The sequence below is a fragment of the Bacillus sp. AFS037270 genome (assembly GCF_002585305.1).
Window position 1 is genome coordinate 1 of record NZ_NUNF01000053.1, and the last position, 57,671, is coordinate 57,671.

Genomic DNA, 57,671 nt, shown 5'->3' on the forward strand with positions numbered 1-57,671 from the left:
GCCGCAACTGGATAAGCTTTAGACCATCGAGGGGCTAGGCGCTGGAGCTGGACGTGTCTGAACCTGTAAAAAGTTGCCCACAAGTAATAAAGCTATAATTTTCTAGACCATAAAAAAAGGACTCCAAAATGGAGCCCAAATGTTAGAGGATAATCGCGATTAATCCGCCAGAACCTTCGTTAATAATTCTCTCTAATGTTTCTTTTAATTTATACCTGGCATTTTCTGGCATTAAAGATAGTTTACCTTGAATCCCCTCTCGAACAATAGAACTCAAAGACCGGCCAAAAATGTCAGAATTCCAAATCGATAATGGATCATCCTCGAAGTCCTGCATTAGATAGCGGACTAACTCTTCACTTTGTTTTTCCGTACCGATAATCGGAGCAAATTCTGATTCTACATCGACTTTAATCATATGAATCGATGGAGCTACCGCTCTAAGTCTTACACCGAATCTAGCACCCTGACGGATGATTTCTGGTTCTTCAAGACTCATATCAGAAAGTGATGGTGAGGCAATCCCATAGCCTGTTTGTTTAACCATTTTTATTGCATCGGCAATATGGTCATATTCTGCTTTCGCATGGGCAAAATCCTGCATTAATTCTAGCAGATGATCCTTACCTCTGATTTCCACACCGACAATTTCTTTTAAAATATCATCATATAACTCATCAGGAGCGATTAAGTCGATTTCAGCAACACCAGAGCCCATCTCTATACCAGCTAATCCGGCTTTATCAATGAATTCAAAGTCACTGAACTGTTGAACGACACGATCAACATCTCGTAATCTCTTGATATCTTTAACTGTTTCTTTCACTGCATCCTGATAGCTTTCACGAAGCCAATGATTTTCTCTAAGTACCATGACCCAGCTTGGCAGGTTTACATTGACTTCAAGTACCGGAAACTCGTAAAGTGCCTCGCGAAGAACATTGAGAACATCACTGTCACGCATGCTTTCTACGCTCATTGCAAGTACAGGAATATCATATTTTTCTGATAGGCTTGATCTTAATGTTTCAGTAGCAGGGTGATATGGCTGAGCACTATTGACCACCATAATAAACGGTTTGCCAACTTCTTTCAACTCATTTATAACCCGTTCTTCTGCCTCAATATAGTTACTTCTAGGAATTTCACCAATTGTTCCATCAGTCGTTACTACAACCCCAATAGTTGAATGTTCCTGTATCACCTTTCTTGTGCCAATTTCAGCCGCTTCATGGAATGGAATAGGCTCCTCATACCATGGCGTATTAATCATCCTAGGTCCATTTTCATCTTCATAGCCCTTAGCGCCTGGTACTGTGTATCCCACACAGTCTACAAGCCTGATATTTACATTAAGCCCCTCATCAACATGCACAGTAGCCGCCTGATTTGGGACAAATTTCGGCTCAGTTGTCATGATTGTTTTACCTGCTGCACTTTGCGGAAGCTCATCTTGTGCCCGAGATCTTTCAGCTTCACTGTTTATATTCGGTAAGACAACAAGCTCCATGAACTTTTTAATAAAAGTCGATTTACCTGTTCGTACTGCACCGACTACTCCTAGATAAATATCACCGCCGGTTCTCTCGGCAATATCTTTAAAAATATCAACCTTTTCCAAGTGATCCCCTCCCGATCATAGAGTAAAGTGGGATAATATCATCCATATTAGGTATTTTTGGACAGTATATATTTATGACGTTGTCCTATCTTGTTATGACACTTTTCTAAAATTTTTACCCCCTTGTTAAAATTTCACAAAGATGTGCTGATATCTGACTTTCTCTGAACATTTGGTTGTATGGAGGGTTTCTAACTATGTTAACGGATACGGATAGAACATTTGGTCCATATCGCCATTATATGATTAAGCATAAAAAACCCTTCTCCTACAATATATTTCATAGGAAAAGGGTTATGACAAAAATTAAAGCAGAGCATTTTCTAGCGGTAGAGAAGAGAAGCAATCAACATTCTTATTTTTCTATAAACACAGGTTCTTTTGTCTTAGGATCAATTGTATATGGCAGTGAATAGGCAGGAACAAACATGGAATTATCCACTAAAATAGAGCGTATATCTTCGCCAGGTTTCGGCTCCTTCTCCGTCTTTTTTAGGGCTTGATAGAGGTCGGGCCGATAATCAACGTAAACCTCGGCATTACCACTTATGACGAATGAAAGGTTTTGATTCGTAAATGGGCTAACAACGTACGGAGCCTTCTTAAATCCAAGTTTAGAATAATTGAGTGAAAATACATTTTTGGCAATTTGTTCTTTATATGGTGGATAACCATTAGTTTTGATCCTTAGTTTTATATCACGAATGGTTTCTGCCAATCTTAAGTCCAACAATTTAACGGTAGGATTGGTCTCCACATCTATAAGCACATATTGAAATATACCACCGCTCTCATAAGCATTTCCGGGTGGTTCGGCAATATACTTTGGTGCAATCTTATTAAAATCAATTGGGTACTTTTGATAAATCGGTGTTTTCGCATCCTTCGTTTTAATGGGCAGAATCCCACCATTATCTTTTTGAAAGTCATCTACTGCCGTCTGTACTGCTTTGATTTGGTCTTTATACGGTACCTGATTTTGCGTTAATTCTTCTTGCGGATACATGCAGCCAGATAAAAGTACTGCCGTAATCAGCAGAAAGCTAAACATCATTTTTCTTTTCATAAAATCACCTTTAGATTTATGTATGGTTTTAAAATTCAAGTGAAGAAAACGATCAATAAGGTCAATCCTGCAACAATCATAAATAAATAAGCAATAATAGCTGTTATCATTCGAAAGATTCCTTTTAACTTATACCGGCTCAAATAAATCGTAATAATGGCAAGAAACATTAGAGCCATACCCGCAATGGATATCCACATTTTTATCATGGCTGGCGACAATTTTATTCCCCCTTTTTCGAAGATTAATTATAACATAGCTATTATTATAAAAAAATTTTTTAAAATAAAAAAAACTGAAGTAAAGAGGGGCGAGTTCTTTACTTCAGCCATTTTCTGGACTAAATAACCCATTCACCAACGTCTACTACCAGGTTGCTTCGTTGCATTGTATGCAACCTAGAGAAAAAACGCATCAGGAGAACGCCTATTTTCTTAATAAAAATGCACATTTTTACTATTCAAAGGATTTTTCTTCAAGGACATTAACTAAATCTTCCATTTCATGAGTTCTGCCGCGCGACATTAAAACATCGACGGCATCTTTTGGATTTTTGCCATTAAATAAGACATTATAAAGGGCAGATGTGATTGGCATCTGAACATCATACGTTTGTGCAAGCTGATAGGCCGCTTTGGTAGTCCTTACACCCTCGACAACCATTCCCATATTATCGAGAACCTCATCTAAGGTTTTTCCCTTACCAAGCAGATTACCCGCTTTCCAGTTCCTTGAATGAACACTTGTACATGTTACAATTAAGTCGCCAATTCCTGCTAATCCGGAAAACGTTAATGGATTAGCGCCCATCTTTGTACCGAGACGGGCTATTTCAGCTAGTCCTCTAGTCATTAAGGCCGCCTTTGCATTATCTCCGTAACCAAGTCCATCTGTGATTCCTGCAGCCAAGGCGATAATGTTCTTCAATGCACCGCCAATTTCCACACCAATCACATCTGAATTGGTATATACACGGAAATTTTGATTGATAAATAAATCTTGAATACGCTCTGCTGCTTCCATATTTTCCGATGAGACAGTAACCGTTGTAGGATGTCTAAGACTGACTTCTTCAGCATGACTTGGTCCTGAAAGAACAACGACATCCTTTAGAAGCTCTTTTGGCATTTCTTCTTTTATGATTTCGCTTATCCGTAACAGTGAATTAGGCTCTATCCCCTTACTCACATGTGTAATGGTTAGCGGTGCCTTCTGGACTGCCCGAATCTTACCTAGCACTTCTCGGATCGCTTTTGTCGGAACAGCCAAAATAATGTTTTCAACTCCTATTAAGGCATCATTTAGCGAGGCATAACTGACAATTAATTCCGGAAGTTTGATTTCAGGTAAATATTTTTGATTAGTATGAAATTGATTTATTTCCTTTACCTGATTCTCATTATGACTCCATAAACGTACTTCATGACCGTTGTCAGCTAGTACCATCGCAAGGGCTGTTCCCCAGCTTCCTGCACCTATAACAGTTACTGCTGTTTTGTTATCCTCCTGCATAACCCTTCACCCGCCTATTATTATTTTCTTTCTCGAGCATAAATCTTGATCGGGGTACCCTCGAATCCAAAAGCATCCCTTATCCTGTTTTCAAGAAAGCGCTCATAGGAAAAATGCATTAATTCAGGTTCATTCACAAACACAACAAAGGTTGGAGGTTTGACAGCCACTTGGGTTGCATAATAAATCTTTAACCGTTTTCCTTTATCGCTAGGTGTCGGATTCATCGCAACCGCGTCCATAATCACATCATTTAACACACTTGTTTCAACCCGCATCGAATGGTTTTCACTGGCAGTATTAATCACAGGCATAAGAGTATGAATTCGTTTTTTAGTTTTTGCCGATAAGAAAACAATCGGAGCATAGCTAAGAAATAAGAAATGTTCTCTTATCTTTTGTTCCAATTCCTTCATTGTTTTCTCATCTTTTTCAACTGCATCCCATTTATTAACTACAATCACGACAGCTCGTCCTGCTTCATGAGCATAACCTGCTATTTTCTTATCTTGCTCAATAATCCCTTCTTCTGCGTTAATAACCACTAATACCACATCAGAACGTTCGATAGCCCTTAACGCACGCAGCACACTATACTTTTCTGTAGTCTCATACACTTTTCCTTTTTTTCTAATCCCTGCAGTATCAATAATGACATATTTTTGCCCGTTATAAGTATACGGTGAATCGACAGCATCACGTGTTGTACCGGCAATATTGCTGACGATGACACGATCTTCTCCTAAAATGGCATTAACTAAGGAAGACTTTCCAACATTTGGGCGACCAATCAAGGAAAACTTAACTACATCTTCATCATATTCTATTGGCTTGGATTTAGGGAAGTGTTTGGCTGCCTCGTCTAATAAATCACCTAGACCCAGCCCATGTGACCCTGAGACTGGAACTGGTTCACCAAACCCCAATGAATAAAAATCATAAATAAACTCACGCATATCAGGGTTATCGATTTTATTTACCCCTAATACGATTGGCTTTTTGGATTTATAGAGAATTTTTGCCACTTCTTCGTCCGCTGCTGTTACCCCTTCACGACCATTTGTTAAAAAGATAATCACATCAGCTTCATCGATAGCCACTTCTGCCTGCTGACGAATCTGCTCTAAAAACGGCTCATCACCAATATCAATTCCACCGGTGTCAATTACATTAAAATCATGTGTTAACCACTCACCTGAACTATAAATCCGATCTCTAGTTACTCCCGGAACGTCTTCGACGATGGAAACACGCTCACCGACAATCCTATTAAAAATCGTCGATTTCCCAACGTTTGGTCTTCCTACAATGGCAATAACAGGTTTAACCATTAAAATCGCCATCCTTTCTGATATATTTCACAATTGTGTTATTAGTTAGCATTATTCAAATTGAAAGTTCTCACGTAAGTAAAGAAACCCTTCTGTTAACAAGAAGGGCCTAACTTCAATTATTTTAACAATGTTAATCCTTTCCCGCAATGGAAAGGATTCTCCACTCAACCCATTTTATGAAGATTTTTGTTTTCCTTTTTCAAAAAAGTGATAGTGAGTCTGGATAAATGTACTAGCATTTTCGATTGCACTCCAGCCTACTAATAAAGCAGATATTAATGCACAGGCATCTAGATATTCAAACCCGCTTATCTCATAAGGAAAGGGAAACTTACTTAAGGTATAGGCATACAAAAACTCTCCTTGCATTGTTCCGCAAATTGTAATGAGTAATCTTCCTTTTAAGGTTTTCTGAAGCAGGATGGCAAGGTATCCAAAACAAATTCCCATCATCCATTCCTTTTTAAAAATAATCCATACCGGGTCAAAAATCTCAAACAAATGAAAGGCCACATACCCAATCGACACAATCAATGAACAGATAAAGAAATAAAATATTGCTCCTCGTTTTTCCTGGCTGATAAAAAAATAGCAAATCATTAATAAAAACAATCCACTAACATGAATGTCAAATTCTCCAAGATTAAACTGAAAATTAGATAATAGGAGCATGATTAAAATAATTGCAGATAGTTTTCGCCGATATAGATTTTTCTTATCAGCCAGAAATGTGAGATAAACCCAAAATGACCAGCTAATCCAATAAAACATTAAACCACCCATACATACACCTCCTATTATTTTCATTATTGGTAATCTTTATGTACTTTCATACTTCCTTGAATAATATTTGAATCGTGAATCATCTTATTAAGAGGAGGTGTGGAAAATGGGAAAAGACCGCCAAGAAAAAAAGCTAAAGGCTAGTAAAAGAGTGGAATCAGATCGTGATCAGGCATTACACTATAAAGGTGCTACAAAATTATCAAGTCCCGAGGAAGCTAGAGATCTTAATGATGGAAAATATGACGAATAAATGTTAAAAGCTCTCGCTGATGCGAGAGCTTTATTTCATCTTACGATTGCTATATTGTTTGGTATCGATGCCTCTTTGAGTTAACCAGTGATAGGTTTTACCTGAAATAATGATGGGTGCTTTCTTTAAGTCCGATATAGACTTTGCACCTAATGCAGTCATAATCATCGTTAATTCCATATGAAGGTTTTTAATTTCTTCGACTAAAACATCCAATCCTTCTTCTACAAGAATTTGCAAGAAGAAACCAGCTAAACCAATAGCACTGGCGCCAATTGCTAAACCCTTTGCAATATCTAAGCTTGAGGAAAAACCACCGGACCCAATAATCGGAATACCATTAGAAACACTTGCTGCCTCAAGGATTGAAATCGGTGTAGGGATCCCCCAATTATTAAAAAACGGCAGCGATTGTTTCCTGCGCTTATTTTCTATTTCGGCAAAATTGGTCCCCCCGGAACCTCCCACATCGACAAAGGCAGCACCTGCAGAAAATAAGGATTCAACCGTTTCCCTGGACATACCGAAGCCGACTTCCTTAACAATAATCGGTACATCCACACCTCTGGAAATCCTTTCAATTCTATTTAAAGAATCGGTAAAATCTCGATCCCCCTCGGGCATCGTTAGTTCTTGAATGACATTTAAATGGATTTGTAAGGCATTGGCTCCAATCATACCAATGGCCAATTTAGCGTTTTCAATTGTCGCTTCACTACCCAAATTGGCGATTACAATCCCATTTGGATTCTCCTTACGGACAATTTCATATGTATATCTTTCTCGTTTATCTTTGATAGCAGACATTTGTGATCCAACAGCCATTGCTACGCCGGTATGCTTTGCAGCGATTGCTAGCTGCTTGTTAATTTGATATGTTTTTTCTCCGCCGCCGCCCGTCATTGCATTGATAAAAATTGGCGAACTTAAAGAAAGTTCGCCAATTACGTCATTTAATCGAACATCAGACACATGGATATTCGGTAAGCTTTGGTGAATAAACTGGATATCATCGAAAACTGTAGAACGATTTTGCCTATCTTCCAAGGCAAAGCGAATATGATCCCATTTTCGTTCAGATCTTGACACTTACATCACCATTATTTTCCTAGATTCTTTAGTTTATCTCCGATCATTTCTCCAAGCTGGAACCCTTTGGATTCTTCAGGAAGCTCGTAATCAAAGTTTTCCTCAGCCTCTTTTTCAAGCAATTCCTTTATGCTTAATGATAAACGCTGATCTTGCTGGTTTACATCAAGGACCTTCACTTGTACTTCTTGGCCCTCTTTTAAAACTTCATGTGGAGTTCCAATATGTTTATGAGCAATTTGAGAAATATGAACAAGTCCTTCTACACCAGGGAATACTTCCACGAAAGCTCCATAAGAAACTAATCTTTTCACTGTTCCATTTAAAACACTTCCTTTAGGAGCTTTTACAGAGATATCACTCCAAGGTCCCGCAAGAGTTTCTTTTATGGATAATGAAATTCTCTCATTATCACGATCAACACTTAATACTTTCACTTTCACTTGCTGTCCTTCTTGGACAACGTCAGAAGGCTTATTAACATGTTCATGGGATAACTGAGAAATATGAACTAAACCATCAATTCCACCGATATCTACAAATGCACCAAAATCAGTAATTCTTTGTACGGTTCCATCAATAACCTGTCCCACTTCTAAAGAACTAAGACGGTTTTGTTTTAACTTTCCCTTTTCTTGTTCTACAACTGCACGATGTGAGAGGATTAAACGATTTTTTTCCTTATCTAGTTCAACGATTTTAAATGATAGTGTACGTCCTTTGTAGTCGCTGAAATCTTCAACAAAATGAGCTTCAACAAGGGACGCCGGAACAAATCCGCGAACGCCAAGGTCCACAACTAGTCCGCCTTTTACAACGTCCTTAACCTCTGTTTCGAAAACCTCTCCAGCTTGAAATTTTTGCTCTAAGCTTTCCCAAGCCTTTTCAGCATCCACTTTCCGTTTTGATAGTACTAATGCATCTTCTTCTACCTTAGTCACTTCTAATTCAAGTTCATCACCTTCTGCAACGGCATCAGATGCTTTTTCAATATGAAGACTTGAAAGTTCACTGATTGGGATAATACCATCAAGCTTACTGCCTGGAATATTCACAAGCACCTGTTTTTCCTCAACCTTAGTAACTTGTCCAGTTACTTTATCCCCGATTTCAAAGTTTTTAACTTCTACTTGATTTAGTTCTTCCGACATATGTATTCCTCCTTATTCCATTTACTCTAAAAAATCTATATATGATTTGGTGAAAAGCAGACTGCATACACCATATATAAAATAAAACATAACCTATAGAATTTTCAAAAAAAATCTCTTTTTACTAACTTCTTACAAATAGCCTTTTTTGTCAAGCAGAACCTATTTATGCTCTTTTATAAGTTTATCAATTTCTGACATAATTAATTCAGTAACCTGCTCTGCCGAAACTTTTGTTTGCCTCATTTCAGTCATATCGATTGGTTTACCATAAACCATTTTTAATTTTTTGAGACTTTTATACGGACCAATGACCGCACATGGAACAACATAAGCTTCCGTTCTTAATGCAAAAAAACCAGCCCCTGAAAGTCCTTTTCCTAGTTCCCCGGTTTTGCTTCTGGTTCCTTCCGGAAAGAGTCCAAATACGTTTCCGTCCTTTAAAAGCTTTAATCCTGTCCGTAGAGCCTCTCGGTCACTGAATCCCCTTTTTACCGGGAATGCATTACATTTTCTAACGATTCCTCCAAGTACCGGGACCTGAAAAAGCTCATCTTTAGCCATATAATGCACAGGACGAGGACACATAATCCCGACAACGATTGGGTCGATTACAGAGATATGGTTGGAGCAAAGAAGCACTCCGCCCTCTTTCGGTATATTTTCTACCCCAATTGCTTGTATTCGGTACCACGGTTTGAAGATGGTATAAACCACCGATTTGGCAAACCCATAAAATGTCACACTGAACCAATCCTTTCATTCACCAATGTCATTATTTTTTCGACAACATCAGGGATGGTCAAAGAGGTTGTGTCGATTTCAATTGCATCACTTGCCTTCTTCAAAGGAGCTACTTCTCTTTCTGAGTCAATCTTATCTCGCTTAGCAATTTCTTCTTTTAATTTTTCCAAATCAGAAGGGAAGCCTTTCTCCAAGTTTTCAGAATGCCGTCTTTCAGCTCTCTCTTCCACACTTGCTAGTAAAAATATTTTTACTTCTGCGTTTGGTAAAACATGCGTTCCAATGTCCCGTCCATCCATCACCACTCCTCCAGCAGTGGCAAATGCCTGCTGTCTCTTCACCATTTCTTGTCGAACTTTTGGCTGCCTTGCGACATAGGACACAGAATTGGTTACTTCGGCAGAACGAATCAAATCCGTTACATCAAGGTTGTCAAGAAAGACCAATTGCCCTTTATTAGATGGTTTCAGTTCAATATCTGTCGATAAGAGCGTATCCATTAATGCTGCTTCATCTTCCAGATCGAGTTGGTTAATGATTGCTTTATATGTTAATGCTCTGTACATCGCACCAGTATCAATATATATATAAGAAAGTTTTTCTGCCACAATTTTTGCTACTGTACTTTTCCCGGCTGCGGCTGGGCCGTCAATTGCAATTGATATTTTATTTTCCATAAATCCTCCTAAATGCACCCATGATCGTCTCATCTACCTTATTTATTTTACCACAAGATAAGGATATGCCTCTTTTTTTTATCATTTTAATAAAAGAAAAATCCAGAATTAAAACTAATTTTAATATTATAATTGCCCGCCATGATCCATAAAAAAATAGGAAAGTATAAACCTTCCGATTAGAGGAAGTATTTATACTTTCCTATTTCATTTGTTCATGCAATGCCTTTGGTTGTTCGTCTTTCCCCTGAAAGGTTTGCAGAATTTCAGTTAAGGTATTTTCATTAACTCCTTCATACTTTGTTAAATTCTTTATTTGCGGAAAGATATTCATCTGGTGGAACAGTAATTGTGATAGAAATAGAAAGAGAAATTGAACTATCACCAATTTTATTAAAAATCTCTCTACCTTTTTCATGCCAATCACCCCAATACCATATGTTATTAGTATTGGAGCAGCTCACCTAATTTATTCCTTGGTCATACAAATACGAACTGAAAAAAGGGAAATAACCGTGTTTTCCCTATAAAACATCTTCGTACGTTGCTTCAGCGTTTTTCAGCTTTTCTACTTCCTCTTCTAAACCTGTTTTAGCGTTTATAAAGATTCGGTACGTATCATCGCCCAATGTTCCTAAGAACTCATAACATAACACATCTTCATTTATATCATTAACAATCATCGCTTGCCGTTGTTCCATTACCTTTAATTTAGGATTTACTTTAGCCCGAGCTTGTTCAAGAGTGAGAGCAGGTTTTTCAATTGTCCGAGTTTGAAATGATTTTAAGTATTCTTCAGCGGAAACACCAATTATATCTCCATTATCCAGTGCTACTTTGACTTTCACTGCTTCTGGATAGATTCTCACTCCATTTATATTTGTGACAAAATCAAATACGCCAACATTATCATACTGCGTACTCTCAAATGTTTCCAAATTCTCAAAGCCATTTTCCTTCAAAAATGCAGCAGCCTTATTGTTGGCATCATTTAAACTCAAGGATTGTTTTTTTATATCCCGGTTATTAATAAACCAAATCGGATGCCCTGCCTTTTTAGTAATATCCATACTAGCCTCTTGACCAGCTTTTTTATTTTCGATGGATATACTGTAAAAACCAAAATCAGAGCCCTTTCCATTGTCCGTGACTTTTACATTGGCATTTCCATCAAACTTTATATACTTTTTCGCAATTTGGATAGCGTCTTTTCGAGTAATGGTTTTCCCTTTAATTTTATTAAAGTTTTCATCCTTCTTTTGCAGATTGGAAAAGGTAGGTCCCATATCTGATTCTTCATAAGTTGATACTGTTTTTTCAACGGTCTTAAAACCATCAATGATCGTATTGTCGGTGTTTTCTTTTCCGGAGGCAAGTGCGAGTTCCACATCCATCCAACGAAGATTATTTTTCAAAACCATATGCTGTACATTTCGCAGCTCGTTTTGAATATCACCAGACTGCTTGTAAAGTACTTGAAGCGTTTTATATTCCTTATCTGTTAATGGTTCCTTCGATAAATCTCTAACTGCCGTACGATAGCTGAAATTTCCAATATTAGCCAAGAATTCCTCTGTTTTATTGAAAGGTAATAGTGTTAACGGCAGCTGCCCGACATCCCCATGTGCCTGCGAAGTGAGTCTCCATACTTCTATTAAGGAGGGCGATAAGGATTCTTTGGAATTCATCGCAAGTGTAGTTCCAATTTTATCGTTTAATAAATCCATACGGTAAGAAAGATTGTGGAATGCCCGTTGATAGTTGTTTTCCGCATTGATAAGGATCGCATTTTTTTCTTGATGTTCTTGGTAACCCCAATAAGCTGTTCCCGCAATACCAACAGCGAGAACACCTATCAATATTCCTCTAATCAATTTGAACTCACCCCTTTATTTACAAAAAATATGCTTGCCAATTCGTTTTATTTGCGGTCTGCCCCAAATCCATCCACTTGTGGCAGTGGCCGGATTAAAGTAGTACAATGCTTCCCCCGTAGGATCCCATCCATTGATGGCATCTATTACCGCCTTTTTGGAAGATTCATTTGGTGTCAGCCAAATTTGCCCATCAGCCACGGCTGTGAATGCACCAGGTTCAAAGATAACACCGGAAACAGTATTTGGAAATGATGCACTATTTACTCGGTTCAAGATTACAGCAGCTACTGCTACCTGACCAATATATGGTTCTCCTCTTGATTCTCCATGAACGGCATTAGCCATTAAGCGGATATCATTTTGAGAGTAACCTTTTGGTGTGTTTAATGCTGTCGGCTTTTTTGCAGCAGCCTTAGGTGGAGCAGATTTTTGTGCGGTTTGTTTGTTATATTTCGTGGCTTTTGTTAATTTTGCTTTGGTTGTCGCCCCAGCAATTCCATCAATTGGCAGACCAAATTCATATTGGAAATTTCGTAATGCCCAATATGTCCCCCAACCAAATACCCCATCTGTTTTTCCGTGGTAAAAGCCTATATATTTGAGCCTTGATTGAAGCTCAATTACATCCTCTCCTACCGCTCCTCTTTGAATTACTTGATTTGAAAAGGCATGTACCTGTTGGCCCTCCAAAAAAGAGACTGGTATCGTGCATGTAAAGATTAAGATGAAGAATCTGATTAGGATGCTTTTCTTTATCATGGAATAATAACCCCCATTATGAATCTTTTTTACATTAAACCTATTTTTTGTTTTATTGGTGTTTTTATTCCATTTCATGCAGAAAAAAACCCTTCAACAATACGTGAAGGGTTTTAAAATGATTTGAAGTTGGTTAAATAGGTGCTTGTGCCTTTTGTTCTGGATATTGTTTTTTAAAATGATTGGCACTTAAAATTTTTGCTTTTTTTACTTTACGCAATCCAAACCACCAAAGGAAAACCATAAATGGCAAAATAATATACAACCAGTTTTCAAGTGAAATTAAAATAAAATCATAGGATCCATGCAAAAGAATTGGCAAAAGCAGTGATAATAATATCCATTGTGCTTTATTACCTTTCGTAAATTTTGCTTTTCCGAGATAAAAGCCCATAATAACGCCAAATAAAGCATGACTTGAAACCGGTAGTAAAGCACGAGTCATGGCATGCTCAATTCCATTGGCCACTAAATAAAAGATATTTTCAACAGTTGCAAAACCCAGGGAAACGGATACTCCATATACAATACCATCAAACGGTTCATCGAATTCAACATGCTGATATATGAGATAAAAAAGGATAAACCATTTAAAGAACTCTTCCAAAATGCCTGAACCAAAAAAGGCATCTAATAAATCGGATTTTAATAAGTGCTCAGTTTCTAAAACATGTTGGATAAACATAATTGGAAAAACGAGCAGAACCCCATACAAAAATGTCCGAAAAACAAAGGAAACAGGCTCTGGTTCATATTCATCTTTTAAATAAAAGTAACTTAGTAAGGCCAAACCTGGAGCAATTCCGGCCGATAATATTCCAAGCATTCTGGACCTCTTTTCCAATCCTTTTTCTTAATGGTACCATGTATAGCCCGCAAAGAAAACGAAAGATTCATTCCAGCGGCCGAATTAGATCACGATTTAAAAGTTGATGTTTTCTAAACCGCTTGCTATCGCAACAGCCAATTTCATCCTTGCCTTCTTGGAATCATTATCACTTCCAAGAATAACTCCCTTTTTATAAAGGTCATATGCACTACCTTCATAATCATAAGTTGTATAGACAGCCCCTTCTTCAGCACTGGTTGTAATCACTAATTTTATCCCTGCTTTTATGGACCTTTCGATTTCTTCCATCATTTTCGGAGCTACTTGGCCTCGTCCTACTCCTTCAAGAATGATTCCAGCAACACCTGCTTCTCGGGCAGCTTTAATAAACTTCCCATCTGCTCCGATATAGCACTTAATAATTTCTACATCAGGAATTGGGGATTTTATTTGATAATGCTCTCTTCTTATCGGTTTCTGGAAGACATGGACATTGTCATTATCAATGATTCCAAGGTAGCCGAACCCAAATACATTAAATCCTTGGATGTTAGAGGCATGTTCTTTTTTGACGTATCTGGCAGCAAAAATTCTTTCATTAAAAACAACTACTGTGCCAACATCGTATAAATCAGGTGAACAAGCAGAATAGATGGCATGGCGTAAGTTAATGTACACATCACTGCCTAACTCTTCCGGTGAACGCTGCGAGCCTGTGACAACAACAGGCCGGCGATCGTTAATGGTTAAATCAAGAAAATAAGATGTTTCCTCCATCGTATCAGTCCCATGGGTGACAACAATACCTGAAACGGTCTCATCCTTAAAATAATCCTCTATTTTATTCTTTAGAAAGACTAAATCGTCAAACGTAATATGTATACTCGCTTTTTGAAAGACAGAGTCGACAATTACTTCTATTTCAGTTGGCAGATTACACATTGCAGCCAGTTCTTCTCCAGTTATAGCTCCAGAAGCTAATTTTCCAGAGGATTTATTTGGTTTGCTGGCAATCGTCCCTCCTGTTGTTAATAGGACAACCTTTTTCATGATTCATCACCCTTTAGCATCATTTTCTAGTATAGATTGTGCGATTTGTCCGCCATGAAAACGGCCATTTTCAATAAAAATCTCATTTGCATTATTTCCTGCTGCAATCACACCAGCAATAAAGATTCCGCTAATATTGGTTTCCATTGAATCTGGATTATAAAAAGGTCTTCCTGTTTCTTCATCAATTTTAATACCCATTTTCACTAGGAATTCATGATCAGGATGGTATCCAGTCATCGCAAAGACAAAGTCATTTTGTATGGTCTTTAGTTCCCCATCCTTAACATATGTTACTTGAGTAGCTCTAATTTCTTTTACATCGGCTTGAAATTCCATCGTGATGATCTCATTTCTTACTAATGATTCAAACTCAGGCAGAATCCATGGTTTTATACTTGGTGAATATTCCTTGCCACGGTATAAGACCGTTACCCGAGCTCCTGCCTTTACTAGCTCAAGTGCGGCATCGACACTTGAATTTTTACCTCCAATGACACAAACATCTTTATCAAAATAGGGATGTGCCTCCTTAAAATAATGGAAAACCTTTGGTAAGTTTTCACCCGGTACATTCATATAGTTAGGATGGTCATAATAACCAGTTGCGATTACAACATAACGAGTCTGATATGTATCTTTATCAGTCTTGACCTGGAATAGTTGTCCTTCTTTAGGTTTAGATACTGCTGAAACTGTTTCAAAAGCATTAATCCGCAGCTGTTTACGCTTAGCAACTTCCCGATAATACACAAGTGCCTGGTTCCGTTTGGGCTTGTAACTATCTGTCACAAAGGGAAAACCGCCAATTTCTAATTTTTCACTTGTACTAAAAAAGGTTTGATGGGTGGGATAATGATAGATGGAGTTTACAACATTACCCTTTTCGATTATTAAAGGATTCTTCCCAATTTCTTGTAAGGCAATCGCTGCTGCTAAACCACAGGGACCACCACCAATAATGATGATATCTTCTATTTGCATTAAGGCCAACTCCTTAAAAACGGAATACTTATTATGAAAGGAAATTTTTCTACAAAAAAAATCTCCTACCGTAACATGATAGGAGATTTTCCATTTAGTTTCAACAAACAAAACTTTCAAAATCGTTCGGGTAGATTAAATCCAGCCTCTAAATCGGCTGGCTTCAGCCATTTTCCTTACCCCGACCATATAGGCTGCAAGCCGCATATCAACCCTGCGTGTTTGCGCAGTATCATAAATATTTTTGAACGATTTCACCATTACTTTTTCAAGTTTTTCTTCTACTTCTTCTTCCGTCCAATAATAGCCTTGATTATTTTGAACCCACTCAAAATAAGAAACTGTTACGCCGCCAGCTGATGCTAGTACATCTGGAACAAGCAAAATTCCCCGCTCAGTTAAAATTTCGGTTGCTTCCAAGGTGGTTGGACCATTCGCAGCCTCAACCACAATTTTCGCACGAATATTATGAGCATTTTCTGCTGTAATTTGATTTTCAATCGCCGCCGGAACAAGAATATCGCAATCAAGCTCAAGTAATTCTTTATTCGTAATGGTATTATTAAATAATTTTGTTACCGTGCCAAAGCTGTCCCGTCTATCTAAAAGATAATCAATATCTAGACCATTGGGATCATACAGAGCACCGTAGGCATCAGAAATACCAATTACCTTTGCACCAGCATCATGCATAAACTTAGATAAATAACTTCCTGCGTTTCCAAAGCCTTGAACAACTACCCTAGCTCCTTCAATTTGAATGCCCTTCTTTTTTGCCGCTTCACGAATACAAATGGTTACACCTTTTGCAGTTGCAGATTCGCGTCCATGTGAACCTCCTAATACGAGCGGCTTCCCTGTGATAAATCCAGGGGAATTAAACTCATCGATACGGCTATATTCATCCATCATCCAGGCCATAATTTGTGAATTAGTAAATACATCAGGAGCAGGAATATCCTTTGTTGGTCCAACAATTTGGCTGATAGCTCTCACATAGCCACGGCTAAGTCTTTCAAGCTCTCTAAAAGACATATCACGCGGGTCGCAGACAATACCGCCTTTCCCACCGCCATATGGGAGGTCGACTATCCCACATTTCAAACTCATCCAAATCGAAAGGGCTTTCACTTCAGTTTCAGTTACATTAGGATGAAAACGAATACCACCCTTTGTTGGTCCCACTGCATCATTATGCTGCGCACGGTACCCTGTGAATATTTTAATAGAACCGTCATCCATTCTTATGGGAATTTTCACTGTCAGCAAACGTAATGGCTCTTTTAAAAGCTCATATACTTCTTCAGGATAACCTAACTTTTCAAGGGCTTTATGTATAACTGTCTGTGTTGATTTCAACACATCGTGCGGCTCTCCCTCTTGATTAGTTTGACCATTTGCTTTTTCGGCTACCATTTGAAATCCTCCTAGAAAAAATGCTTTACGAATGTTGTCTTCTTTCAGAGACAAGTATACACGTTTAATGGATTTATGCAAGAAGAAAAACATACACCAAACCTGAATTTGTAAACGCTTTTATAAATCAAAAAAACTTTCAGAACACGGAGATTTTTAAAGACTTTTTAAAGGGGCTTTCGCCCCTTTAGTATGATATTGATTTTAACAAGTTATTTAAAAAAATGGATAATCGTTTCAACAGCAAACTGTTTCATCACAGTTTTTCCATATTCAGCAAGTACGTATGGACTTAAAATAGACGGAGTTCCAAACTCCGATAAAATACAGGCCGCTTTTTCCTTTTTATCAGCCTCGACATGCTCCATTAGAAGGTAATAGCGATTATGCATCCAAAAGAGACTTCCCCCATAAATGTCTACAATTGAAAGTCTTTTGGCAAGGCCGACTAAATCCTCAAATTCACTAAACTCATATAAGAGATCATCGCATCCCTCAACCCTTACCTGCATTTCGATATAACCATCATATAATAATTCTTCATCGTCCTTTACTTCATCAACGGTGATGATTAAAATCATTCCTTGAGCCTGAAGAGAGAAAATTTCTACAGCTACAGAGCCCTGGATATCAACATCAAATTCCTCACTTGCCTCTTCGAGCATATCATGAAAAAGCTGATTCCATTTACTTGAATCCTTCCAAATATCCTCTTTTGAAAGTCCTCTTTCAAATAAATCATCAGAGGTTAAAAAAATTTTTATTTTATTGGCCGTTAAGCGTTCTAAGCGCATGCCTTTGCCCCCTGCCGTGACGTAACTCTTGTTTTCAGTGTATGCCGCAGGGGATTATTGGTGAATTGTCTACCTCACCCTATCTTATCGGTTCCTCGTTTTAATGTAATAAGATGCGTTTCAGCAGGGGCCCCTAACCTTAAAGGCAGAGTCGTTGTTCCATATCCATTACTAATTAAAAGAATGGTATTTTCAAGCTTTTTTATCTTGCCTTTTTCAAAAGGGCTATACCCTAGAATATGTATTTGTCCTCCATGAGTATGTCCGCTCAGTACCAAACGAATATTGTGCTCAGGCCGGATCTTTTCTGTAATCGTTGGAATATGACTAGCTAATATTTTAAAACTGCTTTCTTCCGCATCCATTAGGGCAAAATCAAGCCGGTCTCTCTCTTGGCTGCAGTCATCAACCCCCAGGAGAGATAATTTTTCGCCACGGTTTGACTCAAAAGTTACAGCTGTATTATCCAAGACTTTTACACCTATATCAAGTAAAGTGGCATCCAATTTACGGAAATCCACTTCATAATCATTGTTTCCCCAAACAAAATACACAGGGCCTATTTGTTTTAATTTCACTAAATTTTCCTTTACTTGTGGAAATGGTACCCCCTTTTCGGTTAAATCTCCTCCAATAATAACAAAGTCCGCTTTCCCTTTTACATTTTGAATGATTACATCTGAAATAACCCGTCTATGAATATCTGAAATAAAAAAAATGGATACTTTGCCAAAAGAAGCAGGAAAGTCTGGAAAAGTTAACTCTTGCTCTACTACTTTATTTAAAAAGGCCTCTCTTACCATAAATAAGAGGAGAAGGATACCTCCCACAAACAATAACACAATTGTCCCCCATATCATCTCTTGTTCTCCCCCTCTTACAGTTCTACGGAAATCATACCATAAAGAAGACTTAAACTAAAAAAGACAAGTGTGTGCTCCCAGCCGATTTGGAAAAGAAGTATAAAAACGATAATCAGACCAATATATTCGGTGAATAACTGTATCATCCATCTGAAATGCCTCACCCAGCCTATTCCTGTTCGATCTCTTAATTCTCGGATAAATTTACCGCTGCACACAATCCCGAAAAAAAATGCCAATGCAGCTGCAATAAACTTTAAAGGATTGAGGACAAGGGTAATTAAAAAATCTGAAAGTACAAATGGATGATCGATTGGTACCCATTCAATCAGTAAATATCCACATATAAAGATAATCAAAAGCAGCGAAATTCTTTTAAACATAATGATCCCTCCCATACAGTGTATGAGAAGGATTATTTTTCTTAACCTCTTGCGAGTTTTAGTCTTCTTGTATACTAAGTATTCGGAAGCCGTGTTCTTCAAGCTTCTTGGTAAACCTGGCAATATTATCTTTTTTCTCAATCTTCATCACAATTCTGCGTACGAGCTTATCGGTTTCATCGAAGGTAACAAGTGAGATGATGTGTTCATGGAATTGATGGGCAATTTCTGAGAGCCGAGCAATCCGTCCTTCGGTCTCAACAGATGTAAAGGCAATTCTTACACCTGGTCGATTAACGCCAAATGCACTTTCAAACGTACTTAAACAATCCGAACGTGTCACGACACCAAGGAAGGATTTATTTTTATCAACCACGGCTAACAAAGGGAAATCCTTCAAGTCGAGAAGTGTTTTTTCAAATAATTCACTACCTAGCAAAAACTTGTTCTCATACGTAGCAATATCACTCACAACAGTGGAAGTTAGATAGTTTTCCTTTTGGTTGCCTGACTTAAAAAAGCCTTCATATATATTAAATCTTGTTGCAACACCGACATATTTGTCACCTTTTAAAACTGGCAGCCCATCAATTTGGTGTTTTTCTAACATCTCCAGTGCATCCTTTAGTGTTACATCAACTTGAGCGGTAAAACATTCATGCTTGGGGATCATAATATTTTTAACAAACAATTCCCATCACCTCAAAAAAATAGTCCTTTATCCCTATTATACTCCTGTAATACCATTAAAAACTCCATATAATTTTAAAGATTTATGTCATGTAACTAAAATAATCTCATATGTTTAAATGATATCGAATAAAGGGAGGGCGACTATGAATACACATGTAAAAACCTATCATCCATATGCTAGTCCGTTTGACCCTTGTAGGCCAATACTTGAAAAAGCATACTCCACCCCACCAAATTTATATATGGGCTTTCAGCCGCCAAATTTACCTCAATTTACGCCACAAGAAGCACTTAGGGCAGGGACATTATGGAAGGCCTTTTATGACCCCTGGTTCGGCCCGCTTGAACCAGGTAAAGGGGGACTCCCGCAATGAAACAAGTTCCTGAGGAATATTATCAACTGATGGAACAGCTTCAAACAGTGGACTTTGTATTAGTTGAATTAACCTTGTATTTAGATACGCATAATGATGACCTAGAGGCCATTAATCAATTTAATCATTATGCCAAAGAGAGAAAACGTATAAAAAAGTTATTTGAAAGCCAGTTTGGACCTTTACAGCAATACGGGAACAGCTACTCTGGATACCCTTGGAACTGGGATGATACACCATGGCCATGGCAAGTTTAAAGCGGAAGCAGTAAACAACGTTCAAGGGAGGGGCTAAAATGTGGATTTACGAAAAAAAGCTGCAATATCCTGTACGAGTTAGTTCGTGTAACCCTAGATTAGCGAAATATTTAATCGAGCAATACGGCGGTGCCGATGGAGAATTAGCAGCTGCACTCAGGTATTTAAACCAAAGATACACCATTCCCGACAAGGTAATCGGCCTTCTAACTGATATTGGAACAGAAGAGTTTGCTCATCTTGAAATGATCGCTACAATGGTCTATAAATTAACGAAAGATGCTACACCCGAACAACTTAAAGCTGCAGGTATTGAGGATCACTATGTCAACAATGATAAGGCATTATTCTACCATAATGCCGCCGGTGTACCATTTACAGCCACTTATATTCAAGCAAAAGGGGATCCAATTGCAGATCTTTATGAAGATATTGCCGCGGAGGAAAAGGCACGAGCAACTTACCAATGGATTATAAATATGAGCGATGATTCAGATTTAAATGATGGATTAAGATTTTTACGGGAAAGAGAAATTATTCATTCACAGCGATTCCGTGAGGCCGTCGAAATCTTAAAAGAAGAGCAGGGCAAAAAGAAAATCTTTTAATTGGTAATAAGAAGCAGTTGAAGGTCTGCTTCTTATTTTTTTTCATGATATAAGTTAATATCATATTGCTTTTTCATTATTTCAAAAACAACATGGCGGTTTTTCCATTCCTCTTCCTTCTTCCACAAATCTTTACTTCGATCCACAATCTCGCATCTCAATTCTTGATATTCCTTTTCCTTTTTTTCCTTTTGTTGTTTTAACAGATTCATTGCCCCAAACCCAACAATGATTAACGCCAAAAAATAAACTGCAACTGAATCATTTAATATTGCTGACAACATGGATATAAAGTTATAAGAATATTGTTTAACAAAAATAATATAGAAATAAAGCGTAAAGATAAACGCCAAAAAAAGCGTGCCATAAATCGAAATATAATGCCACTTTTTCACGTCATCGAACTTTTTCTTTCTCTTTCTTACATTTTCTAACATTTGCTTGGTCGCTTGATCGGTATATTCAAGGTGTTGGATTGGTGTATCCATCTTGTCACCCTCCCTATTTCAGATATATATATTTATGTTCTTGTCCTAAAATTTATGTTGTAAAAGCAAAAAAAACCGATCAAAGATCGGCTAGTTTAACGGTATTTTGAGTACTTGACCAACATATATATTTTCACTTTGCAATCTATTAGCTTCCTTAATGATGGTGACACCATTTTTGGAATGGTAATACCTTATAGCTATTCTATATAGTGTCTCTTTAGGCTTTACCGTATGATAAATCATTTTAGTTGTTTTTTGAGGCGTAGTTGACGTAGTTGGAGTCGTCTGACTTTTTACTGCCTCGATTGGCTGACTATTTTTATCAGATACCTGCTGATTGGCTGTCCCTTGATTGGTAGTGGCCACAGGAGATCCTGCAGAACTTTCAGCAGACTCATCCTCCTGTGTGGAAGTTTCTACACTTTTTTCCTCTGGAGCCGTTATCTTGTCGGCTTCTTGATCAGATTTCGATGATTCATCTATCGAATCTTCTTTTTCAGGAGTAGCCTTTTCAAGATTAATGGTTTCATATCCCACTGAACTTCCGGAAGTCTTTTGAGTTCCATTGACTTTCACGCCGCCATCCCGATACGATATCACACTAAAAATGATGATGGGAAGTAGAATAAAACACAAGACTAATAGCCGGATTATCGGATATTTAACCTTCCATTTTGTTTTCTTTTTCTTTTGTCTGTGGACCTGTTCTCTCGGTGGCAGCTTATCACTGTCCCCATCCACCTTTTCATTTATTTTTTGAATCCGTTTTTTTAATCGTTCCGCTTGGTCTCTGTATGGTTCTTCTTTATTCACAGAGTTGTTCCTCCCTGTTCATGTCATCTGATGTCAGTCTAAATTTTATATATACTCCCAGAAGAAAGTCTATGACAAAATGCATCATAATGGTTACTGCTAAATTACCTGTCCATTTGTAAATAAACCCTATCAAAAAACTTAAAAGGATAATATTTAAAAAGAGGTACCAATTAAAAAGGTAACGATAATGAATGATGGCAAAGATAATACTAGCTAGTACTAGACCAACCTTTGTTTGGATAATTCCCCGAAAAAGCAATTCTTCACTAAACGCCACAAAAAGAGCAATGACAAATATATGAAATACATGTCTATTTTTAAAGATCCTCTCATTTAATCCCCCGTCATCATAAAAGGATGCAGGCAGCAGCTTCATTAATAAAACATCAGCAAAAACAATGATTACACCTGCTGGAATACCAATTGTCAGAATATTATAATCTGTCAAATCTATATTTTGAATATACGAAAAATGATCATATAATATTGCTCCCAAGATGAGTGAAATACCTAAAAGGATGATTTGTGTAAGGTATAAGTGATATAGTAGCTCTTTATCTGTTAGATCTGTGATTATTTGATTATACTTTCTTTTCATTCACTCAACTCACAATTTATTAGAATTTTCGCAAGGTAATCCTTCCATTTCTCTTCCCGAGCCGGTATGGATGTTATATTTGCAGGTGCCTGGAAATCTCTTAAATTCACACCACAGATATCACAGCAGGATGGATTTTTATGGATCATTTCTTCAGCAAAATAATGTAAAATAAATTCACGTCTACATGAGTCGGCATTTATCAATTTTTTCATATGGACGATATTATTAAGTTTTAATTGTAATCTTTCTCTCACAAACTCTTTCAGTGAAGTTTTTAACCTATCAAGATTTTTAATTTCGCGGTCGGGGTTATTTACGTAGTCCTTTATGATTCTCCATTGAATTTCTGAAAACCCACCAAGTATACTCAACTCCTGCTTTAATTCCATTTCGCCATCGGTTAACATATGCTGTTCGGTTAAATTGGTAAATAACCAATCAATTTGCTGCTCAGATGGCAATTCACCCTCAGCAAGCTGAATCGGAAGCTGCTCATCACCTGGTGCGTATATAAGGATGGCAACACTAGGCAGCCCATCTCGCCCTGCCCTTCCAATCTCCTGTAGATACGACTCAATCTGCATCGGCATATGATAGTGAATAATAAAACGAATATTTTCTTTATTGATCCCCATACCAAACGCACTTGTGGCACAAACAACATCAAGTTGATTGTGAATAAACTGCTGTTGAATTAATACCCTAGTATTCGCATCTAATCCGCCATGATAAGCCATTGCTTGACAAATTCCTTTTTCCATCAACAGAGAGGCCATCTGATCAGCTGCCTTTTTACTAGAAAAATATATAATACCGGGCTTTTGCAATTGTGATACAAGCTCAATAATACGATTTTGTTTATCGTGATAATCAGTTAATTTTTCAAAATGGAAGGCAATGTTAGGGCGATCAATGGTTGATTCTATTTTTATTATTTCGTCATTTTCAAGCCCGAGGGACGTTACAATATCTTCACGCACCTTTTTGGTTGCAGTAGCTGTAAGTGCAAGAGTTAATGGACTGCCTAATTTCTTCCGAATATCGCCTAGCTTTGAATAGTCTGGTCTGAAATCAAATCCCCACTGTGATATACAATGGGCTTCGTCTACAACGAATAAAGAAATGGTTTGCTGCTGAAGGATATTTATAACGAAAGGAACCCTTAACATTTCCGGTGAAATAAAGATAAACTTATAATCTCGTAAATGACGAAATACTTTATTTCTCTCTTCTAAGGAAAGAAAAGAGTTTAATGCAACTACTCTTTTCTCTCCTAACCGGTTCATTTGCTCAACCTGATCCTGCATTAAAGAAAGTAATGGAGAAATGATTAGAATCTGCCCACTCAAAAGATAGCCTGGTAATTGGTAACACAATGATTTTCCTGTTCCTGTCGGGAGCATAGCTAATGTATGCTGACCGGAAAGAATGGTGGTTATAACCTCTTTTTGTCCTATTTTAAATGAAGAATAACCAAAATACTTTTTTAAAAGAATTTCTAATTCCATTTTCTATCACCATACTTCGCCAGTACTAACCTTATTTGAAGATAAGTTGCAGTCTTCAATTGATCCTTAATCAGTTTTAATTGTCTCGTTCCAATAGATCTTGAAAGTTCAATAATCTTTAATTGTATAGCTTTATCAACATAAGGATCGATAGAGAAATTTTCGAGATGCAATGCAAATTCAACTAAATGATCTTCAATTGTACTTAATTTTAAATTTCTTAAATCTGCTATTTTTTCAGGCGTATTTCCCTGTATTAAAAGATTCCAAGTCTTCCTCGAAGAAGAAGTTAACACATCCGCCTTCTCTAAATCTTTAATTAAAAAAGTCAGCATATTAAAGTAACTAGAATCCTTTATAATCTTTTGAATTATATAATGCAGTGTATTTATAAATTCAAGCTGATAATCGTGAATGTCTATATTAAGCTTCCTAGCCGCTTGGATTGCCGTTAATCCTATTTGCTGAAAGCCAGTTAAGCGAAACACTAAAACAGAAGGGTCTAAATCCTTTGCTCCCTTAAAGCAGTTGATCAATTCCGAATATAAAACCGTGCCTAATTCATTCCTTGGTATTTTCATTTCCTTTAACAGCGATTTAAGCCAATTATGGACATCTTTATTTTTTTGAATAGGGATGTATTTGGCTTCCTCATAGACAAGATTTGAAGTGACCTGAATAAAAAATGATAATCTTTCCCAAAACAACGTGGTAAAGGAGTGAAAGGTCCAGCCATTCAGGTAATGATCCATTGATGTAGTTTCTAAATGTTCTAATCCAGAAACCGTTACTCGGTACCTTTGTTCACCGCAGCCATCAATTAAATTTCTTCTAGATAATTCTTCTATGATTTGTTCAAAGTTTTCTCTTGTTAGTGTCTCGTACACACCAAAGAATTCCTTTATGGAGAATAAATGGGCATCTTGAATGGTTTGCGATGATTTTTTTCCATTTAAGAGGTGATAGATGGAATAAATGGTCCGTTCGCTATTAAGTTGTTTTAAACAATATATAATTACGGTTTCTAATTTCAGCATCTTTATCCACCACTTTTACCCAATTATCGACAAAAATCCTCATTTTATCCTTTTTTTATTTTAACATGAATTTTGTATTACTGGTTGGTTAATAATGAAGAAGTTTCAACGTTTTGACACCATTAACCCCTTAACACTAATATCATTTTTCTATTGAAAAGTTGCCCATACAGCTTTACAATAGGAATGAGTAATTTGTTTCCATCCATATCTGAGTAGGAAACTGGGAAGCATAATATTTGTTATTTACTGGGAGGTTTTTTTCATGGCAAAGTATACAATTGTTGACAAGGAAACTTGCATCGCATGTGGTGCATGTGGCGCAGCAGCACCAGATATTTACGATTATGATGATGAAGGTATTGCATTTGTAACGCTTGACGAAAATGAAGGTATTGTTGAAATTCCAGATGTATTAATCGATGACATGATGGATGCTTTCGAAGGTTGTCCAACAGATTCGATCAAAGTTGCTGACGAACCATTTGAAGGTAACCCAACTAAGTTCGAATAAAATCATCTTAAAGCTGCTTTAATCCGACCTCGTCTTATACAGACGGGGTTTTCTATTACATAAAAAAACAACAAGAGCGACAGAAGGTTGCTCTTGTTGTTTTTTTAGATTTTTTATGCGCCTTTTACTACAGAAAATTTATTAATCCATGCTTGCATTCGAATAAACAATAGCATGAAGATGACTGACATCATGATACCCTTTAAGATATTAAAAGGTAAAATCGCAGGTACGACCAAATTTCTCATATCTGGAAACCCCATAAGCAGCGTGTATGCAGGAAGGATTAGGATGTAATTTAAGATACTCATAACTACAGCCATGATGACCGTTCCGGCCACTAACGCAATGGTCATACCCTTTCTAGTTTTAAGTCGATTATAGACAAATAATGTTGGAAGGACAAAGACAATTCCTGCAACAAAATTTGCGATATGACCTACAGGTACGCCTGTTTGACTTCCAGTAGCAATATAATTAAGAACATTTTTCAATAATTCTACTAAAATACCGGCAAGCGGTCCAAAAACTAATGCCGCAATTAACGCTGGGATGTCGCTGAAATCAACAAATAGAAAATTTGGAAATATCGGCAGCGGGAAATTTAATAGCATCAATAAATAGGCTATACTACTTAACATTCCAATTGATACATAGGCTTTTACATTTAACTTCTTTCTTTTTTCCATTTTCCTCTCTCCTTTTTGATCCATCATATTAGGAAGAGAGGTTCAGCAAACAGACGACCCAAGTAAATAAAAACTCCCTCAAGAAAAATAACTTGAGGGAGTTTACAAAGGCACGCTTAATAAACATTCAAAACATCAACATTTTTTGAATGTCTGCAGAACCTCCATCTTCTCCCATCCAGACTATACTGTCGGCTTTGGAATCGCACCAAATCCTGCCCCAAAAGGCTCGCGGGCTTAAGAGCATTGCTCTAATACCGCCGATCGGGAATTTCACCCTGCCCCGAAGATAGATCGATATTAAATTACGTCTTTATTATACTAAACAATATTTGTTTTGTTAAGAAAAAAATCTTACTTACTTAATGAATTGCGTCATATAAATAAGAAGAACCCGCGGGCTAGAGGCCGCGGATTCTATTACTAAGGAACAATTAGGATCTGCTTTGGTTTAATTAGATCTGTTGTTAAATGATTTAGATTTTTCACAGCTATTACAGTGGTATTCTGTTTTTGAGCAATTGTGGACAAGGTGTCCCCTTCTTTGACAATGTACCTTTCCAAAGGTGGTGAGCTATTAGCATTGTCATTTTGATGTAAACGCAGCTGGGAACTTGCTGCTAACACTGATTCCCCTATACTTGCGATCCCTGCCTGGACAGGTTCGCCAACATCCGCTTTACCCAATAGCTGCTCAGGGTCCAGCGCATATTTTTTATCATATCGCCATTCCAGCTGATGTGCTTCAAAATGTAGATGTGTCCCTGTAGCTTGTCCTGTTCTTCCCATCTTTCCAATCACATCACCCTGTTTGATCCATTGACCTTTGCCTACATTCCGCCTATTCAAGTGCGCATAAACAGTCACAAAATGACTTGGATGCTTAATAAAGACAACATTTCCATATGTATTAGAATAATAGGATTTATCAACAACACCATCCTCAACGGCAAGGATGGGTGTGTCTATTCTTCCAGCAATATCAATTCCTTTATGTCTTCCCTGCCTTGTTCCATATGTATCTGAAATGATCCCGTCTGCCGGCCAAATCCAGTGGTCATTTATGACTCCTAGGTCTTGTGTCCCTGCTGCTTCCGAATGTTTTCCACCTAAAAATAATAAACTGACACAAAGCGCCATAATAATGGCAATTAAAAATCTCTTTATGTAGTCACGCATTCCTTTCTTTTCCTCCTTAATATTGTCCTCTCCTCCACACCATATGTTTAATGGGTCCTATTTAGAACGAACCTAGTTGTAAGTTCTATGGGGAGCCTAAGCATATTTGTTATAATTTGGAGACTTATCAAATTTTATTCATAAAAAAAAATCAACCCTAGGGTTGATCGGCGATTTTTATGGTATATTACGTAAATTTGGAGCAATTGGAACTTTAATTTCTTTAGTTAGATCAAATGTGCCAAGATTTGTTAAAGGAGGATCTTTTATAATAACTTTTTCAATGCCAAACTCTTTTGCTGTTAAGAGTACAGCCTCGAAAGATACTATCGACTGTTGATTATCCTGTAAACTAGAGCTACCATCGAATGAAAGATACATAATTTTATTAGAAATTGATATAATATTAATTGGAGGTAAAGACAGTAAAGAACTTTTTAACCCCATTAATTGATCTGTTTTCATTGCTTCAAAAGCAGAGTTTATATCTTGATACGTTTCCATAGATGGTGTTAAGAATGGCAATTTACTGCCCTCAGGGAAATACAAAAAGTAGGCATGTTTATTCTGAGCAGTAACATCGATTTCTTCCATCCTGCCAAAATTTCCTAACTCTATACCGGGTCGACCATTTGTTGTAAACTTAATTTTTTTACTATCACTATTGGTTGATATATCCTTCTGTATTATATTAATAAAATTCGTTTCAGTAGTGGAGCCTAGACCATATTGGTGATTAGGAGGAACATCAACTATTACTGTATTTCCATTTTTATCAAGTTTCATCGTAGCATTTAGAGGATAGAAGTCTGATAAACCCCATTCCTCCTCCTGTAAATTTGCCATTAACTCCGTATATTTAGTAAGCCATGATTGGCCCCCGCTCTGATTTACAATAATTGAAACAGGTATTAGTATTTGAGCCTGTGCATCTGGAATCCAGTAGGTTAACACAGTCCCATTACCAACTTCATCTTCATAAATAGCTGTCTTAACGTTTTCTGATTTTAGCAACTCTACCTGTTTAGGAGATTCCGTTTCATTAGATGAGGCATTCTCCTTTTTTAAAGCACTACTGTCTTGTTGTGCAGTTGCATTTCCACTGGACGAAGATTTTTCTTCTGCACTTTCATGAGAAAAATTTATCCCACCCAAAAACTTTGGGACTAGAATAAAGAAAAGAAGCAAGGCTGCTGTTGCAGCAAGACCGGGTAACAGCCATGGTCTAGGCTTTTTTCTTTTAAGAGAAATATTTTGGTAAATGTCACGAGGATTGCGATGATCATGAATTCTGGGCATTTGCCTTAATAGTTCTTCTAGTTCTCTATCGCTCCACTCTGACTTTTTCACTAATTATTCCCTCCTTTTCATAGAACATTTCCATATGCTTCTTTAATACTTTTAAGGAGCGGTGTTGTGTTGTTTTCACTTTACTTTCTGTCCAGCCCAGAACTTTAGCTGTTTCAGATATGGATAAATCCTGTAAATATCGAAGGATTATGACAGATCTCTGATCTACCGTGCAAAATTCTAGACATCTGTAAATCCATTTAATTTCTTCTTTTTGGACAGTAATTTCTTCTGGAATCGGATACTCATCCTTCACCTGATTGGTTGACCAATCAAATTTTTCAAGCAATCGATCCTTCCAACCCTTTTGTTTACGGAAGTAATCAATCGCAACATTTCGCGCAATAGAAAAGAGCCATGTTTTCTCGCTGCTTTTACCTTCAAACCGATGATATGCCTTGTATACTCGAATATAAACTTCCTGGACGAGGTCCTCAGCCTGTTCCTTATTTCTAACCATATAGAATAGAAATTGAAACACGTCATGATGATATTTTTGATAAAGCTCATCGAAAACGGAGTCCATCAATTCCCCTCCCCGTTCATAATATTAGTCGATGTATTTATAAAAAAGTTTCACTCCTATAAATATAGACTTTTTTTAGTCAAAAAGGAAGATATTTGCAGGTAATCACAGATCACTAGACTCATTAATAAACATGAAAAAGCTCATCTTTTAGGGATGAGCAAGTAGTTAAACTTTGATAATTATTTAGCTACAGCGCTAGGGGCTCGGTGGTCTACAGCCAATCCGTCGAAAAGTCAAAGAACAACCTTCACGGGCTTGCCTTATGCTTGTTGCCCCTGGTCAAGGCGCTTCCGCTTTTAAATGTTCCTTGTGAATCAAGAACAATCGGCAAAATTTTTGTTAATATTACTTTTTTCGTGGCAGAAAGAAGGAAAAAGTCGTTCCCATTCCAATTTTACTCCGAACAGAAATCGTACCATGATGGGCATCAATGATATTTTTTGCAATGGCAAGTCCTAAACCGGTACCAGCCCTGCCCCTCGTTCGGGCTTTATCTGCTTTATAGAAACGTTCAAAAACAAATGGAAGATCTTCTTCTGGTATACCAGAACCGGAGTCTTTTACTTCTATTCTAACCCCTCTGTCCTCCGAAACAACGGATACTTTTACTTTTCCACCTTTTGGTGTATGTCTCATTGCATTATCAATTAAATTCGTCAGTACCTGCTCGATTCGGTCAGGATCAAAAAGGCCTGGTGAACTATCATTTTCCGCTTCCGAATACAAAAGGATATCATTATCTTTGGCTAAACCTTGAAACTTATAAATAATCCGATTGATAAAAGCGGAAAGATTAACCTCTTCTATGGATAGATGGATATGTCCAGCCTCCATACGAGCTAAATCCAATAGTTCATTAACAAGTCTCCCCATACGCAAGGATTCATCGTAAATGACTCTTGCCATCTCTTTTTTCTCTTCCTGCGTTTCGGCAATATCATCAACGATTGCTTCACTGTACCCCTGTAACATAGAAATTGGGGTTCTCAACTCATGTGATACATTGGCGATAAAATCTTTCCTCATTTTTTCCAACTGTCGTTCCTCGGTCATATCCCTTAGGACAGCTACTGCTCCTCGAATAAAGCGATTGCTATACAGCGGACTGACTAAGATCACCCAATGACGACCTTGAAGTGATATCTCACCAATTTGCTCTTTTTCTGTTTCCAAGGATTTTTGAAAAAGTTCCATCACTTGAGATGGGATAGCTTCAGCATCAGTGAATCCATCTTTTTCGTAATACCAATATTGCAGAAATCGGTCTGCAGGAGGATTCGTAATCAAAATGGTGCCATCGCGGTTAAAGGTAATGACCCCATCAGCCATACTGCTTAAAATACTAGAAAGCTGTTCTTTTTCTTGGCTCAACGCATTCATGTTAAATTTTAATTGTCTGCCCATTTGGTTAAATGCTGTCGCCAGTTCTCCGATTTCATCATGTGTTAAAATAGGGACTTTTGTATCAAATTTCCCTCTTGCTACTTCAAAAGCAGCTTCTCGCATTTTTCTGAGCGGAGCTGTTATTCTCGTTGACAAGAAGAAGGCAAAGATTGTGGTTAAAATAATCGCGACACCCGCAACGAGCAAGATGTATTTTGTTGTTTCATCAGATGTTTCCTTAATCACTTCCAGTGATTGATAGATAAAGACAGCTCCATTTTTTTCACCTGGGAGATGCAAAGGAACACCTATGATGGAATAGCTCGGATCCTGATTGTTATTTTTTGATGATAGATTAGATACTTTTTCAACAGATTTTTTGTGATGAAACACAGCTAAAAAGTCCGGATCATTTTTGATTTCATCTACGGATAACTTTTTATCCTTTTCAGCATTTGGAGAATAATAGACTTCATTTTCATTTTTAACAATTACTACTTTGGTCACATCATCTATAATCTCCCAAGAAATTTCTAGCCCTAGTGGGAATTTATCATTTGGATGTGCTTCCAAAACATTGGCAATCTTTTCAGCAGTATTGGTTAAATTATTCTTTGTTTCAAGAATGTTGTGGTTTTGGAAAAGCTCGAGGAGCATCACTGTTAGGATGAACAGTACAAATGAAACTAAAAAAATAATGGTAAACCAGAGTTTACCTACGACACTTCGTAAAAAGGTCATTCATTAGTTACCTCAAATTTATATCCCACTCCCCAAACGGTAACAATCATTCTTGCTGCTTGCTCTGATACCTTATTTAACTTTTCACGGAGACGTTTTACATGGGTATCTACTGTTCGTAAATCCCCAAAAAACTCATAATGCCATACTTCTTTTAATAATTGCTCGCGATCAAACACTTTGTCTGGTGCTTTGGCTAAGAAATATAACAATTCGTATTCTTTTGGTGTTAAGCTAACTTCTTTCCCATCGGCGGTTACCCGGTGTGCATCATTATCAATAGTTAAGTGTGGAAAAACAATTACATCTTTTGTCGTTGTTTCTGTTTGCAAATAACTTGTTTGAGATGAGCGTCTTAACAATGCTTTCACACGTAATACTACTTCTCTTGGGCTGAATGGCTTCACAATATAATCATCGGTACCAACTTCAAAGCCCTGTACACGGTTGATTTCCTCTCCCTTAGCAGTCAACATAATAACAGGAGTGGCCTTTTTTTCTCTTAACTCACGGCAGACTTCAATTCCATCCTTACCAGGCATCATTAAATCAAGCAAAATTACATCGTAATCATTAGCAAATGCCTTAGATAAGGCTTCATTTCCATCTTCTGCTTCATCGATTATATATTCTTCACGCTCTAAATACATTTTTAATAAACGGCGAATTCTTTCCTCATCATCTACGACCAAAATTTTTACGTCTTTTTCCATTATTAATCCCCCCATGGAGTTTATTTTACAAAATGGAACAGCATTTTGCTACATTTTCAAGGTAATTACTCCCGTAAAGTGTGTCAATAATTTGACAATATAATTTTTCAATAAAAAGTTCTTGATTTTATAAAAGCCTCCACTTATATAAGTGAAGGCTTTATGGCTATGTTTCACTTGGCTTATCCGGCGTAGGAATGAAGTCCAGCGATAACAAGATTTACAGCAACCAAATTAAACATAATAATGACAAAACCGATTACGGCTAACCAAGCAGATTTTTCACCATGCCAGCCTTTGGATAAGCGAAGATGTAAAAACGCTGCATAAAAAAGCCAAGTGATTAATGCCCATACTTCTTTTGGATCCCAGCCCCAAAATCTTGACCAGGCCATTTGTGCCCATATCATTGCAAAAATAAGTGCACCCAAAGTAAATACAGGAAAACCAATTAATACGGATCGGTAACTAATTTCATCAACGAAATCCAGCTTAATATTTTTCACAAGGGGTTTAAGGGCAGCCGCAATCCGTTTTCTTAACACAGAGCGAATCAATCCGTATAAGATTAGACCCCCAATTAAAGACCATATTACCGTATTTGATTTTTTTGCATTAATGAAAGCGGGCATTTCGACTAATGGTTTAAAACCATTCTTTGTTAATAATTCTCCATCATGAGGACCTGTAATGGCGGGCATTGTATACTCTACAGACACCTGATTATCATGTTTGTCAATCCAATTAAATTTTTCATGGTAGTCCATAGCTGAAAAGATAGATGAAACTGCCACAAAACCTAAAACTGTGACAAGGGCAAACATTACAATCTCGAGCCAAAAGGTTTGTTTATTTGGTTTTGTTTGATCAATTGCCTTTACAAGATAGATTAGTCCTGCAGCAAAACTAATCGCAAGGATGGCTTCTCCCATGGCCGCAGTGGTTACATGGATATGGAGCCAATAACTTTGCAGGGCTGGTATCAATGGTGTAATCTCTCTTGGAAACATACTTGCATAAGCAATGACCAATATGGCAACAGGCATTGTAAATAGTCCAAGTAAGGTTGTTCTGTATATAAAATAAATAACGATAAAAGCACCAACAAGAGCCATTCCAAAAAAGGTGGTAAACTCAAACATATTACTTACTGGAGCGTGACCTGCTGCAATCCATCTAGTAATAAAATAACCGAGCTGAGAAATAAAACCTATAATAGTCAGGAGAACAGCAATTTTCCCCCATGTGTTTGTTTCTGCCTTTTCATTCTTTTCATTCTTCGATTTAATCGATCCACCATAAAATAATGTCGCAATTAAATAAAGAATAAAAGCAATAAATAATAAATTACTACTTATTGTGGCCAACTAGACTCCCTCCTTATCCATACTTTCCTTTTGTTGTTGATCTTCTGGGATGTCAAGCTTGGTATCTTTTAAAACCGTCTCAATTTCCCTCTTTATTCCATACCAATTTTTATTCGTATGGGCCGCTATCCAAATTTGTCCATTTTTATTTTGAACCCAAATCCGCCGATGGTTCCAATAAGCCCCTTGAATTACTCCAATCATAAAGACAATACCGCCTAAAATAATCACCCATAAGGATGAATCCTTCCGAACCGTGAATCCAGAGACATTTTTGGTTTCAATCCCTTGAAAAGCCATTTTATATGTATTTTCTCCAAATGGCTCGATTGTCTGCTTAATTGCCACAAAACTTGTTTCCGGTTTAGATTTATCCGGTGTAGTCATTTGGAACACGAAGGCAGGATTATTAGGTAACCGTGATTTCGTAGAAGGCTCACCATTTTTATCAAATTCGAAGTCTGGAAAATAATTAATGATATTTACGGAATAACCATTACCTAGATCATACTTAGCTTTTGGGTCTTCTAGGTCGACTTTAACCATTCCAAAGGACTGGCCAGTCTTTTTATTTGCCAACACAAACGTCATCGCTTTTAACTCACTGCGATATGATGACTGAAAAACAGAATAGCCATTAAAATCTAATGGATGATTGACCCTAACTTTATATTCCTTAAGCCTTTTAAGTTCAGGTTTTTCACCCGGGAGATTTTTGCTAACCCGTTCATATAAGACAACATTAGATTGATAATTCTTAACAACTTGACCAGCTTGCTCTATCGCCTTTTCAAACGTTTTATCTTTGTTTTTATCATAATGTTGCAAGATAAATTGATTGTTTTTTAGATAGTACTTTTCACCAGTCTCAGGTACAACAGCAGTTTCTCCTTCCTTAACCCAAAGATCTTCGTTTACGTAAAATCCTGGGATAAAGCGCAGCATTGCACCTAATAAGAAGATGATCAAACCAACGTGGTTTACATACGGCCCCCAGCGAGAGAACCTCCCTTTCTCTGCTAACAAGTCCCCATTTTCTTCGCGAACCTGATATCGTCTTTCTTTTAAATGATTCTTGATGACAGCTAAATCCTTTTCTTCTGGATGCTCAGTCACACCAAAAATCCGCTGACGTCTTAAAAAACCTTCATGCCTTGTAACCCTTTGTGCTTTTAAGGCTTTATAAAGCGGTACTACTCTGTCGAGACTGCAAATAACTAAAGAAATACCAATCATAGCGATTAACAATAAATACCACCATGAACCATACAAATCATGCAACCCTAACTGGTAATACAGCTTACCGAACCAGCCATACTCCTGCTCATAATACACTTCAGGAGGTAAATTGATATACATCTTTTGCGGAAGGATGGTTCCAAGGGTAGATGCAACCAGTGTGATCACAATCAGCCAAATCCCCACCTTGACTGATGAGAAAAAGTTCCAAATTTTATCAATAATAGTCTTATTGTATGTTTGTGAACGGCGTGCACTTCCCTCATATCGCATGTCAAGAAGTTCTTTATTATTTTTCTCTTGCTCATCCAGCACTTTTCCACAGGCTTCACAAAGCACGGTTCCATGCGGATTCACATGACCGCATTCACATTTAACATCGTTCATTGTAAAAACTCCCTCAGGTCCCTTAAGGTTTTATTTGCTCCATAAATTCCTTTACCTTATTTTCAGTTAATTCTCCAGTATAATATTTGACTACCTTTCCGTTCTTGTCCACTAGGAATGTTGCCGGTAAGAGGTCCACTCCGTATACATTCATAACTTCCTTTTCAGTATCAATCATTATTGGAAAATCTAGCCCAAGGCGTTCAGCAAATTGATTTACAGCAAGTTCAGGTTCCTGAATATCCACCGTCAAAACTTGAACACCTTTGTCCTTATATTGCAGGTACTGATTATTGATATACGGCATTTCTTTCTTACATGGAGGGCACCACGTTCCCCAAAAGTTTAAAAATACCCCTTGCCCACGGTATTCTGAAAGACGATGTTTATTCCCCTGCATATCAACTAACGCAAAATCTGGAGCTGTGTCCCCAACCGCGACTTTTTGTTTATTATCTTTTGTAAGATTAGCATAAAGTGAATAGGCAACGGCAACACCTAATACAACTAAAATAAGCGTTCTAATGACTAATCGCTGTTTTTTCATAGATTCCCCTCCCGTACACCACTCGACACATTCGTCTAAAATTATAGCATTTTACAACAAAACCATAGTGTTAACACCATAAAACAAATGTGACAATTTTATGAATGTTTCTTTGATTGATCCATCGCAAGCGCCCGCAGCTGCTTTACCTCATGTGGTGTTAATTCCCTTGCTTCTCCTGCTTTTAAGCCGGTCAATGTCAAAAATCCATAACGTTCACGTTTTAATTTCAAGACCTCATTGCCAATAGCCTCAAACATTCTTCTGACTTGACGATTTCGGCCTTCATGAATCGCAATCTCCACTATCGCTGTCTGCTTCTTCTTATCGGCAGAAAGTAGCTTCACTTTAGCAGGTGCTGTTTTACCATCCTCAAGCCGGATTCCTTTTTCTAATTTCCTTAAACTTTCCCTTAAAGGAATTCCTTTCGTTTTGGCCACATAAACCTTGTCAATTTCATTCTTAGGGTGCATAAGCAAATTGGCAAATTCTCCGTCATTGGTTAAAATCAATAATCCTGAAGTATCATAATCAAGCCGGCCGACAGGAAAAATTCTTTCTTTATAATGAGAAAAATAATCTGTAACTACCTTTCTTCCTTTGTCATCGCTTACACTCGAAATTACGCCTCTTGGCTTATACAGTAGAAAATAAACAGGCTCTTCCTTCTCAATCTGTATTTCATTAACCTCAACTCTATCGGAAGGGGATACCTTCAAGCCTAATTCTGTTACCACTTTGCCATTGACTTTTACTTTGCCTTCTTTAATGAGTTCCTCGGACTTTCTTCTAGAGGCAATTCCTGCTCGAGCGATAACCTTTTGCAATCTTTCCATCATTTCACCTCAAATATTCTATTAGTTGCTAATCGTTGTTAGTAGTAAAGAGATTTATTCCTTTTGATATACGAAAAAAAATCACTATTCTATCCTAATGAATTATGACACAATTTCTCCACTTTTCAAAGTAACGGGTATTAAATACTAGAAATAAAAAAAAGCATGTTCCAAACTGGAACATACCATAATCTAAAAATTAAGTTGTACCAAATATTAGGCCGACGACTAAAATAGAAACAATGATCCCGACAACGTCTGCAAGAAGGCCCACCTTTAAGGCATCTCCCATTTTCTTAATGCCCACTGCACCAAAGTAAACGGTTAAAACATAAAAGGTTGTATCGGTACTCCCTTGAAGGACAGATGCAAGGCGTCCAATAAAGGAATCTGGACCATAAACAGCAATTAAATCGCTTGTCATCCCTAGTGCTGCCGTGCCTGAAATTGGTCTGATAATAAGCAATGGCACAATTTCAGCAGGAACCCCCATTGACTTCATTAATGGTCTTAGCCAATTCATTAAAGCGTCTAATGCACCTGATGCACGGAAAATAGATATAGCTACAAGCATACCCACCAAGAAGGGAATAATTGATACCGCAATCTTAATTCCTTCTTTCCCCCCCTCAACAAAGCTCTCATAGGTTGGTACTCGCTTGTACGTTCCATATAGTAAAATAATCCCTATCAGTAAAGGAATAAAAGTTAGCGAAATAGTTGATATGAACCCCATAACTTCATCATCCTTTTCGACTTCTGCGATAATAAAAATAGCGGTCAATCAGTAGAGCACCTATTGCAGAGAGAATGGTAGCAAAAATGGTTGGAACAACAATTTCAGTTGGGGATGCAGAATGATAATTTATTCTTATTGCTATTACTGTTGTTGGGATTATAGTAATGCTGGCTGTATTAATGGCCAAAAAGGTCACCATACTCCTAGAAGCTTCTGTTTTTCCTCGATTTAATTTTTTAAGCTCTTCCATTGCTTTAATACCAAGAGGTGTTGCCGCATTGCCCAAACCAAACATGTTCGAAATCATATTGGATAAGATATAGCCCATTGCGGGGTGATTGGCAGGTACTTCAGGAAATATTCTTTTTACAATCGGACGGAATAGTTTTGTGAGTTTTTGGAGTAGTCCTGATTCTTCGGCAATTCGCATCATACCCAGCCAGAATACAAGTACGCTGATTAACCCGATACATAGAGTAACTGCTTCTTTGGCTCCATCAAAAACGGCTTTATTGACAGCTTCCATGTTACCGTTTATTAGCGCGAACACAATCCCGATAATGGTCATAGCTACCCAAATATAGTTAACCATTGACGTTCACACCAATGACTGAAAGAAACATTTGTTTTATAGAGTCAAGCAACCCCTTTTTCTCTTTTTTCAGCATCTTTTCAAAATATATAGGAGCTTCTTCCACTACTCTCCCAGCCAAGTAAACTTCTGCCTTACCTACGATTGCTTCCTTTCGGGAGGAGATCAAGCTTTCTCGAGGTTTTTCTAATTTATATTTAATAGAAAATTGGTCCATTTCTTCACTGGTAACAGGATACACAATTGACTTTTTGACATATAGATGTCCTTTATAAAGTTTATTTTTGGAAATGTCCAACTTACCCTTCGTTAACACTTCCGCCATATCAAAACCACTAAAGCCATTTTCGTACATAGAAATATGGTCATTCCAGTCATCAGGATCATTTAAGGTTACAGCAATTAAGTTCATATCGCCTTTTGTTGCTGTTGTCACAAGCGTCCGTTTTGCTCGTTTGGTATATCCTGTTTTTCCTCCAGTTGCATATTTATATTTAGTTAGGAGGCGATTTTTGTTCTTCCAAATCCGATCCCAGTCTTCGGTTGGGTTCGGGGCCCGATAAACTTTTGTGCCAGATATTTTTTGAAACGTTTTATTCTGCATTGCATACCGCATGAGAATGGCCATATCATAGGCTGTTGAATAATGATTTTCATGATCATCAAGTCCATGTGGATTTGCAAAATGAGTATTATACATCCCTATTTCCCTTGCCTTTTGATTCATTAAGTAGGCAAAGCCATCGACACTTCCTCCAACATATTCGGCGATAGCTACTGCTGTATCATTTCCAGACCTCAGCATTAAGCCATAGACAAGGTCTTGAAGTTTAATTTTTTCTCCGGGTTTTAAATATACAGAAGACCCTTCAGCCCTTGTTGCTTGCCCACTAACCTTTACATACTGGTTCATTTTTCCTGATTCAATCGCAAGTATGGCTGTCATGATTTTTGTTATACTAGCGATTCTTCTCTTTGTATGTGCATCCTTTTCAAACAAGACCCGCCCAGATTTTTGTTCAATCAACACGGCACTTGCAGCACTTACACCAAGGGAAGCATCAACCTTTTGAGGAATGTTTACGATCATTAGTGAGATCATGAGGGTTATAATTATTAGCTTTGAAATCATTCTCATCAGATTAACCTCGTCTCCTTTATATCTGTCTATTAGAAGCTTGTCTATTGCAACTGCTTGAACAGGTCATGTTCAAGCTCCCATTCGCTTTTATACAAGTTTATGCGGGACGAGTTATGTTATGACACTAAATAAAGAAAACTCACCGATAGGCGAGTCTCTAATTTAGAAAGCAGGCCATTTGATATCAGCCGCTTTTTCAAACCTCATTTCAACATCATGCCAATTTACGAGATTCCACCACTTATCTACATATTCACTCCGATTGTTTTTGTATTGTAAATAATAAGCATGCTCCCAAACATCCAAGACAAGTAATGGAATTGTATCCCATTGTGTAAGGAGCATATGACGTTCAGTTTGCAGTACCTCCAAGTGCCTTGCTCTCGGACTCCAGACCAATAGTGACCAGCCAACACCCTCTACTTGCTTGGCAGCCTCTGAAAATTGCCGCTTGAATGCCTCAAAACTGCCAAAGTAACCTTCTATCTCCCCTTTTAATATTCCTTGGGGGCTTCCACCTCCATTTTGACTCATATTTTTCCAAAAAATCGTATGCAAATAATGTCCTGATCCGTGAAAAGAGAGCTCTCTTGACCAATGCTTAATTAATGAAAAATCATTGATCTCCCTTGCCTTCTTCAGATTTATTTCAGCACGGTTTAATCCGTCCACATATGAACGATGATGCTTATCATGATGCAGCCTCATGATTTCCTCAGATATATATGGTTCCAAGGCGTTATAGGCGTATGGAAGCTCCGGTAAGGTATGTCCACCGGGTGGAATTGTTTTTTCCACCACCCAAATTTTACCTACTTCTTGTTTATTCCTAAAATAATATTCCATTTGCTGATGAATATTTTCTGCCTTTCCTTGAAGATTGATCAGCTCCTCGTTTGATAATTCCCGATTAGTACTTTCAATTAATTCCGTAAATTCGTCCAATTTCTCCCATAATTCAGCGTCTTGACCAACGTGTTCGGATTGAAGAAATTGTTTCATTTGCTCATTCCAAACAAATAAGTCGTTAACATATTGGCTAAAACGTCCCATTAGGTTCCCTCATTTCAGCTTATAAGTAATCCTTCTAAAGGGTATGAGGATCCACACTCAATAAGAACGAAAAAAGACTGTTCACAGGGGAACAGTCTTCTAGTGTATATTGATTAATTGTGTTATTTTGATTGAATCATTTTTGTTCGATAATCTGTTTCATAGTATTCAAGTTCTTCCCTTATTCTCTGGAAATCACTTTCTAAACTCTTAATAATTGCTGATATCTTATCCGAAACATTGCGATAATATTTAATCGAGTTCCTGCCTGTATAGGCCGAACGACTATTTTCAAACCAAGCGTCATTCTTTGGTGAGAAAAACTCTTCAATACATTGATGATAAATCTTATATAGTGTTTTTTCAGCTGCAGCTTTTTGAAAAGGTTCGCTTTGTAAAATAACAGAGCAGGCCTCTAACCCCTCTTCACTATAAACAACCAACTTCCGCATATTTGCCAAAATTAATTTAACGTAAACTCGGTCTTCGTCATTTTCTACATTTAATTGCGAGATGGTCGTTTCATTTAAAAAGTCTTCAAGTGTTGATATTGATTTTGTTAAGAATTCCTTTACATCATTAAGCTGTGTTTTCACCAATGTATTTCCCATAATTACCCTCCTAAATTAGCTGTGCTGATTAATGTGATTGCAAAATGAATTCAAGTGGAGAATGGAGTTTAAACTCTTTGTTTTGCTGGATACCTAGAAATACTTCAGGTAATTTATTAAAATTAATATCTTGAAAATAAGAAGCAAACTCGTGCTTAGAATTAATATATAATCTTTTTCGACTGCGAAGTCCTGGATTTTTTAAGAGACAAACAAGAGCTACAATATCCTTAAAATAAACTTCATTGGTTCCTTGATTTATAATAGGGTCTTGCTTGTACGGAGTAAACTCTTGAAAGAGCTCATCAAAATACCTTACATATAAGACATGAAGCGTTTTTTCCTGTCCTTCTTCGAAAAACGTAACTTCGCTTCTGTTAAAAAAGTCCTCTGAAGTATTTGATTTTTCCTTCTCCAATTCATATCCCTTACACTCTCTAATTAGCAATGTACTCCCTCTCCTTATCAACTGGCTGCCACAATAAATATATATCATACAAGCTTTATATCAATTTATATTTATTTTAGCATAAATTCCTCCAGAAGATTTAGTTAAGAGTTAATTGTTTCCTGAAATTTCTCAAAAAACAGGTCCGCTTCTTCCTGAGTATATTCCTCTTCAACTTTTTCTGGTAACTGAGGCAGTTCTTTTAAGTTTTTTAAACCGAAATAGTCTAGAAATTCTTTTGTGGTTCCATATAAAATAGCACGACCTGTTCCTTCCGCTCTGCCAGCCTCTTTTATTAAAACTTTTGCCATTAGGGTATGGAGTGGCCGCTCTGTTTTCACTCCACGGATATCTTCAATTTCTGCACGGGTAATCGGTTGTTTATAAGCAATAATTGCCAATGTTTCTAAAGCTGCTTGTGAAAGAGTAGATGTATGGGGGGAATCTACTAATTTTTTTAAATAGGCTGCATTTTCCTTTTTCGTGGCAAGTTGAAAAGTTCCTGCCAATTGAACGATCATAATGCCCCTTTTGTCATCACGGTCATACTCTTGACGCAAGTCCTCAATCATTTCACTGGCATGAAGCTCATCGACTTCTAATACCTCCGCCAGTTGTTTTAGGGATAGTCCCTCATCTCCAGCGGCAAATAATAGACTCTCTAGTATACTATTCCAATTTATAATTTCCACTTAATTAGCCCCTTCCTTCACAGCTTCTACAAATATATCCCCAAAATTTTCTTTCTGGTCCACATCTATGGCCTTTCTCTTGATTAATTCCAATATGGCCAAAAATGTTACAACAATATGGTCTTTCCGTGGGTTCGGAAACAAGTCATTAAAATTTTTCCTCCCCTGCAATTGTTGTAGCTCATCCATTATTTCGTTCATTCTTTTTTCAATCGATATTTCCTGTCGTGCAATCTTTGTGGCCATCGGCCGCTGCAATTTCTTTCTGCGCAATAGTTTCTGGAATGCAGCAAGCATATCATACAAGGATACATTTAATTCGGTCCGTTCTGGATTTATCCCTTTAGTAAAATCAGAAAGATCACTCGGGGGTTTGGTATACATAAGCCCTCGCTCTTCCTCCAAGGTTTTTAGGTCATGGGCGGCTTCTTTATATTTTCGGTATTCAATTAAGCGTTCAACCAGTTCATCTCTCGGGTCATCTTCATATGAGATCTCTTGGTCCACTTCATCTATTACCTCTTCATGTTTCGGTAAAAGCATTTTGCTCTTAATCGCAAGCAATGTCGCAGCCATAACCAAGAACTCACTTGCAACATCTAACTGGAGTTCATTCATTGTTTGAATATATAGTAAGTATTGCTCCGTAATTTCAGCAACCGGAATATCATAAATATCAATTTCGAGCCGATTAATTAAATGGAGAAGTAAATCTAACGGCCCTTCAAATGCATCGATTTTTACCTGATAAGGCATTTTAATTCACCAAAATTCTAAAAAATAAATTAACTTTGTTAATAAGTCTTACTGACAACTATTAGTATAGAGGATTCAAGTTTGTTATCCAATAGAAAAATCAACCTTTAGATGGTTAATCACGAAGTTAGGGTGTTTGCCCATAACAATGGACAACTATCCCACATATGATGACAAGGAAAAGAACAAAAACTTTCAAGGAGGTCTTTCATATGGATGGCGGATTTGGAGCAGGTTTTGCTTTAATCGTTGTTTTATTCATTTTGTTAATCATTGTTGGTGCTTCTTGGGTTTACTAAGAAGTGCAAAAGCGCGGATAAGACGCTAAAGTTAGACAATACGAAAACGGAAGCAAAGGGACCCGTCTATCTGGCGGGTCTTTTTTACTAGTTAAATGGATAGGCCCAATATGATAAACTAAAACATACATAATTCTAAAAGGGGGGATTTTTTGTTCCCAAAAGAGTATATCCAATTTTTAGCTCACTTTCATGGTGACAGAGATTATTTTGAGTGCCACGAGATACTTGAGGAATATTGGAAAAAAAATGATGTGAAAAATAAAAACTCCATCTGGGTCGGCCTTATTTTATTAGCAGTTTCGGCCTATCATCACCGGAGAAACAACTTTAATGGTGCCAAAAGGACATTGGAAAAAGCAATAACCATTTTTAAGACACAGCCCGAATCTGTCATAAAGCTTGGATTAGACCCACATTTGCTTCAAGATATATTAACAAGTCGGCTATCCAACATCACTAATCAACAAAGATATATTAGTTTTAACCTGCCAATTGGGGATCAAGCCCTGTTGGATCTATGCAGAAGGTATTGTAAGCAGAATGGGTTTGTTTGGGGGATGAACAGTGACCTTACAAATGAACATTTAGTTCATCGACACATCTTACGGGATCGAACTAGTGTAATCGAAGAAAGAAATCAATCTCTAAAATTAAGAAAAGGCAACGACTAATCCGTTGCCTTTTTAGGTATCTTAGCATACATCACATTTTTCAATAAATGGAGCTGTGTTCTCATTCGATATAATTACTTTATCTGCATACATTTCTTTTAATGCCTTCACCATTTTTTTCCCGATGCCTTGAAAGCGATGTGATGGGTTTACGGAAATATGTTGAACGATAATCTTATTGCCTGGATGATCAAAAAGGACTCCTAACAGCCCGATTATATCTTCTTCCTTCCAAAGAAAAAGCTGCCAATTTTCTTCGGATTCGTATTTTTTCATGGTTGCCTGGAGTTTTTTTAAGTCCTTTTCATCCGGCATAAAGGACAATAAACCCATGGCAATCTTTTCGAAAGTCTTCTTGTATCGAATTAACATTTTGATCCCTCATTATATTAAATAAACCGTTTTTCTGTCTGGTTTAACAATATTATATTTTTTCCTAATTATTGAATAATAAACATTTATTCATTATATGTAATTTGAATTTATAGTGTTTCACTAAACAACATAATACATAAATAATGGGCAATCATCAAATAGAAGTATCCATTATTTACTAGGAACAATAAAAATCCAGTAAATCAATCCCCAAATTACAGAGAGACCAATTAGAATCCCAAATAATAACCAGTTACTTTTCATAACAGAAAGTTCCTCCAAAAGCATTCTATCCTGCCACCATTCTACACTATATAACAAAAATAATCTATTTTCTCTTTTAAATGTTGTTGAATGTACGCCAGGTATGGAAACTATGAAACTTTCAGATAAAAAATTACGTTTATATTAATGGTTTCGGTTATATTAGTAAAAGGGATTTTATATTTCCAGTTTTGCTTAAAACTTCAAGGAGGCCTGAAATGAAAAAAATATTCGTTCTTCTACTCTTATCACTTATTAGCCTTTATCCTATTCACAGCTTTGCTGACATGGCTGAAGGGGATATGATTGTTACTCTAGGAGAAAATCTAACAGAAACGCAAAAAAGTAATTTATTAGAAGAGATGGGTGCACCTGCTGATGTACAAATTGTTACCGTTACAAATCAGGAAGAGCATCAGTACTTAGGAAAGTACATCGCGAAATCTTTGATTGGAACTAAGGCCATTTCTTCATCTGCCATAACCATTGCCCCAAAGGGAGCAGGGATTAAGGTTAAAACAAAGAATATCAACTGGGTTACGGATGAGATGTATGTCAATGCCCTAATTACAGCTGGGGTTAAAGATGCTAATATCTATATCACAGCACCTATTTCGGTATCTGGAACAGCTGCCTTAACCGGAATTATTAAGGCATATGAGATTTCTGCGGATAAAACGATTCCTGAAGATGTAAAACAAGCAGCGAATGAAGAAATGGTGGAAACCGCAAAATTAGGCGACTCAATTGGCGCTGAGAATGCCGCTGCATTAATTGCAAAGGTTAAAGAGGAAATTGCCAAGAATAAGCCAAAAAATGATGCAGAATTACGAAGCATTATTGAACAAGCAGCAAAAGATTTAAATGTGACCCTGTCAGATGCAGAACTGAACAGTTTAATTGACTTTTTTAATAAGCTGATTGATTTAAATATTGACTGGAACCAAGTTAGTGACCAGCTTAATAAAGCAAAAGATCAAATTTCTAAATTTCTACAATCCGATGAGGGGCAAGGGTTTTTAGAAAAACTCAAACAATTTTTCATCTGGTTGATTGATGCGATAAAAGCCATTTTTTCATAAGAATTGAAATAAAAAGCTGCCGCAAACAATTGCGACAGCTTTTTATAATTTTGTTCTAGTGATTAACGGTTAAAATTACCTACTTATTTTAACGGCAAATCCAACCGGACTAAGTCCTCGTAGGATTCTCTTTTCACTACAAGTGTGGCCCTTCCGTTTTCCACGAATACAACCGCAGGGCGAGGAATTCGGTTATAGTTGTTAGCCATAGAATACCCATATGCTCCAGTACAAAATACTGCGAGAATGTCTTCTTCCCCAGGTTCCGGCAACGGCAGATCCCATATCAGCATGTCACCGGATTCACAGCACTTTCCGGCTATAGAGACGGTTTGATTTGCCTTAGCTAATGGTTTATTTGCAAGCACTGCTTCATATTTTGCTTGATAAAGGGCCGGGCGGATATTATCACTCATTCCTCCATCAACCGCCAAATATTTTCTAACACCTGGTACTTCCTTAGATGAACCAACCTGATATAAGGTAATACCAGCATCACCAACTAGCGAGCGACCTGGCTCAATCCAAATTTCCGGCATTTTTAAGGAATGCTGCTCCGTCAAGTGTTTTACCTCGGTAATAATTTCTCGGACATACTGTGAAGGAAGAATGGGTTCATCTTCCTTTGTATAACGAATTCCGAAGCCTCCGCCTAAATTTAGGACTTTGGCAACAAAAGAAAATTCATTTTTCCACTGTTCAAGCTTTTCAACAATTTTTTTAGCCGCCAATAAGAAACCAGTCGTTTCAAATATCTGCGAACCAATATGGCAATGCAGACCGAGAACATTAAAGAAGTTATTTTCAATGGCCATTTTCAATGCATTTTCTGCCTGGCCGTTTTGAAGATCAAAGCCAAATTTTGAATCTTCTTGTCCGGTTAAGATGTAATCATGAGTATGCGCTTCTATACCAGGTGTGACCCTTAATAGAATATTAACATTCGCATTTTTTTCCCGGCACAGATCTTTTAACAGATTGAGTTCAAAAAAGTTATCAACGACAATACAACCAATCTTGTGGTCTAAAGCCATCTCTAACTCTTCTCTGCTTTTATTATTTCCGTGAAAATGAATTCTTTCAACAGGAAACCCAGCAACGATAGCGGTATATAACTCTCCTCCAGATACAACATCAAGCGATAATCCCTCTTCTTCCGCCAACTGAATCATAGCAACAGTCGAAAAAGCTTTGCTAGCATATGCTACCTGAGCAGTCACATTTAAATCATCAAAGGTTTGTTTAAAACCTCTTGCCCTTTCTCTCATTAAAGCTACATCATAAACATACAGAGGCGTCCCATATTGCCGTGCTAACTCAACGGCATCAACTCCGCCTATTTCTAGATTCCCGTTTTTATTTACACCTGTTGATCCGTAAAAATACATTCCCTCTCCCTCTCTCCGTTACACTACTATAGTCTATGAGACAATCTCAAAAATAAATAGACAGAATCTGCAAAAGATACTGCCTATTTTTTTGACTACTTTAACCCTTTATTTAAATAAAATAACTTTAGCATAACTTAATTAAAACTGCAATTGTAAAAAAAACATTACTTCTCATTTGCACCAGGCGGCTGCCTGAAACGATTTCGCGGCCGAACAATACTTGGTCTTAGCAGGGAGCCTGGAATGGCACGACGAATGACAATTTGCATAAATCCTTTTGGTTCAAAGGGAAGGAATGGCCAAAAGTATGGTGTGTTAAACGCACGCATATGAACAACAAATAAAAACATTGCTGTACACCCTATCACAAATCCTGGTGTATGGAACAGAGCAACCAAAATCATTAGGATCATTCTGGCAATCTTATTTGCTACACCTAATTCATAACTTGGGGTTGTAAAAGTACCTATACCTGCAAGCGCCACATAAAGGATGACTTCCGGAACAAATAGCCCTACATCAATCGCGATTTGTCCTATCAAAACGGCGGCAATTAAACCCATTGCTGTTGATAATGGGGTTGGAGTATGTATAGCAGCCATTCTTAAAAATTCAATACCAAAATCAGCTAATATTAATTGGACAACCACTGGAATATTCGTTTGTTTATTTGGTCCAATAAAGGCAATATTTTCGGGCAATAAGGATGGTTCCATCACAAATAGTAACCAAAGTGGGAGCAGTATGATGGAAGCTAATATTCCTAAAAACCTTGTCCATCTTACAAAGGTTCCCATTGCAGGGGATTCCCTAAATTCTTCAGCGTGCTGGACATGATGAAAATACGTTGTCGGAGTAATAATGACACTAGGTGATGTATCACAATAAATAATGATATGACCTTCTAATATATGTGCCGCAGCCACATCCGCTCTTTCTGTATATCTTACCATTGGAAAGGGATTCCATCCCTGTTTGACAATGAATTCCTCAATCGTTTTATCTCCCATAGGAATTCCGTCGACATTAATCGCCTTTATTTCTTTTCTTAATATATTTAATAAATCAGCATCTGCGACATCCTCTAAATAGCCTATTGCCACATCCGTTTTTGATCTTTCTCCTACTTTGATCATTTCAAAACGCAGGCGTTCATCTCTAATTCTCCGTCTCGTTAGCGCCGTATTTAGGATGATATTTTCAACAAATCCATCACGTGAACCCCGGACAACCTTCTCAGTATCTGGTTCTTGAGGCGACCTCCCAGGATAACTTCTTACATCAACGGCCAATGCCGTTTTTTCACCTTCAATAACTACGACAATCTGACCGGAAAGGACTAAATCCACGAGCTCATCTAATTTATGAATAGGCTGAACGGATTGGTTGAGAAGACGATTATAAATAAGCTTGTAAATGTCCGTTGATTGTTTTTCATGGTTGTTTAGCTGGACTAATTCTTCTATTAATTCGATGATAAAACGGGTATCACAAAGACCATTACAGTAATATATTTGTACATCTTTCTTGAGGACGTTCAGCTTCCTAACGCCTAAGTCAAAGCTGATGCCCAGCCCGACCCTTTGTTTCATATAATTTTCTATCTCATTTACTGATTCAGGGATTGGCCATTTTTGCTCATTGCTCCTTGACACGAAAGCCACTCCTTTCAAGTATAAGTTCTACAGCTTTTTTGGTTATTGGAGCACCCAACTTGTATGAATCTTGCCTAGCCATTTTTCCAATATCGCCCACTCCTACGATAATAGGAATACTTAATTCATCAAGACAATATACTGTATCTCCATTGATCCTGCCGAGTTCGAGTTCTTGTATTCCATATTTATCGACACCATACGGGGTTAAAATTCCATCCCGATCAATACTTACATCAACCCTTGTCCATTCCTCATGCCTGGATCTTGCTGCAACCGCAATGGCTCCTAACACTTCAATATCTTCATGTGTGGCAACATATTTCAATGCCGATTCGCCAGCACCTTCCCCTACAATTCCACTGTCATCAAACATCACTAATACCGGGTCATGCGGTGTTTTTTTAATTAACTTGACGATTTCCGGTCCCGTTAATTTGGAAGGATTTCCATAGGAGCTGGTTATACAACGTCCGCCAATCTCTTTGGCTACATGTTCAACAGCCCTTTTTGCATATTCATCACCGTCAGTAATTAAAATGACGCGCCTCCGAATACTCATAATCTGATGTCCCTTCCTAATTAATGAGTTATTGATCATGAAATTTATACTCTTTATTATCTTTCTTTCAAATAAGAGTTGATTCACAGCTGATGTTCAGTTTTTTAATGATAGATAAAATAAAGCCACTGAAAAATCGACCCAAAAATTTTCCCTAACACGATTGCCATGATTAGAATGATTATTTGTCCATCTAGCCGGATCCTTTTAGCTAGGATCGGAAACACATTTACTACTTCAGTTAACCCTGCCGCCAGCATTCCTACAAATACTCCCCCTGTAAGTCCTAAAGGGATTAAAAAATAGGCAGAGACATGCAGTGCAGGGTCCCTTAAGCTTGCGAACACCCCGACTAGTACTCCCAACACTACTGCCCATTCGTATAAAGGAATCATTTTCATTGATTTGGAAAGTTGTGTCAGTCTAGGGATAATCCCCAGTACAGTTAAAAATGCAACAAAACCAGCGCCTACCATTAATCCACTTGCAAGACCTATAAAGATAACTGCTAGGATTTTAATCGTCATCAATATGCTTCATACTTTCCTTATTTTCATGGATAACTACGTAATTATCTAAATCAAGCTGGTAATTAAAGATTTCGACTTCAAGTGGACTGGGTTCTTCATTTAAACGATGTTTGAACACATGATTAAAAAAGAGAATCATTCCAAGGCCAAGACCAATAGAATAAGGGATTTGGAAAAGCAATGGTTTTACTGCCTTTTTTTCTGTAATGATGGTGTATATTTTTTCCTGAACGCTTTGCATACTTACATCATCATGGAAATTCATAATCGTCATAGCAGAACCAAAAAATAACAAAAACCATATTAGGATAAAAATTGGCAATGAAACCTTTTTTTTCTTAAAAACAACTTCCACTATGGTCTGTGCTGGACCAATGGATTGAACTTCAGCTTCCTTAAATGTACTCGTTATCTTCTTGATTATCTCCATCACATCTATAACGATTATATTCCGATCCTTCTCCGTTACTCGATATATCATTATTGATTGTAATTTCAACAGGACCGCTTCTGGGGCAATGATCTGGGCAACATCCTTTAAGTAGATCTTTTCCTCTGGCCGGACATGAACTCGATGCCGCATGCGGATGTAGATTGTTTTTTCCAAAACATTCACTTCCCACACAATGATTTCCACATCAATAGTATGGATAATCTTCGGTCCTTTCATGTAAGCAAATGAAAAACCGCATGGATCAGAGATCCATGCGGTCCTTCATTTGCTGTAATATCTTCTTCTCAAGCCGTGAAACCTGTACCTGGGAAATCCCCAGCCTAACCGCCACTTCAGATTGGGTTTGGTCTTTATAATACCGCAAATAAACAATCAGTCTTTCCCGTTCATCAAGCTCGCGAATCGCTTCTTTTAATGCAATCTTATCAAACCATTTTCCTTCATTACCGTCATCTATTTGGTCTAGTAAGGTGATTGGATCGCCGTCATTTTCATATACTGTCTCATGAATGGATGACGGTGTCCTGCTTGCTTCTTGGGCAAGGATTACATCCTCCGGTGAAAGTTCCAAATGAGCTGAAATCTCATTTACAGTCGGAATCCTTCCAAGCGTTTTGGATAATTCATCCTTCGCTTTTCGAATTCTGTTCCCCATTTCTTTCAGTGAACGACTGACTTTGACAGTCCCGTCATCACGGATAAAACGTTGGATTTCACCAATAATCATTGGTACTGCATAAGTGGAAAATTTGACATCATAGGATAGGTCAAACTTATCAACCGATTTTAATAATCCAATACAACCAATTTGGAATAAGTCATCCGGGTCATAACCCCTATTAAGAAACCGCTGGACAACAGACCAAACAAGACGCATATTTTTTTCAACGATTAAATCTCTAGATTCTTGATCTCCAGCTTGGCTCTTTTTAATGAGCTCTTTTACTTCATGATCTTTTAAGTATGTTTGACTTTTATCGTTCTTGACCTCCACATCCATTGGCAAGTCTCCTTAATTGCAAAGCATTTTGTTAAGTTTTAAATGCTTCCTTAATCTAACCTCGGTTCCGCTGCCTGGCTGTGAATGAACCTCTACCTCATCCATGAAATTTTCCATGATGGTGAATCCCATACCGGAGCGTTCCAAATCCGGCTTTGTTGTAAACAATGGCTGACGAGCTTCCTCCACATCTGCTATACCTAAACCAACATCTTTAATTGACATATCAATCAGACTGTCTTCAATCGTTACCTGAATATAAACGATCCCGCTTGGGTCATTTTCGTAACCATGAATAATCGCATTTGTTACGGCCTCTGAAACGACCGTTTTAATCTCGGTTAGCTCATCCATCGTTGGATCAAGCTGGGCAATAAAAGCAGCGACGGTAACACGGGCAAACGACTCATTTTGACTTAAAGCGCTGAATTGAAGATTCATTTCATTCTTCACTCAGGCCACCCCCAATCTTTGCAATGCAAATTCCTCAGTCGGTTCCATTTTGATGATTTTGAATAAACCAGACATATCGAATAATCTTTGTATTGCAGGGGAAATCGCACATACCACCATTTCACCGTGCACTTGCTTTATTTGTTTGTATCTTCCTAAAATAACTCCTAATCCAGAACTATCCATAAAAGAGAGTTGTTCTAAATTTAAAACAATATGGCGAATATTATTTTTTTCTATAACAGCTGTGGCTTGTTCACGAAGGTCATCCGCTGTGTGATGATCTAACTCCCCACTTAAGCGAATACATAAAACATCGTGTTTTGTTTCCATTTCAATGTTAAGACTCACTATTCCCGTCCTCCTTAATCTGGTATAGTGAGTCAATTCGCTTTTTTAATGAAAATATCCTTCTATACATACAAAACTAGTCCTATTTCGCTAAAATTAGTATTGTAGTTTGAAGTTTCGACAATTGTTGTTAAACAGTAATTTCATATAGATGAACAATCATTTACTTTCCAGACTTTGTAAACATTCCAAATGCACGTTTATAAAGTGTCCACCAGCCTGCTTCTTTCACGTTCTTGCTGGCGACTAATGGACTTTCAAGAATTACTTTTCCATTCTTAATCAATTCAATTTCCCCAACCTTATCGCCCTTTGTAATAGGAGCCTTCAGATTTTTTTGAAGGATGACTTTTTGCTTAACATCCTGTATTTTTTCACCCTTTTTCGTTAGGATAGAAATCGGTTCACTAGTAACTGCTTCTATTTTCTTTTCCTTGCCCTTGCTTACTTTGGCCAAACCAATGGTTTGATTTCTTTTAAACATTGGATGTGTTTGATACTGGGCAAAGGCATAGTTAAGCAATTTCGTTACTTGTGCATTTCTTTCCTTAGAAGTCGGTGCACCAAAAACAACTGCAATAACACGCATTCCTTCTTTTTGGGCTGTTGCTGTCAGGCAATACTTTGCCTCGGCAGTAAAACCGGTTTTTAATCCGTCTACACCAGGATAAAAGCGCACTAATTTATTGGTATTAACCAGCCAGAATTTTTTATCGGTATTTTCACGAAGATATGCTTCGTACATACCTGTAAATTTAGTGATACCTTCATATTTAAGCAGTTCTTTTGCCATAATAGCCATATCAGCTGCTGTGCTATAATGACCGCTGACCGGAAGCCCGGTAGTATTTTTAAAGAATGTATGCTTTAATCCCAGCTCTTTGGCTTTAGCGTTCATCATATCGACAAACGCATCTTCGGAACCTGCTATTCTTTCTGCCATGGCCACGGAGGCATCATTTCCTGATCCAATGGCAATTCCTCTTAACATTTCCTTAGTCGTCATTTCTTCGCCTGGTTCAAGGAAAATTTGTGAGCCGCCCATAGAGGCTGCATACTCACTTGTTCGTACTTTTTCATTCCAGGATAGTTTGCCTTCGTCAATTGCCTCCATAATGAGGAGCATCGTCATAATTTTTGTCATACTCGCAGGCGGCAGCTCTTCGTTACTATTTTTTTCATATAGGACTGTGCCTGTATCTCGTTCAATTAAAATAGCGGATTTAACATTGCTGACAATATCAGTATTCTTTTTCTCTTCAGCAGCAAATGCAGATGGAATCCATAAACTAGTTAGTAAAAAAGATGTCACTATGAAAGAGACAAATCGTTTCATTCGCATAACCCTCCATTCTTTATAATCTCCATTTTTTCCAAATCAACTTACTTTATACAATTATTTCCTATAATTCCAAATTAATTAAGCTAGTAAAATGGAAAAGGGTGACAGGCACCATGNNCATGGTGCCTGTCACCCTTTCGTTTTATTCTGTTATTTCGCCGTGGATAAGGATCGGAGCCTCGATTTTTGCGGATGAAATCTTGATATTTTCATAAAGCTTCTCTTTTACTTCGTCAACATTCTCAAAGTTGCTGTAAATAGTTACGAGGGATTCCCCTTTTTTCACTTGATCACCGATTTTCTTTCGCAAAACAAGGCCAACAGCTAAATCAATCGTAGATTCTTTTGTGGCTCGCCCCGCACCGAGGATCATAGCTGCCGTTCCCACTTCATCGGCCACTATTTCAGCTACATAGCCATCTTCTTTTGCTTCTAGTTCAAACGTATATTTTGCTTGTGGCATTTTAGAAGGGTTATCAACGATCGATTCATCTCCACCTTGAGAACTCAAAAAGACTTTTAATTTCTCTAATGCAGAACCGTCTTTAATTGCATTCTCAAGCTTTTGACGAGCCTCTTCTAAAGAGCTTGCTTTTTCTGCTAAGTAAACCATGTGGCTGCCAAGGGTTAAACAGAGCTCCGTTAGATCCTCAGGGCCCTCTCCCTTTAAGGTATCAATGGCTTCTTTTACTTCAAGGGCATTCCCAATGGCATATCCAAGCGGCTGGCTCATATCCGAAATAACCGCCATTGTCTTTCTGCCAACATTATTTCCGATTCGCACCATTGCTTTTGCTAATTCTTTAGAATCTTCCAATGTCTTCATAAAGGCACCGGCACCTGTTTTAACATCTAGGACAATGGCATCGGCCCCAGCGGCAATTTTTTTACTCATAATCGAGCTTGCAATAAGCGGAATACTATCGACAGTGGCGGTAACATCCCGCAGTGCATATAGCTTCTTGTCAGCAGGGGTTAAGTTTCCACTCTGACCAATAACCGCAATTTTATTTTTATTAACTAAATCGATAAATTCTTCATTTTCAATTTCAACATGGAAGCCTTTAACTGCTTCTAACTTGTCAATGGTTCCACCGGTGTGGCCTAAACCACGTCCAGACATTTTTGCAATTGGCACTCCGACGGCAGCTACAAGCGGGCCAAGAACAAGAGTGGTTGTGTCACCAACTCCTCCTGTGGAGTGCTTATCGACCTTAATTCCTTCAATTTGTGATAAATCGATTTGATCACCCGATTGAACCATTGCCATGGTTAAATCGGCTCTCTCCTTTTCTGTCATACCCTTGAAATAGATGGCCATTGTTAAAGCACTAACCTGATAATCGGGAATCGATCCATCCGTGTAGCCGTTTATAATAAATTTAATTTCTTCAGTTGATAATTCTTGCCCATCTCTTTTTTTCTCTATTAAGTCAACCATTCTCATTAATTATCACCACATTTTTTTATAATCATTTTAGAAGCCTTTTTAGAGGGAGCGTTCTGGTTACTGACCAATCCCTTTAACAATTTCTTTAATATATAAAAGGAAGTTTGCTTTCACTTTTTCTGTTGTTTCAATGACTTCATTATGGGTTAATGGCTGATCAAGGATACCTGCTGCCATGTTAGAAATACAGGAAATCCCAAGAACTTTCATCCCACTGTGACGAGCCACAATGACCTCAGGAACAGTGGACATCCCTACCGCATCCCCACCTAAAATACGAACCATTCGGATTTCTGCCGGCGTTTCATAAACCGGACCAGGGTTTCCAAAATATACCCCTTCTTTGATATTAAGGTTTAACCGGTCCGCAATCTCTCTAGCAATTCTCCGTAATTCCTTGGAATAAGCTTCTGAGAGATCAGGGAAACGTACACCTAAATTAGAATCATTGGGCCCTACCAATGGATTCGTCCCCATATTATTAATATGGTCTGTTATGATCATTAAATCGCCAGGGGAAAAGCTTTCATTCACCCCTCCGGCAGCGTTGGTGACAATTAACATTTCAACACCCATTTCTTTCATAACACGAACGGGGAATGTTACTTTATACATACTGTAACCTTCATAGAAATGGAATCTGCCTTGCATCGCGACAACCTCTACCCCATTTAACTGACCGAAAACTAGTTGTCCAGCATGGCCTTCTACTGTTGAAATTGGGAAATCAGGGATTTGGTTGTAAGGTGTTTTAACGGGATTTTCTATTTCCTCCGCTAGTACACCGAGACCTGAACCTAAAATAAGACCTACTTTTGGTGTTGTTTGATATTTTTCTTTTAAAAACTGAGCTGCATTTTGAATGCTTTCAATATTCATTTTTATTCCTCTCCTTATTTCAATTCATGTAAGAAGCTTTTGCCATAGTTAGGCATCTTTACATTGAAGTTGTCAGCAACTGTCGCACCAAGGTCTGCGAATGTTTCCCTTAATGGAAGTTCTTTGCCTCCGTTCATACTCTTAGAATAGACAAGTAATGGGACATATTCACGTGTATGGTCTGTTCCTGGGGCAATAGGGTCATTTCCGTGGTCGGCAGTGATCATTAACAAATCATCATCTTTCATCTTTGCAAACACTTCGGGCAGGCGGGCATCGTATTCCTCAAGTGCCTTTCCATATCCTTCTGGGTCACGGCGATGGCCGTATAACGCATCAAAATCAACCAAATTTAAAAAGCTAATACCATTGAAATCCATATCAAAAGTTTCCACAAGCTTATCCATACCATCCATATTGGATACCGTTCTAAGAGATTTTGTTACCCCTTCGCCGTCATAAATATCAGAAATCTTTCCAATCGCAATTACATCAAATCCTGCGTCCTTTAACTCACTCATTACTGTTCTATCAAAAGGTTTCAAGGCATAATCATGACGATTTGGTGTACGCTTAAAGCTGCCTGGTTCACCTAGAAATGGGCGGGCAATCACACGACCAACCATGTATTTTTCATCAAGTGTCAATTCACGAGCAATTTTACAGATGTTATACAACTCTTCAAGCGGGACAATTTCTTCATGAGCGGCAATTTGCAGAACAGAATCTGCAGAAGTATAGACAATCAATGCCCCTGTTTTTATATGTTCTTCGCCAAGCTCATCTAATATTTCGGTTCCGCTTGCAGGTTTATTTCCAATAATCTTTCTTCCTGTTCGTTTTTCTAGTTCTGTTACAAGCTCGTCTGGAAATCCTTCTGGGAACACACGAAAAGGTGTTTGAATATTAAGACCCATAATTTCCCAATGTCCAGTCATGGTATCTTTTCCATTTGAAGCCTCCTTCATTTTTGTAAAAAAGGCTAATGGTTTTTCTGCTTTAGTGATTCCTTTAATTTCACGAATATTGCTTAAACCCAATTTTCCCATATTCGGCATATTCAGACCGTTCATTCTTTCAGCAATATGACCAAATGTGTCGGCCCCTTTGTCTCCAAACTTCTCAGCATCAGGTGCTTCCCCGATCCCAACAGAATCCATTACAATGATAAATATACGTTTGTATGTATTTGCAGTCATACACTACTACCTCCTTGACATAGAAAACGTTTGCAAATAAGAATCAGACAGCTATAGGTTGTCCTCATAAAAATAGGTTTATGAAAGTCATTGAATAAATCATTCGTCAGAAGTCTGACATCTTTATTTTACTCTAAGTTTCTGAAAAAACAAGAAAAAAAGCCGCCAAAATTCAAGACGACTTTTTACACTTTTGTAAATAAGTTTTAGGCTATCATTCTATTAAGCTCGTGGATGAAATTTACTGTAGACATCCTTAATTCTTGATTTCGAAACAGTGGTATATATTTCTGTTGATGAAATATTGGTATGTCCTAACATCTCTTGAACAGCTCTTAAATCGGCACCATTTTCAAGCAAGTGTGTAGCAAAAGAATGGCGAAGGATATGAGGGGTAAGCTCTTTATCAATCCCTGCTTCTTGTGCCAGTTTTTTTAAAATTTTCCAAAAACCCTGTCTCGTTAACCGATGCCCCTGATGATTTAAGAACAGTGCATCATCCTTGTGCTTCTCTGTAACAAAATGAGGTCTGCCGTTTTCGAAATAGAGCTTGATTGCTGCTAATGCAGTTTTTCCTATCGGAATAATCCGCTCCCTGTTACCTGTTCCAATACACCGGATAAACCCGAGTGTTA

Annotated in this window: 66 protein-coding genes and 1 riboswitch (1 of these 67 running past the window's edge); of the genes, 8 read left to right on the forward strand and 58 right to left on the reverse strand. The window is 37.6% G+C overall.

Annotated features, from left to right (window positions below; translation table 11 throughout):
• Window positions 1-142 precede the first annotated feature (142 nt).
• The 6 genes from spoIVA to COD92_RS23475 form a co-directional block, all read right to left on the reverse strand.
• Window positions 143-1,621, reverse strand: coding sequence for a stage IV sporulation protein A (gene spoIVA, locus COD92_RS23450; protein WP_098532971.1), 1,479 nt, complete (start codon window positions 1,619-1,621; stop codon window positions 143-145).
• A 355-nt stretch (window positions 1,622-1,976) separates the two neighbouring features.
• A complete protein-coding gene (locus COD92_RS23455; protein WP_098532973.1) occupies window positions 1,977-2,687 on the reverse strand; it encodes a hypothetical protein in 711 nt (236 codons plus the stop codon).
• Window positions 2,688-2,722: 35 nt separating this feature from the next.
• Complete coding sequence (locus COD92_RS23460) at window positions 2,723-2,908, reverse strand: DUF2768 domain-containing protein (RefSeq protein WP_098532975.1); 186 nt, start codon at window positions 2,906-2,908, stop codon at window positions 2,723-2,725.
• Between the two features lie 235 nt (window positions 2,909-3,143).
• Window positions 3,144-4,199 carry an NAD(P)H-dependent glycerol-3-phosphate dehydrogenase gene (locus COD92_RS23465; RefSeq protein ID WP_098532977.1) on the reverse strand — a complete coding sequence of 352 codons (1,056 nt, stop codon included), beginning with the start codon at window positions 4,197-4,199 and terminating at the stop codon, window positions 3,144-3,146.
• 20 nt (window positions 4,200-4,219) lie between these two features.
• Window positions 4,220-5,530, reverse strand: a complete 1,311-nt coding sequence (gene der / locus COD92_RS23470) for a ribosome biogenesis GTPase Der (RefSeq protein ID WP_098532979.1) — start codon at window positions 5,528-5,530, stop codon at window positions 4,220-4,222.
• A 177-nt stretch (window positions 5,531-5,707) separates the two neighbouring features.
• Window positions 5,708-6,316 (reverse strand): YphA family membrane protein, encoded by a 609-nt coding sequence (locus COD92_RS23475; RefSeq protein WP_098532981.1) that lies wholly within the window; start codon window positions 6,314-6,316, stop codon window positions 5,708-5,710.
• 106 nt (window positions 6,317-6,422) lie between these two features.
• On the opposite strand from COD92_RS23475, the gene COD92_RS23480 reads away from it, so the two are divergent.
• Window positions 6,423-6,569: a YpzI family protein gene (locus tag COD92_RS23480; RefSeq protein WP_098532983.1), complete on the forward strand. Its 147-nt coding sequence runs from the start codon at window positions 6,423-6,425 to the stop codon at window positions 6,567-6,569.
• Window positions 6,570-6,599: 30 nt separating this feature from the next.
• On the opposite strand, the gene fni is transcribed toward COD92_RS23480, so the two are convergent.
• From fni to COD92_RS23555, 15 genes are all read right to left on the reverse strand, one after another.
• Window positions 6,600-7,658: a type 2 isopentenyl-diphosphate Delta-isomerase gene (fni, locus tag COD92_RS23485; protein ID WP_098532985.1), complete on the reverse strand. Its 1,059-nt coding sequence runs from the start codon at window positions 7,656-7,658 to the stop codon at window positions 6,600-6,602.
• 11 nt (window positions 7,659-7,669) lie between these two features.
• A complete protein-coding gene (gene rpsA, locus COD92_RS23490) occupies window positions 7,670-8,809 on the reverse strand; it encodes a 30S ribosomal protein S1 (RefSeq protein ID WP_098532987.1) in 1,140 nt (379 codons plus the stop codon).
• Window positions 8,810-8,971: 162 nt separating this feature from the next.
• Entirely contained in the window at window positions 8,972-9,553 is a 582-nt protein-coding gene (locus COD92_RS23495) for a lysophospholipid acyltransferase family protein (RefSeq protein WP_098532989.1), read from the reverse strand.
• A complete protein-coding gene (gene cmk / locus COD92_RS23500) occupies window positions 9,550-10,230 on the reverse strand; it encodes a (d)CMP kinase (RefSeq protein WP_098532991.1) in 681 nt (226 codons plus the stop codon). The genes COD92_RS23495 and cmk overlap by 4 nt, the downstream gene beginning before the upstream one ends.
• A 202-nt stretch (window positions 10,231-10,432) precedes the next feature.
• Window positions 10,433-10,648 carry a DUF5359 family protein gene (locus COD92_RS23505; protein WP_098532993.1) on the reverse strand — a complete coding sequence of 72 codons (216 nt, stop codon included), beginning with the start codon at window positions 10,646-10,648 and terminating at the stop codon, window positions 10,433-10,435.
• Window positions 10,649-10,754: 106 nt separating this feature from the next.
• The gene (gene ypeB, locus COD92_RS23510) at window positions 10,755-12,104 is read right to left on the reverse strand and encodes a germination protein YpeB (RefSeq protein ID WP_098532995.1); all 1,350 of its coding nucleotides are present in this window, start codon (window positions 12,102-12,104) and stop codon (window positions 10,755-10,757) included.
• 15 nt (window positions 12,105-12,119) lie between these two features.
• A complete protein-coding gene (gene sleB / locus COD92_RS23515; RefSeq protein ID WP_396897337.1) occupies window positions 12,120-12,863 on the reverse strand; it encodes a spore cortex-lytic enzyme in 744 nt (247 codons plus the stop codon).
• A 136-nt stretch (window positions 12,864-12,999) separates the two neighbouring features.
• Complete coding sequence (gene prsW, locus COD92_RS23520) at window positions 13,000-13,692, reverse strand: glutamic-type intramembrane protease PrsW (protein WP_098532997.1); 693 nt, start codon at window positions 13,690-13,692, stop codon at window positions 13,000-13,002.
• 96 nt (window positions 13,693-13,788) lie between these two features.
• Window positions 13,789-14,745: an asparaginase gene (locus COD92_RS23525; RefSeq protein ID WP_098532999.1), complete on the reverse strand. Its 957-nt coding sequence runs from the start codon at window positions 14,743-14,745 to the stop codon at window positions 13,789-13,791.
• Window positions 14,746-14,751: 6 nt separating this feature from the next.
• Window positions 14,752-15,729, reverse strand: coding sequence for a YpdA family putative bacillithiol disulfide reductase (locus COD92_RS23530; protein WP_098533001.1), 978 nt, complete (start codon window positions 15,727-15,729; stop codon window positions 14,752-14,754).
• Window positions 15,730-15,864: 135 nt separating this feature from the next.
• Window positions 15,865-17,145, reverse strand: coding sequence for a Glu/Leu/Phe/Val family dehydrogenase (locus tag COD92_RS23535; protein ID WP_098533003.1), 1,281 nt, complete (start codon window positions 17,143-17,145; stop codon window positions 15,865-15,867).
• 212 nt (window positions 17,146-17,357) lie between these two features.
• Window positions 17,358-17,939 (reverse strand): genetic competence negative regulator, encoded by a 582-nt coding sequence (locus COD92_RS23540; protein WP_098533005.1) that lies wholly within the window; start codon window positions 17,937-17,939, stop codon window positions 17,358-17,360.
• A 74-nt stretch (window positions 17,940-18,013) separates the two neighbouring features.
• Window positions 18,014-18,799 carry a metallophosphoesterase gene (locus COD92_RS23545; RefSeq protein WP_098533007.1) on the reverse strand — a complete coding sequence of 262 codons (786 nt, stop codon included), beginning with the start codon at window positions 18,797-18,799 and terminating at the stop codon, window positions 18,014-18,016.
• 17 nt (window positions 18,800-18,816) lie between these two features.
• The gene (locus COD92_RS23550) at window positions 18,817-19,185 is read right to left on the reverse strand and encodes a hypothetical protein (protein WP_098533008.1); all 369 of its coding nucleotides are present in this window, start codon (window positions 19,183-19,185) and stop codon (window positions 18,817-18,819) included.
• A gap of 58 nt (window positions 19,186-19,243) precedes the next feature.
• A complete protein-coding gene (locus COD92_RS23555) occupies window positions 19,244-19,876 on the reverse strand; it encodes a CBS domain-containing protein (protein ID WP_098533009.1) in 633 nt (210 codons plus the stop codon).
• A 145-nt stretch (window positions 19,877-20,021) separates the two neighbouring features.
• Here COD92_RS23555 and COD92_RS23560 point away from each other — a divergent pair, with 145 nt between their 5' ends.
• From COD92_RS23560 to COD92_RS23570, 3 genes are read left to right on the forward strand one after another with little or no spacing between them, the layout of a single operon-like run.
• Entirely contained in the window at window positions 20,022-20,252 is a 231-nt protein-coding gene (locus COD92_RS23560; RefSeq protein WP_098533010.1) for a spore coat associated protein CotJA, read from the forward strand.
• Window positions 20,249-20,509 carry a spore coat protein CotJB gene (locus COD92_RS23565; RefSeq protein ID WP_098533011.1) on the forward strand — a complete coding sequence of 87 codons (261 nt, stop codon included), beginning with the start codon at window positions 20,249-20,251 and terminating at the stop codon, window positions 20,507-20,509. The genes COD92_RS23560 and COD92_RS23565 overlap by 4 nt, the downstream gene beginning before the upstream one ends.
• Window positions 20,510-20,547: 38 nt before the next feature.
• Window positions 20,548-21,117, forward strand: a complete 570-nt coding sequence (locus COD92_RS23570) for a manganese catalase family protein (protein WP_098533012.1) — start codon at window positions 20,548-20,550, stop codon at window positions 21,115-21,117.
• A gap of 32 nt (window positions 21,118-21,149) precedes the next feature.
• Here the strand turns inward: COD92_RS23570 and COD92_RS23575 are convergent, their stop codons facing one another.
• The 5 genes from COD92_RS23575 to COD92_RS23595 all read right to left on the reverse strand — a co-directional run bounded on the left by COD92_RS23575 (window position 21,150) and on the right by COD92_RS23595 (window position 25,570).
• A complete protein-coding gene (locus tag COD92_RS23575) occupies window positions 21,150-21,605 on the reverse strand; it encodes a DUF2663 family protein (protein ID WP_098533014.1) in 456 nt (151 codons plus the stop codon).
• Between the two features lie 90 nt (window positions 21,606-21,695).
• Window positions 21,696-22,421 (reverse strand): LysM peptidoglycan-binding domain-containing protein, encoded by a 726-nt coding sequence (locus tag COD92_RS23580; RefSeq protein WP_098533016.1) that lies wholly within the window; start codon window positions 22,419-22,421, stop codon window positions 21,696-21,698.
• The gene (locus COD92_RS23585) at window positions 22,414-23,022 is read right to left on the reverse strand and encodes a CPBP family intramembrane glutamic endopeptidase (RefSeq protein ID WP_098533018.1); all 609 of its coding nucleotides are present in this window, start codon (window positions 23,020-23,022) and stop codon (window positions 22,414-22,416) included. Before COD92_RS23585 ends, COD92_RS23580 begins: the two co-directional genes overlap by 8 nt.
• Window positions 23,019-24,533 carry a RecQ family ATP-dependent DNA helicase gene (locus COD92_RS23590; protein WP_098533020.1) on the reverse strand — a complete coding sequence of 505 codons (1,515 nt, stop codon included), beginning with the start codon at window positions 24,531-24,533 and terminating at the stop codon, window positions 23,019-23,021. Before COD92_RS23590 ends, COD92_RS23585 begins: the two co-directional genes overlap by 4 nt.
• On the reverse strand, window positions 24,524-25,570 hold the full coding sequence (locus tag COD92_RS23595; protein ID WP_098533022.1) for a YpbB family protein: 1,047 nt from the start codon (window positions 25,568-25,570) through the stop codon (window positions 24,524-24,526). The genes COD92_RS23590 and COD92_RS23595 overlap by 10 nt, the downstream gene beginning before the upstream one ends.
• A 265-nt stretch (window positions 25,571-25,835) precedes the next feature.
• Between COD92_RS23595 and COD92_RS23600 the strand changes: the two genes are divergently transcribed.
• Window positions 25,836-26,084: a ferredoxin gene (locus tag COD92_RS23600; protein WP_098533024.1), complete on the forward strand. Its 249-nt coding sequence runs from the start codon at window positions 25,836-25,838 to the stop codon at window positions 26,082-26,084.
• A 113-nt stretch (window positions 26,085-26,197) separates the two neighbouring features.
• On the opposite strand, the gene COD92_RS23605 is transcribed toward COD92_RS23600, so the two are convergent.
• The 18 genes from COD92_RS23605 to COD92_RS23690 form a co-directional block, all read right to left on the reverse strand.
• On the reverse strand, window positions 26,198-26,773 hold the full coding sequence (locus COD92_RS23605; RefSeq protein ID WP_098533026.1) for an ECF transporter S component: 576 nt from the start codon (window positions 26,771-26,773) through the stop codon (window positions 26,198-26,200).
• Window positions 26,774-26,935: 162 nt separating this feature from the next.
• A riboswitch (FMN riboswitch) is annotated at window positions 26,936-27,068 on the reverse strand.
• Window positions 27,069-27,196: 128 nt separating this feature from the next.
• On the reverse strand, window positions 27,197-27,952 hold the full coding sequence (locus COD92_RS23610; protein ID WP_098533027.1) for a peptidoglycan DD-metalloendopeptidase family protein: 756 nt from the start codon (window positions 27,950-27,952) through the stop codon (window positions 27,197-27,199).
• 177 nt (window positions 27,953-28,129) lie between these two features.
• Window positions 28,130-29,302, reverse strand: coding sequence for a hypothetical protein (locus tag COD92_RS23615; protein WP_098533029.1), 1,173 nt, complete (start codon window positions 29,300-29,302; stop codon window positions 28,130-28,132).
• Entirely contained in the window at window positions 29,277-29,828 is a 552-nt protein-coding gene (gene sigX / locus COD92_RS23620) for an RNA polymerase sigma factor SigX (RefSeq protein WP_098533031.1), read from the reverse strand. The genes COD92_RS23615 and sigX overlap by 26 nt, the downstream gene beginning before the upstream one ends.
• Window positions 29,829-30,176: 348 nt before the next feature.
• A complete protein-coding gene (locus COD92_RS23625; RefSeq protein ID WP_098533033.1) occupies window positions 30,177-31,955 on the reverse strand; it encodes an ATP-binding protein in 1,779 nt (592 codons plus the stop codon).
• The gene (locus COD92_RS23630) at window positions 31,952-32,668 is read right to left on the reverse strand and encodes a response regulator transcription factor (protein ID WP_098533034.1); all 717 of its coding nucleotides are present in this window, start codon (window positions 32,666-32,668) and stop codon (window positions 31,952-31,954) included. The genes COD92_RS23625 and COD92_RS23630 overlap by 4 nt, the downstream gene beginning before the upstream one ends.
• Window positions 32,669-32,850: 182 nt before the next feature.
• Window positions 32,851-34,035: a c-type cytochrome biogenesis protein CcsB gene (gene ccsB, locus COD92_RS23635; protein ID WP_098533036.1), complete on the reverse strand. Its 1,185-nt coding sequence runs from the start codon at window positions 34,033-34,035 to the stop codon at window positions 32,851-32,853.
• Window positions 34,036-35,661: a cytochrome c biogenesis protein ResB gene (gene resB, locus COD92_RS23640; RefSeq protein WP_098533038.1), complete on the reverse strand. Its 1,626-nt coding sequence runs from the start codon at window positions 35,659-35,661 to the stop codon at window positions 34,036-34,038. It lies immediately after the preceding gene.
• 22 nt (window positions 35,662-35,683) lie between these two features.
• Window positions 35,684-36,208: a thiol-disulfide oxidoreductase ResA gene (gene resA / locus COD92_RS23645; RefSeq protein WP_098533040.1), complete on the reverse strand. Its 525-nt coding sequence runs from the start codon at window positions 36,206-36,208 to the stop codon at window positions 35,684-35,686.
• Window positions 36,209-36,306: 98 nt separating this feature from the next.
• Window positions 36,307-37,044 carry a 23S rRNA pseudouridine(2605) synthase RluB gene (rluB, locus tag COD92_RS23650; protein WP_098533042.1) on the reverse strand — a complete coding sequence of 246 codons (738 nt, stop codon included), beginning with the start codon at window positions 37,042-37,044 and terminating at the stop codon, window positions 36,307-36,309.
• A 199-nt stretch (window positions 37,045-37,243) separates the two neighbouring features.
• Complete coding sequence (locus tag COD92_RS23655; RefSeq protein WP_098533104.1) at window positions 37,244-37,780, reverse strand: spore maturation protein; 537 nt, start codon at window positions 37,778-37,780, stop codon at window positions 37,244-37,246.
• Between the two features lie 7 nt (window positions 37,781-37,787).
• A complete protein-coding gene (locus tag COD92_RS23660; protein ID WP_098533044.1) occupies window positions 37,788-38,375 on the reverse strand; it encodes a nucleoside recognition domain-containing protein in 588 nt (195 codons plus the stop codon).
• Window positions 38,368-39,513: a D-alanyl-D-alanine carboxypeptidase family protein gene (locus tag COD92_RS23665; RefSeq protein ID WP_098533046.1), complete on the reverse strand. Its 1,146-nt coding sequence runs from the start codon at window positions 39,511-39,513 to the stop codon at window positions 38,368-38,370. The genes COD92_RS23660 and COD92_RS23665 overlap by 8 nt, the downstream gene beginning before the upstream one ends.
• 165 nt (window positions 39,514-39,678) lie before the next feature.
• Window positions 39,679-40,569 carry a superoxide dismutase gene (locus tag COD92_RS23670; protein ID WP_098533048.1) on the reverse strand — a complete coding sequence of 297 codons (891 nt, stop codon included), beginning with the start codon at window positions 40,567-40,569 and terminating at the stop codon, window positions 39,679-39,681.
• A 122-nt stretch (window positions 40,570-40,691) separates the two neighbouring features.
• Window positions 40,692-41,180: a YpuI family protein gene (locus COD92_RS23675; RefSeq protein WP_098533050.1), complete on the reverse strand. Its 489-nt coding sequence runs from the start codon at window positions 41,178-41,180 to the stop codon at window positions 40,692-40,694.
• 28 nt (window positions 41,181-41,208) lie between these two features.
• Window positions 41,209-41,628 (reverse strand): hypothetical protein, encoded by a 420-nt coding sequence (locus tag COD92_RS23680; RefSeq protein WP_098533052.1) that lies wholly within the window; start codon window positions 41,626-41,628, stop codon window positions 41,209-41,211.
• Between the two features lie 104 nt (window positions 41,629-41,732).
• Window positions 41,733-42,320: an SMC-Scp complex subunit ScpB gene (gene scpB / locus COD92_RS23685; RefSeq protein WP_098533054.1), complete on the reverse strand. Its 588-nt coding sequence runs from the start codon at window positions 42,318-42,320 to the stop codon at window positions 41,733-41,735.
• Window positions 42,321-43,076 carry a segregation/condensation protein A gene (locus tag COD92_RS23690; protein WP_098533056.1) on the reverse strand — a complete coding sequence of 252 codons (756 nt, stop codon included), beginning with the start codon at window positions 43,074-43,076 and terminating at the stop codon, window positions 42,321-42,323.
• A 212-nt stretch (window positions 43,077-43,288) separates the two neighbouring features.
• Here COD92_RS23690 and COD92_RS23695 point away from each other — a divergent pair, with 212 nt between their 5' ends.
• Both COD92_RS23695 and COD92_RS23700 read left to right on the forward strand, forming a co-directional pair.
• A complete protein-coding gene (locus tag COD92_RS23695; protein WP_101650965.1) occupies window positions 43,289-43,375 on the forward strand; it encodes a YjcZ family sporulation protein in 87 nt (28 codons plus the stop codon).
• Between the two features lie 152 nt (window positions 43,376-43,527).
• A complete protein-coding gene (locus tag COD92_RS23700) occupies window positions 43,528-44,049 on the forward strand; it encodes a DUF309 domain-containing protein (protein ID WP_098533060.1) in 522 nt (173 codons plus the stop codon).
• A gap of 21 nt (window positions 44,050-44,070) precedes the next feature.
• On the opposite strand, the gene COD92_RS23705 is transcribed toward COD92_RS23700, so the two are convergent.
• Complete coding sequence (locus COD92_RS23705) at window positions 44,071-44,421, reverse strand: GNAT family N-acetyltransferase (protein ID WP_098533062.1); 351 nt, start codon at window positions 44,419-44,421, stop codon at window positions 44,071-44,073.
• Between the two features lie 485 nt (window positions 44,422-44,906).
• On the opposite strand from COD92_RS23705, the gene COD92_RS23710 reads away from it, so the two are divergent.
• Complete coding sequence (locus COD92_RS23710; protein WP_098533064.1) at window positions 44,907-45,770, forward strand: DUF1002 domain-containing protein; 864 nt, start codon at window positions 44,907-44,909, stop codon at window positions 45,768-45,770.
• An 83-nt stretch (window positions 45,771-45,853) separates the two neighbouring features.
• Here COD92_RS23710 and lysA read toward each other — a convergent pair whose 3' ends face one another.
• The 13 genes from lysA to xerD all read right to left on the reverse strand — a co-directional run.
• Entirely contained in the window at window positions 45,854-47,158 is a 1,305-nt protein-coding gene (lysA, locus tag COD92_RS23715) for a diaminopimelate decarboxylase (RefSeq protein ID WP_098533066.1), read from the reverse strand.
• A gap of 167 nt (window positions 47,159-47,325) precedes the next feature.
• Entirely contained in the window at window positions 47,326-48,816 is a 1,491-nt protein-coding gene (locus COD92_RS23720) for a spore germination protein (RefSeq protein WP_255286838.1), read from the reverse strand.
• Entirely contained in the window at window positions 48,800-49,378 is a 579-nt protein-coding gene (gene spoVAEA, locus COD92_RS23725; protein WP_098533068.1) for a stage V sporulation protein SpoVABEA, read from the reverse strand. Before spoVAEA ends, COD92_RS23720 begins: the two co-directional genes overlap by 17 nt.
• Window positions 49,379-49,482: 104 nt before the next feature.
• Window positions 49,483-49,905: a stage V sporulation protein AB gene (locus COD92_RS23730; protein WP_098533070.1), complete on the reverse strand. Its 423-nt coding sequence runs from the start codon at window positions 49,903-49,905 to the stop codon at window positions 49,483-49,485.
• Window positions 49,895-50,515, reverse strand: coding sequence for a stage V sporulation protein AA (locus COD92_RS23735; protein WP_098533108.1), 621 nt, complete (start codon window positions 50,513-50,515; stop codon window positions 49,895-49,897). The genes COD92_RS23730 and COD92_RS23735 overlap by 11 nt, the downstream gene beginning before the upstream one ends.
• An 88-nt stretch (window positions 50,516-50,603) precedes the next feature.
• Window positions 50,604-51,362, reverse strand: coding sequence for an RNA polymerase sporulation sigma factor SigF (sigF, locus tag COD92_RS23740; protein WP_098533072.1), 759 nt, complete (start codon window positions 51,360-51,362; stop codon window positions 50,604-50,606).
• A gap of 12 nt (window positions 51,363-51,374) precedes the next feature.
• Window positions 51,375-51,815, reverse strand: coding sequence for an anti-sigma F factor (spoIIAB, locus tag COD92_RS23745; protein ID WP_098533074.1), 441 nt, complete (start codon window positions 51,813-51,815; stop codon window positions 51,375-51,377).
• Window positions 51,816-52,166 (reverse strand): anti-sigma F factor antagonist, encoded by a 351-nt coding sequence (gene spoIIAA / locus COD92_RS23750; RefSeq protein WP_098533076.1) that lies wholly within the window; start codon window positions 52,164-52,166, stop codon window positions 51,816-51,818.
• Between the two features lie 163 nt (window positions 52,167-52,329).
• On the reverse strand, window positions 52,330-53,502 hold the full coding sequence (locus tag COD92_RS23755) for a D-alanyl-D-alanine carboxypeptidase family protein (RefSeq protein WP_098533078.1): 1,173 nt from the start codon (window positions 53,500-53,502) through the stop codon (window positions 52,330-52,332).
• A gap of 148 nt (window positions 53,503-53,650) precedes the next feature.
• Entirely contained in the window at window positions 53,651-54,955 is a 1,305-nt protein-coding gene (locus COD92_RS23760; RefSeq protein WP_098533080.1) for a pyrimidine-nucleoside phosphorylase, read from the reverse strand.
• Between the two features lie 60 nt (window positions 54,956-55,015).
• Complete coding sequence (locus COD92_RS23765; RefSeq protein ID WP_098533082.1) at window positions 55,016-55,837, reverse strand: purine-nucleoside phosphorylase; 822 nt, start codon at window positions 55,835-55,837, stop codon at window positions 55,016-55,018.
• 14 nt (window positions 55,838-55,851) lie between these two features.
• Window positions 55,852-57,036, reverse strand: a complete 1,185-nt coding sequence (gene deoB, locus COD92_RS23770) for a phosphopentomutase (RefSeq protein WP_098533084.1) — start codon at window positions 57,034-57,036, stop codon at window positions 55,852-55,854.
• Between the two features lie 222 nt (window positions 57,037-57,258).
• Window positions 57,259-57,671: the 3' portion of a site-specific tyrosine recombinase XerD gene (gene xerD / locus COD92_RS23775; RefSeq protein WP_098533085.1), read on the reverse strand. Its footprint extends 481 nt past the window's final position; only the last 413 of its 894 coding nucleotides appear in the window; its start codon lies beyond the right edge, outside the window — the gene reads right to left on this strand; it ends in the stop codon at window positions 57,259-57,261.

Coding starts and splice junctions, on each gene's coding strand:
- COD92_RS23455 (WP_098532973.1), bottom strand. CDS start 2,687: ATGAAAAGAAAAATGATGTTTAGCTTTCTGCTGATTACGGCAGTACTT.
- COD92_RS23465 (WP_098532977.1), bottom strand. CDS start 4,199: ATGCAGGAGGATAACAAAACAGCAGTAACTGTTATAGGTGCAGGAAGC.
- der (WP_098532979.1), bottom strand. CDS start 5,530: ATGGTTAAACCTGTTATTGCCATTGTAGGAAGACCAAACGTTGGGAAA.
- COD92_RS23475 (WP_098532981.1), bottom strand. CDS start 6,316: ATGGGTGGTTTAATGTTTTATTGGATTAGCTGGTCATTTTGGGTTTAT.
- COD92_RS23480 (WP_098532983.1), top strand. CDS start 6,423: ATGGGAAAAGACCGCCAAGAAAAAAAGCTAAAGGCTAGTAAAAGAGTG.
- rpsA (WP_098532987.1), bottom strand. CDS start 8,809: ATGTCGGAAGAACTAAATCAAGTAGAAGTTAAAAACTTTGAAATCGGG.
- cmk (WP_098532991.1), bottom strand. CDS start 10,230: ATGGAAAATAAAATATCAATTGCAATTGACGGCCCAGCCGCAGCCGGG.
- COD92_RS23505 (WP_098532993.1), bottom strand. CDS start 10,648: ATGAAAAAGGTAGAGAGATTTTTAATAAAATTGGTGATAGTTCAATTT.
- prsW (WP_098532997.1), bottom strand. CDS start 13,692: ATGCTTGGAATATTATCGGCCGGAATTGCTCCAGGTTTGGCCTTACTA.
- COD92_RS23525 (WP_098532999.1), bottom strand. CDS start 14,745: ATGAAAAAGGTTGTCCTATTAACAACAGGAGGGACGATTGCCAGCAAA.
- COD92_RS23530 (WP_098533001.1), bottom strand. CDS start 15,729: ATGCAAATAGAAGATATCATCATTATTGGTGGTGGTCCCTGTGGTTTA.
- COD92_RS23535 (WP_098533003.1), bottom strand. CDS start 17,145: ATGGTAGCCGAAAAAGCAAATGGTCAAACTAATCAAGAGGGAGAGCCG.
- COD92_RS23540 (WP_098533005.1), bottom strand. CDS start 17,939: ATGCGCTTAGAACGCTTAACGGCCAATAAAATAAAAATTTTTTTAACC.
- COD92_RS23545 (WP_098533007.1), bottom strand. CDS start 18,799: ATGATATGGGGGACAATTGTGTTATTGTTTGTGGGAGGTATCCTTCTC.
- COD92_RS23550 (WP_098533008.1), bottom strand. CDS start 19,185: ATGTTTAAAAGAATTTCGCTGCTTTTGATTATCTTTATATGTGGATAT.
- COD92_RS23560 (WP_098533010.1), top strand. CDS start 20,022: ATGAATACACATGTAAAAACCTATCATCCATATGCTAGTCCGTTTGAC.
- COD92_RS23565 (WP_098533011.1), top strand. CDS start 20,249: ATGAAACAAGTTCCTGAGGAATATTATCAACTGATGGAACAGCTTCAA.
- COD92_RS23570 (WP_098533012.1), top strand. CDS start 20,548: ATGTGGATTTACGAAAAAAAGCTGCAATATCCTGTACGAGTTAGTTCG.
- COD92_RS23575 (WP_098533014.1), bottom strand. CDS start 21,605: ATGGATACACCAATCCAACACCTTGAATATACCGATCAAGCGACCAAG.
- COD92_RS23585 (WP_098533018.1), bottom strand. CDS start 23,022: ATGAAAAGAAAGTATAATCAAATAATCACAGATCTAACAGATAAAGAG.
- COD92_RS23590 (WP_098533020.1), bottom strand. CDS start 24,533: ATGGAATTAGAAATTCTTTTAAAAAAGTATTTTGGTTATTCTTCATTT.
- COD92_RS23595 (WP_098533022.1), bottom strand. CDS start 25,570: ATGCTGAAATTAGAAACCGTAATTATATATTGTTTAAAACAACTTAAT.
- COD92_RS23600 (WP_098533024.1), top strand. CDS start 25,836: ATGGCAAAGTATACAATTGTTGACAAGGAAACTTGCATCGCATGTGGT.
- COD92_RS23605 (WP_098533026.1), bottom strand. CDS start 26,773: ATGGAAAAAAGAAAGAAGTTAAATGTAAAAGCCTATGTATCAATTGGA.
- COD92_RS23610 (WP_098533027.1), bottom strand. CDS start 27,952: ATGCGTGACTACATAAAGAGATTTTTAATTGCCATTATTATGGCGCTT.
- sigX (WP_098533031.1), bottom strand. CDS start 29,828: ATGGACTCCGTTTTCGATGAGCTTTATCAAAAATATCATCATGACGTG.
- COD92_RS23625 (WP_098533033.1), bottom strand. CDS start 31,955: ATGACCTTTTTACGAAGTGTCGTAGGTAAACTCTGGTTTACCATTATT.
- COD92_RS23630 (WP_098533034.1), bottom strand. CDS start 32,668: ATGGAAAAAGACGTAAAAATTTTGGTCGTAGATGATGAGGAAAGAATT.
- resB (WP_098533038.1), bottom strand. CDS start 35,661: ATGAACGATGTTAAATGTGAATGCGGTCATGTGAATCCGCATGGAACC.
- resA (WP_098533040.1), bottom strand. CDS start 36,208: ATGAAAAAACAGCGATTAGTCATTAGAACGCTTATTTTAGTTGTATTA.
- rluB (WP_098533042.1), bottom strand. CDS start 37,044: ATGGAAAGATTGCAAAAGGTTATCGCTCGAGCAGGAATTGCCTCTAGA.
- COD92_RS23655 (WP_098533104.1), bottom strand. CDS start 37,780: ATGGGGTTCATATCAACTATTTCGCTAACTTTTATTCCTTTACTGATA.
- COD92_RS23660 (WP_098533044.1), bottom strand. CDS start 38,375: ATGGTTAACTATATTTGGGTAGCTATGACCATTATCGGGATTGTGTTC.
- COD92_RS23665 (WP_098533046.1), bottom strand. CDS start 39,513: ATGAGAATGATTTCAAAGCTAATAATTATAACCCTCATGATCTCACTA.
- COD92_RS23670 (WP_098533048.1), bottom strand. CDS start 40,569: ATGGGACGTTTTAGCCAATATGTTAACGACTTATTTGTTTGGAATGAG.
- COD92_RS23675 (WP_098533050.1), bottom strand. CDS start 41,180: ATGGGAAATACATTGGTGAAAACACAGCTTAATGATGTAAAGGAATTC.
- COD92_RS23690 (WP_098533056.1), bottom strand. CDS start 43,076: ATGCCTTATCAGGTAAAAATCGATGCATTTGAAGGGCCGTTAGATTTA.
- COD92_RS23695 (WP_101650965.1), top strand. CDS start 43,289: ATGGATGGCGGATTTGGAGCAGGTTTTGCTTTAATCGTTGTTTTATTC.
- COD92_RS23705 (WP_098533062.1), bottom strand. CDS start 44,421: ATGTTAATTCGATACAAGAAGACTTTCGAAAAGATTGCCATGGGTTTA.
- COD92_RS23710 (WP_098533064.1), top strand. CDS start 44,907: ATGAAAAAAATATTCGTTCTTCTACTCTTATCACTTATTAGCCTTTAT.
- lysA (WP_098533066.1), bottom strand. CDS start 47,158: ATGTATTTTTACGGATCAACAGGTGTAAATAAAAACGGGAATCTAGAA.
- spoVAEA (WP_098533068.1), bottom strand. CDS start 49,378: ATGAGTATTCGGAGGCGCGTCATTTTAATTACTGACGGTGATGAATAT.
- COD92_RS23730 (WP_098533070.1), bottom strand. CDS start 49,905: ATGACGATTAAAATCCTAGCAGTTATCTTTATAGGTCTTGCAAGTGGA.
- sigF (WP_098533072.1), bottom strand. CDS start 51,362: ATGGATGTGGAGGTCAAGAACGATAAAAGTCAAACATACTTAAAAGAT.
- COD92_RS23755 (WP_098533078.1), bottom strand. CDS start 53,502: ATGAAACGATTTGTCTCTTTCATAGTGACATCTTTTTTACTAACTAGT.
- COD92_RS23760 (WP_098533080.1), bottom strand. CDS start 54,955: ATGAGAATGGTTGACTTAATAGAGAAAAAAAGAGATGGGCAAGAATTA.
- COD92_RS23765 (WP_098533082.1), bottom strand. CDS start 55,837: ATGAATATTGAAAGCATTCAAAATGCAGCTCAGTTTTTAAAAGAAAAA.
- deoB (WP_098533084.1), bottom strand. CDS start 57,036: ATGACTGCAAATACATACAAACGTATATTTATCATTGTAATGGATTCT.